51 protein-coding genes and 2 pseudogenes (1 of these 53 only partly in view) are annotated in these 56,769 nt (G+C 70.5%); 22 read left to right on the forward strand and 31 right to left on the reverse strand.

Going from position 1 to position 56,769, the window contains the following annotated elements; all coding sequences use genetic code 11:
* The 4 genes from ACZ4M3_RS29030 to ACZ4M3_RS29045 form a co-directional block, all read right to left on the reverse strand.
* Positions 1-947 (reverse strand): dihydrolipoyl dehydrogenase family protein (locus ACZ4M3_RS29030; RefSeq protein WP_467737582.1); only part of this gene is annotated, 947 nt, incomplete at its 3' end.
* 437 nt (positions 948-1,384) lie between these two features.
* Positions 1,385-2,251 (reverse strand): NmrA family NAD(P)-binding protein, encoded by an 867-nt coding sequence (locus tag ACZ4M3_RS29035; protein WP_467737584.1) that lies wholly within the window; start codon positions 2,249-2,251, stop codon positions 1,385-1,387.
* Positions 2,252-2,301: 50 nt separating this feature from the next.
* On the reverse strand, positions 2,302-2,763 hold the full coding sequence (locus ACZ4M3_RS29040) for a hypothetical protein (RefSeq protein ID WP_467737585.1): 462 nt from the start codon (positions 2,761-2,763) through the stop codon (positions 2,302-2,304).
* Between the two features lie 93 nt (positions 2,764-2,856).
* Complete coding sequence (locus tag ACZ4M3_RS29045) at positions 2,857-3,378, reverse strand: MarR family winged helix-turn-helix transcriptional regulator (RefSeq protein WP_467737587.1); 522 nt, start codon at positions 3,376-3,378, stop codon at positions 2,857-2,859.
* 376 nt (positions 3,379-3,754) lie between these two features.
* On the opposite strand from ACZ4M3_RS29045, the gene ACZ4M3_RS29050 reads away from it, so the two are divergent.
* Positions 3,755-4,588, forward strand: coding sequence for a PIG-L family deacetylase (locus tag ACZ4M3_RS29050; RefSeq protein WP_467737999.1), 834 nt, complete (start codon positions 3,755-3,757; stop codon positions 4,586-4,588).
* A gap of 534 nt (positions 4,589-5,122) precedes the next feature.
* Here the strand turns inward: ACZ4M3_RS29050 and ACZ4M3_RS29055 are convergent.
* The 3 genes from ACZ4M3_RS29055 to ACZ4M3_RS29065 form a co-directional block, all read right to left on the reverse strand.
* Positions 5,123-5,530, reverse strand: a complete 408-nt coding sequence (locus tag ACZ4M3_RS29055; protein WP_467737589.1) for an ATP-binding protein — start codon at positions 5,528-5,530, stop codon at positions 5,123-5,125.
* A 376-nt stretch (positions 5,531-5,906) separates the two neighbouring features.
* The gene (locus ACZ4M3_RS29060; RefSeq protein ID WP_467737591.1) at positions 5,907-6,203 is read right to left on the reverse strand and encodes a hypothetical protein; all 297 of its coding nucleotides are present in this window, start codon (positions 6,201-6,203) and stop codon (positions 5,907-5,909) included.
* 181 nt (positions 6,204-6,384) lie between these two features.
* Positions 6,385-6,558 (reverse strand): CsbD family protein, encoded by a 174-nt coding sequence (locus ACZ4M3_RS29065; protein WP_467737593.1) that lies wholly within the window; start codon positions 6,556-6,558, stop codon positions 6,385-6,387.
* A 336-nt stretch (positions 6,559-6,894) separates the two neighbouring features.
* Here ACZ4M3_RS29065 and ACZ4M3_RS29070 point away from each other — a divergent pair, with 336 nt between their 5' ends.
* Entirely contained in the window at positions 6,895-7,056 is a 162-nt protein-coding gene (locus ACZ4M3_RS29070) for a hypothetical protein (RefSeq protein WP_037792689.1), read from the forward strand.
* Positions 7,057-7,919: 863 nt separating this feature from the next.
* Here ACZ4M3_RS29070 and ACZ4M3_RS29075 read toward each other — a convergent pair.
* The 3 genes from ACZ4M3_RS29075 to ACZ4M3_RS29085 form a co-directional block, all read right to left on the reverse strand.
* Entirely contained in the window at positions 7,920-8,906 is a 987-nt protein-coding gene (locus tag ACZ4M3_RS29075; protein WP_467738001.1) for an expansin EXLX1 family cellulose-binding protein, read from the reverse strand.
* A gap of 856 nt (positions 8,907-9,762) precedes the next feature.
* Positions 9,763-10,383, reverse strand: coding sequence for a GNAT family N-acetyltransferase (locus tag ACZ4M3_RS29080; protein ID WP_467737595.1), 621 nt, complete (start codon positions 10,381-10,383; stop codon positions 9,763-9,765).
* Between the two features lie 479 nt (positions 10,384-10,862).
* Positions 10,863-11,351 (reverse strand): hypothetical protein, encoded by a 489-nt coding sequence (locus ACZ4M3_RS29085; protein WP_467737597.1) that lies wholly within the window; start codon positions 11,349-11,351, stop codon positions 10,863-10,865.
* A 149-nt stretch (positions 11,352-11,500) separates the two neighbouring features.
* On the opposite strand from ACZ4M3_RS29085, the gene ACZ4M3_RS29090 reads away from it, so the two are divergent.
* Both ACZ4M3_RS29090 and ACZ4M3_RS29095 read left to right on the forward strand, forming a co-directional pair.
* Positions 11,501-12,754: a sensor histidine kinase gene (locus ACZ4M3_RS29090; RefSeq protein WP_467737599.1), complete on the forward strand. Its 1,254-nt coding sequence runs from the start codon at positions 11,501-11,503 to the stop codon at positions 12,752-12,754.
* Complete coding sequence (locus ACZ4M3_RS29095; RefSeq protein ID WP_467737601.1) at positions 12,745-13,392, forward strand: response regulator transcription factor; 648 nt, start codon at positions 12,745-12,747, stop codon at positions 13,390-13,392. Before ACZ4M3_RS29090 ends, ACZ4M3_RS29095 begins: the two co-directional genes overlap by 10 nt.
* Here the strand turns inward: ACZ4M3_RS29095 and ACZ4M3_RS29100 are convergent.
* A complete protein-coding gene (locus tag ACZ4M3_RS29100) occupies positions 13,374-13,985 on the reverse strand; it encodes a hypothetical protein (protein ID WP_467737603.1) in 612 nt (203 codons plus the stop codon). The genes ACZ4M3_RS29095 and ACZ4M3_RS29100 overlap by 19 nt on opposite strands.
* A 278-nt stretch (positions 13,986-14,263) precedes the next feature.
* On the opposite strand from ACZ4M3_RS29100, the gene ACZ4M3_RS29105 reads away from it, so the two are divergent.
* Entirely contained in the window at positions 14,264-14,797 is a 534-nt protein-coding gene (locus ACZ4M3_RS29105; protein WP_467737605.1) for a glycine cleavage system protein H, read from the forward strand.
* Positions 14,798-14,858: 61 nt separating this feature from the next.
* On the opposite strand, the gene ACZ4M3_RS29110 is transcribed toward ACZ4M3_RS29105, so the two are convergent.
* Both ACZ4M3_RS29110 and ACZ4M3_RS29115 read right to left on the reverse strand, forming a co-directional pair.
* The gene (locus tag ACZ4M3_RS29110; RefSeq protein WP_467737607.1) at positions 14,859-15,182 is read right to left on the reverse strand and encodes a transposase; all 324 of its coding nucleotides are present in this window, start codon (positions 15,180-15,182) and stop codon (positions 14,859-14,861) included.
* Between the two features lie 1,379 nt (positions 15,183-16,561).
* Complete coding sequence (locus tag ACZ4M3_RS29115) at positions 16,562-16,768, reverse strand: hypothetical protein (RefSeq protein WP_467737609.1); 207 nt, start codon at positions 16,766-16,768, stop codon at positions 16,562-16,564.
* Between the two features lie 186 nt (positions 16,769-16,954).
* Between ACZ4M3_RS29115 and ACZ4M3_RS29120 the strand changes: the two genes are divergently transcribed.
* Positions 16,955-17,689, forward strand: a complete 735-nt coding sequence (locus tag ACZ4M3_RS29120) for a hypothetical protein (protein ID WP_467737611.1) — start codon at positions 16,955-16,957, stop codon at positions 17,687-17,689.
* 1,922 nt (positions 17,690-19,611) lie between these two features.
* Positions 19,612-19,772 (forward strand): annotated as a pseudogene (locus ACZ4M3_RS29125) (MerR family transcriptional regulator); the annotation flags it as partial.
* An 84-nt stretch (positions 19,773-19,856) separates the two neighbouring features.
* On the opposite strand, the gene ACZ4M3_RS29130 reads toward ACZ4M3_RS29125, so the two are convergent.
* Positions 19,857-20,852: a helix-turn-helix domain-containing protein gene (locus ACZ4M3_RS29130; RefSeq protein ID WP_467737613.1), complete on the reverse strand. Its 996-nt coding sequence runs from the start codon at positions 20,850-20,852 to the stop codon at positions 19,857-19,859.
* Positions 20,853-21,216: 364 nt separating this feature from the next.
* On the opposite strand from ACZ4M3_RS29130, the gene ACZ4M3_RS29135 reads away from it, so the two are divergent.
* From ACZ4M3_RS29135 to ACZ4M3_RS29150, 4 genes and pseudogenes are all read left to right on the forward strand, one after another.
* Positions 21,217-22,482, forward strand: coding sequence for an ice-binding family protein (locus tag ACZ4M3_RS29135; protein ID WP_467737615.1), 1,266 nt, complete (start codon positions 21,217-21,219; stop codon positions 22,480-22,482).
* A 192-nt stretch (positions 22,483-22,674) separates the two neighbouring features.
* Positions 22,675-23,409, forward strand: coding sequence for a DUF5819 family protein (locus tag ACZ4M3_RS29140; RefSeq protein WP_467737617.1), 735 nt, complete (start codon positions 22,675-22,677; stop codon positions 23,407-23,409).
* Between the two features lie 55 nt (positions 23,410-23,464).
* Complete coding sequence (locus ACZ4M3_RS29145) at positions 23,465-24,475, forward strand: HTTM domain-containing protein (protein WP_467737619.1); 1,011 nt, start codon at positions 23,465-23,467, stop codon at positions 24,473-24,475.
* Positions 24,476-24,848: 373 nt separating this feature from the next.
* Positions 24,849-25,298, forward strand: a pseudogene (locus ACZ4M3_RS29150) (hypothetical protein); the annotation flags it as partial.
* A gap of 81 nt (positions 25,299-25,379) precedes the next feature.
* Here the strand turns inward: ACZ4M3_RS29150 and ACZ4M3_RS29155 are convergent.
* The 3 genes from ACZ4M3_RS29155 to ACZ4M3_RS29165 are packed head-to-tail and all read right to left on the reverse strand — an operon-like array spanning position 25,380 to position 28,341.
* Positions 25,380-26,132, reverse strand: coding sequence for an amino acid ABC transporter ATP-binding protein (locus tag ACZ4M3_RS29155; protein ID WP_467737621.1), 753 nt, complete (start codon positions 26,130-26,132; stop codon positions 25,380-25,382).
* A gap of 23 nt (positions 26,133-26,155) precedes the next feature.
* Positions 26,156-27,115: an ABC transporter substrate-binding protein gene (locus ACZ4M3_RS29160; protein WP_467737623.1), complete on the reverse strand. Its 960-nt coding sequence runs from the start codon at positions 27,113-27,115 to the stop codon at positions 26,156-26,158.
* 44 nt (positions 27,116-27,159) lie between these two features.
* On the reverse strand, positions 27,160-28,341 hold the full coding sequence (locus ACZ4M3_RS29165; RefSeq protein ID WP_467737625.1) for an LLM class flavin-dependent oxidoreductase: 1,182 nt from the start codon (positions 28,339-28,341) through the stop codon (positions 27,160-27,162).
* A gap of 588 nt (positions 28,342-28,929) precedes the next feature.
* Between ACZ4M3_RS29165 and ACZ4M3_RS29170 the strand changes: the two genes are divergently transcribed.
* From ACZ4M3_RS29170 to ACZ4M3_RS29210, 9 genes are all read left to right on the forward strand, one after another.
* A complete protein-coding gene (locus tag ACZ4M3_RS29170; protein ID WP_467737627.1) occupies positions 28,930-29,919 on the forward strand; it encodes an amino acid ABC transporter permease in 990 nt (329 codons plus the stop codon).
* 207 nt (positions 29,920-30,126) lie between these two features.
* On the forward strand, positions 30,127-31,089 hold the full coding sequence (locus tag ACZ4M3_RS29175) for an amino acid ABC transporter permease (RefSeq protein WP_467737628.1): 963 nt from the start codon (positions 30,127-30,129) through the stop codon (positions 31,087-31,089).
* A complete protein-coding gene (locus ACZ4M3_RS29180) occupies positions 31,086-31,877 on the forward strand; it encodes an amino acid ABC transporter ATP-binding protein (protein WP_467737630.1) in 792 nt (263 codons plus the stop codon). The genes ACZ4M3_RS29175 and ACZ4M3_RS29180 overlap by 4 nt, the downstream gene beginning before the upstream one ends.
* A gap of 86 nt (positions 31,878-31,963) precedes the next feature.
* Complete coding sequence (locus ACZ4M3_RS29185; RefSeq protein WP_467737632.1) at positions 31,964-32,980, forward strand: transporter substrate-binding domain-containing protein; 1,017 nt, start codon at positions 31,964-31,966, stop codon at positions 32,978-32,980.
* Positions 32,977-33,792, forward strand: a complete 816-nt coding sequence (locus tag ACZ4M3_RS29190) for a GNAT family N-acetyltransferase (protein WP_467737633.1) — start codon at positions 32,977-32,979, stop codon at positions 33,790-33,792. Before ACZ4M3_RS29185 ends, ACZ4M3_RS29190 begins: the two co-directional genes overlap by 4 nt.
* Before the next feature lie 122 nt (positions 33,793-33,914).
* A complete protein-coding gene (locus ACZ4M3_RS29195; RefSeq protein WP_467738003.1) occupies positions 33,915-35,090 on the forward strand; it encodes an LLM class flavin-dependent oxidoreductase in 1,176 nt (391 codons plus the stop codon).
* A gap of 60 nt (positions 35,091-35,150) precedes the next feature.
* Entirely contained in the window at positions 35,151-36,530 is a 1,380-nt protein-coding gene (locus tag ACZ4M3_RS29200) for an NtaA/DmoA family FMN-dependent monooxygenase (protein ID WP_467737635.1), read from the forward strand.
* Positions 36,527-37,573, forward strand: coding sequence for an LLM class flavin-dependent oxidoreductase (locus ACZ4M3_RS29205; protein WP_467737637.1), 1,047 nt, complete (start codon positions 36,527-36,529; stop codon positions 37,571-37,573). Before ACZ4M3_RS29200 ends, ACZ4M3_RS29205 begins: the two co-directional genes overlap by 4 nt.
* 11 nt (positions 37,574-37,584) lie before the next feature.
* Entirely contained in the window at positions 37,585-38,742 is a 1,158-nt protein-coding gene (locus ACZ4M3_RS29210; protein ID WP_467737639.1) for an LLM class flavin-dependent oxidoreductase, read from the forward strand.
* Positions 38,743-38,815: 73 nt separating this feature from the next.
* Here ACZ4M3_RS29210 and ACZ4M3_RS29215 read toward each other — a convergent pair whose 3' ends face one another.
* The gene (locus ACZ4M3_RS29215; protein WP_467737641.1) at positions 38,816-39,298 is read right to left on the reverse strand and encodes an SRPBCC family protein; all 483 of its coding nucleotides are present in this window, start codon (positions 39,296-39,298) and stop codon (positions 38,816-38,818) included.
* A gap of 63 nt (positions 39,299-39,361) precedes the next feature.
* Here ACZ4M3_RS29215 and ACZ4M3_RS29220 point away from each other — a divergent pair, with 63 nt between their 5' ends.
* Positions 39,362-39,991, forward strand: coding sequence for a TetR/AcrR family transcriptional regulator (locus ACZ4M3_RS29220; protein ID WP_467737643.1), 630 nt, complete (start codon positions 39,362-39,364; stop codon positions 39,989-39,991).
* A 599-nt stretch (positions 39,992-40,590) separates the two neighbouring features.
* On the opposite strand, the gene ACZ4M3_RS29225 is transcribed toward ACZ4M3_RS29220, so the two are convergent.
* From ACZ4M3_RS29225 to ACZ4M3_RS29275, 11 genes are all read right to left on the reverse strand, one after another.
* Positions 40,591-41,379 carry an ABC transporter ATP-binding protein gene (locus ACZ4M3_RS29225; protein ID WP_467737645.1) on the reverse strand — a complete coding sequence of 263 codons (789 nt, stop codon included), beginning with the start codon at positions 41,377-41,379 and terminating at the stop codon, positions 40,591-40,593.
* Complete coding sequence (locus tag ACZ4M3_RS29230; RefSeq protein WP_467737647.1) at positions 41,366-42,409, reverse strand: taurine ABC transporter substrate-binding protein; 1,044 nt, start codon at positions 42,407-42,409, stop codon at positions 41,366-41,368. The genes ACZ4M3_RS29225 and ACZ4M3_RS29230 overlap by 14 nt, the downstream gene beginning before the upstream one ends.
* Before the next feature lie 94 nt (positions 42,410-42,503).
* Positions 42,504-43,385 (reverse strand): ABC transporter permease, encoded by an 882-nt coding sequence (locus ACZ4M3_RS29235; RefSeq protein WP_467737649.1) that lies wholly within the window; start codon positions 43,383-43,385, stop codon positions 42,504-42,506.
* Positions 43,382-44,497 (reverse strand): LLM class flavin-dependent oxidoreductase, encoded by a 1,116-nt coding sequence (locus ACZ4M3_RS29240; protein ID WP_467737651.1) that lies wholly within the window; start codon positions 44,495-44,497, stop codon positions 43,382-43,384. Before ACZ4M3_RS29240 ends, ACZ4M3_RS29235 begins: the two co-directional genes overlap by 4 nt.
* 505 nt (positions 44,498-45,002) lie before the next feature.
* The gene (locus ACZ4M3_RS29245; RefSeq protein WP_467737653.1) at positions 45,003-45,377 is read right to left on the reverse strand and encodes a hypothetical protein; all 375 of its coding nucleotides are present in this window, start codon (positions 45,375-45,377) and stop codon (positions 45,003-45,005) included.
* Positions 45,370-46,725 carry a serine/threonine-protein kinase gene (locus ACZ4M3_RS29250; protein WP_467737655.1) on the reverse strand — a complete coding sequence of 452 codons (1,356 nt, stop codon included), beginning with the start codon at positions 46,723-46,725 and terminating at the stop codon, positions 45,370-45,372. Before ACZ4M3_RS29250 ends, ACZ4M3_RS29245 begins: the two co-directional genes overlap by 8 nt.
* 475 nt (positions 46,726-47,200) lie before the next feature.
* Entirely contained in the window at positions 47,201-47,383 is a 183-nt protein-coding gene (dmpI, locus tag ACZ4M3_RS29255) for a 4-oxalocrotonate tautomerase DmpI (RefSeq protein ID WP_361127287.1), read from the reverse strand.
* Between the two features lie 115 nt (positions 47,384-47,498).
* Entirely contained in the window at positions 47,499-48,389 is an 891-nt protein-coding gene (locus ACZ4M3_RS29260; protein ID WP_467737657.1) for a LysR family transcriptional regulator, read from the reverse strand.
* A gap of 75 nt (positions 48,390-48,464) precedes the next feature.
* A complete protein-coding gene (locus ACZ4M3_RS29265; RefSeq protein WP_467737659.1) occupies positions 48,465-50,795 on the reverse strand; it encodes an Orn/Lys/Arg family decarboxylase in 2,331 nt (776 codons plus the stop codon).
* A gap of 504 nt (positions 50,796-51,299) precedes the next feature.
* Positions 51,300-51,641: a transposase gene (locus ACZ4M3_RS29270; protein WP_467737661.1), complete on the reverse strand. Its 342-nt coding sequence runs from the start codon at positions 51,639-51,641 to the stop codon at positions 51,300-51,302.
* A gap of 429 nt (positions 51,642-52,070) precedes the next feature.
* Positions 52,071-52,412, reverse strand: a complete 342-nt coding sequence (locus ACZ4M3_RS29275; RefSeq protein WP_467737663.1) for a HopJ type III effector protein — start codon at positions 52,410-52,412, stop codon at positions 52,071-52,073.
* Positions 52,413-52,858: 446 nt separating this feature from the next.
* On the opposite strand from ACZ4M3_RS29275, the gene uvrA reads away from it, so the two are divergent.
* Positions 52,859-55,327 (forward strand): excinuclease ABC subunit UvrA, encoded by a 2,469-nt coding sequence (gene uvrA, locus ACZ4M3_RS29280; RefSeq protein WP_467737665.1) that lies wholly within the window; start codon positions 52,859-52,861, stop codon positions 55,325-55,327.
* Between the two features lie 296 nt (positions 55,328-55,623).
* Here uvrA and ACZ4M3_RS29285 read toward each other — a convergent pair whose 3' ends face one another.
* Entirely contained in the window at positions 55,624-55,989 is a 366-nt protein-coding gene (locus ACZ4M3_RS29285) for a hypothetical protein (protein WP_467737667.1), read from the reverse strand.
* A gap of 357 nt (positions 55,990-56,346) precedes the next feature.
* On the reverse strand, positions 56,347-56,769 hold the 3' portion of the coding sequence (locus ACZ4M3_RS29290; RefSeq protein ID WP_467737669.1) for a GntT/GntP/DsdX family permease. Its footprint extends 975 nt past the window's final position; 423 of the gene's 1,398 nt are visible here — the last part of the coding sequence; its start codon lies beyond the right edge, outside the window; it ends in the stop codon at positions 56,347-56,349.

A 56,769-nucleotide genomic window follows, 5' to 3' on the forward strand; every position in this document is an offset into this window, starting at 1 on the left:
TCGCCGATGGCGTAGATGTGCGGAACGGAGGTGCGGCAGCGGCCGTCCACGTCGATGGCGCCGCGCTCGGTGACCGTGACGCCGGTGTTCTCCAGTCCGTACCCGGTGACGTTCGGGGCGAAGCCGATGGCCTGGAGGACCTTGTCGGCTTCCAGGACCTGCTGGGAGCCGTCCTTGCCGGTGACCGTGACCCGGACCTGCGGGCCGGACTCGTCGATGGAATCGACACGAGTCGAGGTGAGCACGTCGATGCCCAGCCGACGATACTGCTTGGCCAGTTCGGCGGAGACCTCGGCGTCTTCCAGCGGCGCCATCCGGTCCAGGAACTCGACGATGGTGACCTTCACGCCGTAGTTGTGCAGGACGTAGGCGAACTCGATGCCGATCGCGCCGGCCCCCGCGATGACGATGGACTGCGGTAGTTCCTCGGCGAGGATCTGCTCCTCGTACGTCACCACCCGGGCGCTGCGCTTGGTGCCGGGAAGCAGCCGGGGCGTGGCGCCGGTGGCGATGATGCAGTGCTCGAAACCGATGGTGCGGGTCTCCCCGTCGTAACCGGTCACCTGGAGCGTGTGCGGGTCGAGGAAGGTTCCGCGGCCGTCGTACTCGGTGATCTTGTTCTTCTTCATCAGGAAGTGGACTCCCTTGACGCGGCCGTCGGCGACCTTGCGGCTGCGGCGGTAGGCCTCGCCGTAGTCGAAGGAGACCTGTCCGTCGACCTTGATCCCGAACGTCTTCGCCTCACGGGTGAAGATGTGCGCGAGTTCGGCGTTGCGCAGGAGGGCCTTGGTCGGGATGCAGCCCACGTTCAAACAGACCCCGCCCCAGTACTTCTCCTCCACGACGGCGACGCGTTTTCCCAGCTGGGCGGCGCGCACAGCGGCGACATAGCCGCCGGGGCCGGCGCCGAGTACGACGACATCGAAACGCTCGTCCTGCTCCACCATGGGGCGTTCCTCTTCCTCGGTTGCGTTACCTGTTCCGTGATGGATTGTTCCGCTCCGTCGCGCCGGCCGCCACAGAGATCATCGCGGTGTGTCCGAGATCGCCATCGGAAGGGGCCCGTCGGCCCAGGTCGCGATTATGGGGACGTGAGTTCGAATACGGGTGCTGAGGCGCGACCAGAGCTCAGTGCGGCGTTGAGCGGGGACGGGGGAACGAGATCACCGCCTCGGACGAGCACGCCCTTCCTCCCGTCCGAGCCGTGGCGAGGGGCCGCGCCAACCGGCACGTGACCGACGCAGTCCGTGCACCACTCGGCCCGCCCGAACTGGTCGACGTCCGGGACCCCGGCTCCCCTGAGTGAACCCCTGTGCACCGTGGCCGCTGCGGCTGATACCGGCCCCGGCGCCGCAGGCCCGGGACCGGGCGGGCAAGCTGTCGGTCAGGTGGTGGTGGTGAACGCGCGCAGGTGCTCGCGGATGAAGTCGTGGAGCGTCCTGGCCGGGCGGCCGAGGACGGTCTCGATGGTGTCGTTGGGGGATTCCGGACGGGCGATGGCCAGTTGCTGTATTTCTACGACGTGGCTCGCGAGCCAGGGTGGCATATGTGCGGTCGTCAACAGATGGCCGTAGAACTCCTTTGGTGGCAGGTCGATGTGACGGACAGGGCGGCCGGTCAGTCCGCTTAGCAGGCGGGCGAGTTCGGAGTGGCTGTAGGCCTGCGGGCCGGTCAGGGTGTAGGTGGCACCGGCGAGGCCGGGAACGAGAAGGGTCTCGGCGGCCAGGTCGGCGGTGTCCCGGACGTCGATGTAGTTGCAGGGGGCGTCGCGCATCGCGCCTGTGAGTACGCCCTGGGCGACTGCCGGGGCGTTCAGGAGCAGCTTTTGCATGAAGGCGTACGGTCGGAGCAAGGTAGCCGTCATGCCGGTTGCCGCCAGGTGTTCCTCAACCCGCCAGTGCCCGCGCGAGATGGCCACTGGTGAGGCGGGCTCGGCTGCCGGGGCGGAGAGTTTGACCACGTGCTGTACCCCGCACGCGGCTGCGGCGTCTATGGCGTTGGTCTCCAGCTCGGCTTGACGCGGGCTGTTGGCCATGGCGAGGAACAGCTGTGTGGATCCCTTGAGGGCGTCGCGGAGTGTGCGGGGGTCTGCGGCGTCCGCGCCGACGACCTCGACCGGGGTTCTTGCGCCGGTGGCGGCGCGCAGTGTGTCGGGAGTCCGGCTGATGCCCCGGCAGGGGACGTCGAGTTCGGTCAGCCGGCGGAGCAGCGCGCCTCCGGTGGCGCCGGTTGCGCCCATGATGGTGATCACGGTGAGCCTTTCACGGTCGATATGTCTGGCGAACGGGCGGGAGGGCCGGGTCACGTCTGTTGCCGGCAGGTCGCACCGTGCCACCTCCAGGTGACGATGGCGGCGGCCAGTGCGGCCGAGAGCGGCAGGTCGATCCGCAGTCGCTCCAGCCATCCGGCGTCGGGCACCGGCGTGTGCGACGGCAGCCACTGCGATGCGAACCACCCGAGCAGTGCGGCGACTGCGGCCGCCGCAACGGCGAGTGCGGGGGCGAGCGCCAGTCGCGGCGCCGAGGTCGTCCAGCGCCGCGGCCGGCCACGTCGGTGCAGCCAGGCGCCGACGATGCAGGCCACGAGAGCGGACGTGGCCCCGATGGAGGTGAGGGCGGCCATGGTGAGTTCGGGTTGCCCGGTGAGGAATCCGCCGAGCCCGGCGGTGAGAGCGGGGGCCGAATAGGCGACCGCGACTTCCTGCCAAAGGACGAACGGGCGCGTGGCGGAACCGGGTGGAGAGGTTCTGTGGGGAGGGCTCACGAGTCTCCTCGAAGATACTTAGGAAGCTAACTATTAGGGTGTGACTGAGCCCCGCTCAGTCAAGGCGACTGCTTCTCGCGGAACGTGGGGGTGCTAGTCGGCGGTCAGCGCGCCGATCCGCCGGGTAATCCGCTCCAGAAGGTCCAGGAACAGCCCTCGCTCGTCGACGCTCAATCCGTCGACCAATGCCTCAAGTCGCGCGAAGTGGTCCGCGGCCATGTCGCGCAGCCGCTGGGCGCCGCGCGCGGTGAGTACCACCACCGCGCCCCGCCCGTCCTCCACGGAGGCGCGGCGAGCCACCAGACCTTCGCGCTCCAGCCCGCTGACAAGACCGGTCACGGTAGCGCGCGAGACGCCAAGGCTCCTCGCGAGGTGCGACGGCGACTTCTCTCCGTCACTGTCCTCCAGGTCCACCAGCAGGCGGTAGCGCCCGGTCGACAGCCCGGAACGCGAGAAGTGCACTTCTGACGCCCGGTCCAGGCGCGCCCCCGCCGCCATCAGGCGCACGGCGACGAGTACGGCCTGCGGATCGGCGTCAAGCCCGTACTGCGCGATCTGCTTCCGTGCCTGATCGAGGGTGGGTGTAGTACCTGCCGTCGCGTCCTCGTCACTCATGCGAGTTAATATGGCAGCTAACTACTGAGCGGTCAAGACACCCTGCACGCGGCACGCACCGGATGTGAAGTGGACGCGTGACACAGCGACCGAAGCAGTGACGGGGACCCGGGTACCCCGGCAGGATCCCCGACGGCGGCGGCCGCAACGTCCTCGGCCCGGCAGCCGAGTGCCGACGCCTGGGGGGCCGGACGGCCGTGCCGGGAACATGCGGTCCGGCCGCACGGTTGCATCATCTGAGGGACCGGCGCCGCACGGGGAGTACGGAGACCATAAGGTCGTGCGTGCCATCAGGATCCGGAACCCAGGCTCGCGGTACGCCCGCCGCGCGCTCGGACTAAGACGTATGCCTTTTTCCTTGCAGGAGGACTGTTTCATGACTGGCCGGCCCTTGACGCTCATGGCAGTACACGCCCACCCCGATGACGAGGCCACCGGAACCGGAGGGATCCTCGCGCGATACGCGGCGGAAGGCATCCGCACGGTTTTGGTCACGTGTACCGACGGTGGTTGTGGAGACGGCGCGGGGGGCGTCAAGCCGGGCAACCCCGGTCACGACCCCGCGGCGGTCGCCGCAATGCGCCGGCAAGAACTCGAAGCGAGCTGCGCCGTCCTGAAGGTCAGCGATCTGGAGATGCTGGACTACGCCGACTCCGGGATGGCGGGCTGGCCGAGCAACGACGCTACCGGATCGTTCTGGCAGACCCCCGTGCAGGAAGGCGCGGCCCGACTCGCTGAACTCATGCGGCACTACCGGCCCGATGTGGTCGTCACCTATGACGAGAACGGCTTCTACGGCCACCCCGACCACATCCAGGCCCACCGCATCACGATGGCGGCACTGGAGATGACCTCGCTGGCACCGAAGGTCTACTGGACCACGGTGCCCCGCTCGGCGATGCAGCGGTTCGGCGAGGTCATGCGCGAGTTCCAGGCGGACATGCCGGAGCCTGATCCGGCCGAGGCCGCCGTGATGGCCGAGATCGGTCTTCCCGACGACGAGATCACGACATGGGTGGACACCACTGCGTTCAGCGGTCAGAAGTTCGACGCGTTGGCCGCGCACGCCAGTCAGGGCGAGAACATCTTCTTCCTCAGGATGGGCAAGGAGAGGTTCGGCCAGTTGATGGGCATGGAGACCTTCGTACGCGTCCAGGACCCCACCGGCGCGCCCCTGCCCGAGAACGACCTCTTCGCCGGGCTGCGCTGATCCGCCCGTCCGGCCGCCCGGAGAGCACATCGAAGGCCTGGCGGGGACGAGCGGGTCACACACCCGCAGGATCGTCCTCGGGTGTCCCGCTCCGGACCCCGCCGCGCCGCCGTCCCCATCTGGTCTGGACGATCGCATAGCGGCGAGAGCGGGTGTACCCCGTCTCCCACGAGCCCTACCGTTCCCGCAGGTCGGACGTCTGCTGGTCCCCCGCAGGAGGCCTCCCCTGGCAACAAATTGCCGCCATCGCTGACGTATGCAGCACGCTTGTCGGCGGCGGCGGCGGCGGCCCGGGCCAGTGTCGGCGTCGTGGACACCACGCGCGGGGAACCGGGCGACGAACCTGGGGTGGGCCAGAAGGTCTACAGTCCGCAGGCCGGGTGCGCTCGGGAACGGCGGATCCAGATCGACGTCCACCAGCCGGGTTTCGGATGTTGGCGGCAACTGCGTGTCCGCCCCGTCGCGGCGTACCGAGGTCACCTCGGGCTGCACGCGAAGCGTGAGTGCGGGCGGGCAGGCCGGATCCGCTGGCCGTCAACGGCTGAGGGTGGCCCGTACGACCTTGCCCTGCGGGCTGCGCCGCACAGCCACAGAGCGGGCGATCCGCTGGACCATCGGCCAGCCGAAGCCGCCATCTCGCCCTGTCAGGTCGGGCAGCCGGTTCTGTGGAAGGACGGGACTCGGGTCCAGGACGTCGACCTGCAGCGTGAAAGGCCCGGCCGTAAGGCGTACCGCCGTAACCCTGCCTGCATGACGGATTGCGTTGGTGACGAGCTCGGAGACCACCAGCATCACGTCCTGCGCGGTACCCGAGGGCGGGGGCGGGCTGAGACACGAGAGGAAGGCTCCGGCAGTCTCCCGCGCCTGGGCGGCACATCGGGGACGGCAGCTGTACACCGTCTTCACCTCGACGCTTTCGGCGGACTGCAACTGCCCCAGCATGTGGCACCCCTCTCGACCGGACCTCCAAGAAACAATCTTCGTCGGTGACGCGTCTACCCGAAGACAATTCACTCAAGCGAAGGCCCTTCCCCTTCGCGGGCTGAGCCTTCACCACGGCGGTCAGGGGCTGGATCGACTGGTGGTGCACGCCGTACTGCGCGCTGCGGATCGCGCGTCCTCTGCGGGAGGTCGCCGGCAGTGGTTGGCAGAGGACTCCGCGCACCGTCGTAATCGCCCGGTCATGGCTTCGTCGTGCCTTGGGCTGCTCGATGCCGAAGGGCTGCCGGCGTGGGTCAGCCGCTGCAGCCTTGCCGACGCTGCGCGACGGCGTAAGGCCGCACGTCGCTGCCTCTGGCCTTCGCCGTACGGGAGGCGGTCAGCAGCGCACATTGCCGGTGCAGTCGCAGAAGGACAAGCCGCCGCAGCCCACCACCACGACGTAGCGGTCATCGGCCAGGGCAGTTCGGTGCGAACCGTGCCGGGCAAGGCAGCCCGACAGCTTGGCTGGAAAGTCACCACGATCGGGTGGATCGGCGCCCCCGCCACCGTCGGGCGGCCCGCGCATGCTGCTCGGCGTTCGCTGTCGCAGCTCGGTACGCCCGGTGTCGGAGGGTGCTGGCAGCCTCGGTGCGATGACCTTCATCCGTACCACGCCGCCGCCGGTCGACGTCACCGCGGTCTTCCCCCAACTCCGACGAGTCGTGGCCGCATTGGGACGCCCCGGACGAGGGGGCGGCCACTCGCTGACCACGGTCCTCGCTGCGCCGGGGCCGGGCACCGGGACATGACCGGGCCCCGACCCTGGGGGAGAGGGTCGGGGCCGGGTGGTGCACAGCGGTCTTTTTGTGAGGTGGTCAGTGGCGGAAGGCGTCCTTGGTGTCTTCCTTGGCTTGGCGGGCGCTGCCCTTGGCCTGGTCGGCGCGGCCTTCGGCGGTCATGCGGTCGTTGCCGACGGCGCGTCCGACGGTTTCCTTGACCTTGCCCTTGAGCTTCTCGGCGTGCGCCTTGTTCTTCTCCGTGCCCGACATGGGGACCTCCTCGTGAAGTACCGGATTGGTCGTGACCGCTCTTCTACTCACAACCGTCGGTCCCAAACCCCGCAACGCAGCCCGTTTTCGTCGGCTTCCTGGGTCGCACGGCTCGGGCAGGACCGTGAGCGACGCCGCCATGGTGCCCGCGCGATGACCGGCCTGCGCCAAGCGGCGCGCTGAGGCCAGGGGAGGCGGCCGTAGCAGGGGCCTTTGGCGAACCGCCCCGGAACGTGAGCGCGTTCTCTTGCCCGCCTGCCGGCATAAGAAACACGTAAAAATAGGCTGCATAGGTGGAGGATGGTCGGGCAGAAGGCGCTTCGGAGGTTGATAACTATGGTTCCCCTGCTTCTCGTTCTTCTGCTCGCCCTGATCCTCTTCGGTGCCGGTTTCGCGGTGAAGATCCTCTGGTGGGTCGCCATCGCCGTGCTGGTGCTGTGGCTGATCGGTTTCGTCGCCCGTCCCAAGGGTGGCAGCGGCCGCTGGTATCGCTGGTAGCCGCCCGGCACGACGCATCCGTGATGCTGGATGACGGTGGCCTGCCGTCCCCTGTCCGAGGGGGCGCAGGCCACCGTCACGTCGTTGCGTCTTGGCGCATATACCTACAGGTAACGGGTGGAAACGAGTATTCGGGGGTATCCGGGCAGCAGCCGGGACGGTCGCCGTGACGCAGCAGGGAACCTGCTCACCTCCGAGGATCGACGGCCGTCCCGGTCGGCCCCGGGTCGCAGACATGCGGGCCGCAAGCCCTGCGGCAGGTAACGGTGGTCGACCGGCCACGTGACCGAGGCTCGGACGCAGGTTGCAACGCAGAGTTGGGCGGGGGTGGTCTTCCAGCCCCGGCCGCGCGTCGATGGGAAGAACTCTCCCCGGCGGACCGCCGATCCCGACGAGGAAGATCGTCGGCCCCGGTCCTCCCGCGCCTGTGATCGCCTCGCCGCGCCGACTTCCGCCTCCGGGAGGATAAGAGGCCCGGGCCCGTCGTCCGGCCCTCCTGCGGCCACAGCAACCCCTGACTGCTCGATGCCGCTCAGGACTCCGTCCCGGATGCACGGAACACCCGTGCCGAGCCCGTGCCGAGGAGGCACCGGACAGGTCATGTCGCACGGACTCCGGGGGTTTCGAGGAACTCTCGGATCACGTTGTGTTCGGCGCCGTGGAGCCGGGGCGATGGAGTCCGGACCGCGCACGTCGGAAAGTTCCCCCGCCGAGGTCGCACACGAGCTCTCGCTGAGTGACCGAGGCGCAGGCTTGGGCTGGCGGCATGCCGGTGCCGATCCCCCGCTGACTGATAGGCGGTCTCCTGTTGCCGCTGCCCTGCCCGTACACCTCGGTCGAGGGCCGGCATGGTGCGCAGAAGATCAGTGCTGTGCGAATTGGACCTGCGTCGGCTGCACGGCTTCCGGCCGCAGAGCGATCCCGTCGATGGTCAGTCGTTCGCCGTAGATATCGGTGATCCTGACGGCGCCGCCACACCCGCTGCCGTCGGGGGAGAGGAAGTAGTTGTACGCGGTGCGGGCCAGTTGGCGCCAGCCGTCGCTCGTTCGGACTTCCAGCCGCGCCAGCGGGTTGCGGTGGCCGATTGCCTGAATGCCGCACCAATAGGGGCTGGATCCGTTTTTGTAGCGGATCGATATCGCGCCCGCCGTGTCGGGGCTGACCAGGCTCCAGGTGATCGCGATCCGGCCGGTCGAGATGGGGGCCAGTTTGGCGAAGGCTTGCTCGCTGAGGTCGAGTTGGCCGGTCCCACAAGGCAGGGGGCACTCGTTGGTGATCCGGACCGTAACGGAGGCGCCATTCGCCGCGCGGACGACCACGTGCGCCCCGCAGGCCTTGGACGTCTCGTAGTCGGCGGTGTTCATCGCCGCGATCATCATGTCGTCGCTCGGGCCGTAGGAGCAGGCGCCGTCCCCGACTCCCGCCTTGTAGACGGTGGCGACTCCCTGGTAGGTGCTCTGGGGCCGAATCCGCCCGGCCAGGGATGACGTGGCGGGGGCCCCGCGTGGGGCTGCCACCGTCGGCGGCGCCGCCGACGTGCTCGGGGAAGCAGTCGGGGACGTGGCGTCGGCGGGCATCGGGGTCCTCGCGGAGGCCGACAGGGTCGCGGAGGGCGCCGACGGGGGAGCTGAGGAGGACTTCTCGCCCGGCGATGTCGGCGGGCGACGCCCTTGGGCGTCGCCGACGGCCGTGGCCCGCCCCGCACTCTCCTTACGGTCAGGTTGCATCGTCATGGCCAGGCAGACGAGAAGACCCGCGACGAGCAGCCCCGTGATGGTGCCCACCATCAGCCCTCGTCTGCCCCTGCACCGGTGCTGCCGCGCGGCCTGGCGTGTCTCTTGCATGTTCATCCCCTCGTAGGAGCGTGCCGGTGTCTCACCACTCAGTGGCCGCAGGCGGCGAGAAGGTTGCCGCCCATTTTTCGGTCGGGTCGGGTACCGCCACGTGAGCAGCCGGATGGCAGGGCCGGGCACGGTCTCTGTGACGTGCACTCCTCGGCCAACTCCTCGGCCGGCAGGGCGTGGCAGGCGGGTGCGACGCGGCGCACGGCGTCGTCACCGACGCCCGGCACCGGCCCGTCGACGCAGCCGCGCGGCCGGTGCTCGCGATGCTCATGGCCCGGTCCGGGCCGTTCGCGGACGCGCTGAGTGGGCGGCCCGGCGGGATCCGGTCTGGCCCGAGCGGTGTCCGGCGTCCGGCGCGGCCCGCGCACGGGGTCGCACCGGTGGGCGGCTGAAGCGTTGGCGGACGGTTGTCCTGGAGGGGTGTGCTGTCGATCGGGGGCCGAGCGACGGCTTTTCTCCGGCGCGTGTACCTGCTCCCACTCGGCCTCGGTACGCGGGGTTGGCAGGGCGTCGACGTCCGCCGTGCCCCAGCACGCCGAAGGCGGTGTCATCCGCGGTGCGGGGGGATTCGAGCCGGTCGGTGATGCGGAATGGTCGGCTTCGGGGGTGGTTCGGCACGGCCGTACGCCGCCTCGGGGATTCGTGCCGGTTCGATCGGCGCGACTGCGGCGGCTTGGTCCCGGTCGACCGGTGCACAGGGCATGGGCAGGCCTTTGGTCCGGTGCCCGGTGGGCGCGGCGTCAGCCGCCGTCGGCGGCCGTGCGGGTGGGTGCGGCCGCGCCGTCAGGGGACGGGTCGGCCCGGGAAGCCGGGCCACGGCGGCCGCCACCGCCGTGGCGAACACACCCGCCGCGGCAGCGGTTCAGGTGGCGTGGGCCGGACGGCACGGCTCGCGCCACATGCCCCACAGCACCGGGCCACCGCCCGGGAGCTGTACCTCCTTGCGGACGGCGAAGCCGAAGTGCTCGTAGAAGGGCAGGTTCTCCGGCTTGGAGGACTCCAGGTACACCGGCAGGGCCGCCGTATCGGCCTTGGCCAGCCCCGAGCGCAGCAGGGCCGCGCCGTGGCCCCGGCCCTGGGCGGCCGGGTCGGCGCCGATCAGCGCCAGGTACCAGTGCGGCTCCTGGGGGGTGTGCTGGGCGGCCTCGCCGACGGCGTCCCGGAACAGCGGGGCGCGGTCGCCGAGGATGCCCATCAGCTGCTGGATGGTCTCCGCGTCGGGCACGGCCTTGGCCTGCGCCTCCGGCGGCACCCAGAACGCGGCCGAGGCCTCAGTGCGCTCGCAGACGCCGTGGAGGCCGTACTGGCGGGTGAAGAGGGTGTTGAAGTAGCGGGTGAGCGTCGCCTCGCGCGAGGCGACGTCGGGAAAGAACCAGCGCATCATCGGGTCGTCGTCGAAGGCGCGGGCCAGGGTGCCGCTGATGAGCGGTGCGTCGTCGAGCGTTGCCGTTTTTGGGGTATTTGCTATCGACATGCAGATCATTCTGCACGCTGGGATTTTTTTCGGGGGTGAGGGGGCGGGGTGCGGTTGGCGGCCCGCGGCAAAATACGCCGTGACCGCCGGGAGTCGGCGAGGTGGCTCTGGCGAACCCGTGGCGAAGGCCGCCGGCGTGATCGACCTGATGGAGGCCCTGCGTGCCTGTGTCGAGCGCGCCCAGACCCCCAGGGCCACCGGCGGCGAGGCCACTACTTACGCCAAGGCCACCTCTACCCGAAAGGGCGCCGGTTCGGAGAGGGCCGGCGAGCGGTCAGAGCACTCGCGCTGATCACCTGCGTAGGACACGGCGTCGTGCGGTCGTGGGCGAGCCGGTAGGGGAGGGCCGGGGACGAGGTGAGCAGCAGGTACGGGCAGGCGTCCGCCGGCTGTGCGAAGACGGCCAGATGCCGCCCGGCATCGGGGCGAGGACTTGCTCCTCGGCCACGGTGCGCCGGCCCGGAGGCTCCACCGGCAGTGGTCCGGCGTCAGCGCGGCTTGCGGGTCTCGCGCGTCGTGCGCGTCTGGGGGAATGCCGTTCGCAGGGTCGTGCCGCGCATCGTGAAGGCGACGCGGATGACCGGGAGTACGCAGAGCGTCTGCATCGCCGCGTACCACCACGGGCAGACGCCCGGGATCAGGTCGACGCCGACGATCGCGATCGGGAAGACGACCGAGATGCCGCGCAGGCGCTCGTAGGACCGGCGGGAGCCCTGGGACGCGGAGACGGTCAGGCGGTGCAGCAGCACCGCGACGAGGGGAAGCAGGATCGCCCGGACCCACATGAACGGGTTCACCATGTGGCCCGTGCCCGCGACCGCGACGACCACCAGGAGGGCGGTGGCGGTGACCGCGCCGTAGACCTTGACGCTGACCCGAGTCGCGCCGAAGGCGGCCTGGACACCAGGGCTGTTGAGCAGGACCGGGTCGGTGGTCGTGGTGTTCGCGTCGGTCGTGGAGTTCGCGTTGGTTTCCATGGCTGCGACGCTACGGAGCCACCGTACGACCCGGTATCGGCCTGGCCCCACAGGGCGGTGGGGCCAGGCCCACTCCCCGGCCGAGCCGCGACGTCGCGGGCTGCCGGCGGTGCACAGTGGGGGCATCGAACGAGAAGCGAGGGGGAGTCGTGGGACTGGTGGGTTCCTGGGTGGTACGGGCCGGGGTGGGGTTCGGGCGGGCGTGTGTCGGCGCCGCCGTCTGCATGCTGCTGCCGATGGTGTGGGCCGCCGCCGTGGGGTTGGGGGTGTGGTGCGGGGCGGAGCACCCGTGGTCGTGGATCGGGCCCGCCGTGATCGTGTGCGCGGGTACGCTCGCCCTGGCGCAGACCGTCTGCCGGGCGGTCCGGTTCCTCGTCGCGCGGTGGACCGGTACCGACATCCCCGCCGGCCACCGGGAGGCCCGGCCGGTGATACAACTGTCCACCGGCTACTGGTGGAACGGCTTCAGTTACGAGCGCAGCCGCCGGGACGCCGTCATGGACCAGCGGATGCGGCTGTGGTGGAGCGACCCCGCCACCTGGCGCGATCTGCGGTTCGCCGTCATCGCCCCGCTCACCGCGGGGGTGGTGGCCGCCCTCCCGCCCGCCGCGCTGGCCGTCGCCGTCCTCACGCTCGCCCGGCCCGAAACCGTCGCTCGTCTCGTCGGGGCGTGTGCCCTGCTGTTGGCCGTCGGCTGCGCCCCGTACGCCTGGCGGTCCCTCCACCGGGTGGCCGTCCGCTTCCTGCGGCCCTCGCCCGCGATGGTGCTGGCGGAGCGGGTGGACGAGCTGACCTTCCAGCGCGCCGACGCCACCGTCGCGCAGGCTGCCGAGATCCGCCGCATCGAGCGGGACCTGCACGACGGCGCTCAGGCCCGCCTCGTCGCACTCGGTCTCTCCCTGGCCACCGCCGAGCGCCTGATGGACCGCGACCCCGAGCAGGCCAAGGCGCTGATGCGGGAGGCGCGGGCCGGCGCCGCCGCTTCGCTGACCGAACTCCGCGAACTGATCCAGGGCATCAGCCCGCCCGTCCTCACCGAGCGCGGGCTCGTCGACGCCGTACGCGCGCTCGCGCTGGACATCCCCCTCGGCGTGGCGGTCAGCGCCGGCGGCCCGCTGCGCCTGGACCCGCCGATCGAGTCCGCCGTCTACTTCGGCGTCGCCGAGCTCCTCACCAACGCGGTCAAGCACGCCGGGGCGACCCGGGCACACGTCTGTCTCCTCCGGGACGACACGGGCATCGTCGTGGAGGTCGAGGACGACGGCCGGGGCGGGGCCGACATCCGGCCCGGCGGTGGGCTCGCCGGCCTGCGCCGCCGGCTGGCCGTCTTCGACGGCACGCTCGCGATCACCAGTCCCCAGGGCGGCCCGACCCGTGTGAGGATGGCCGTGCCATGCGAATAGTCGTAGCCGAAGACCTGTACCTCCTGCGCGACGGGATGGTCCGTCTGATCGAGGCGTTCGGGCATGAAGTGGTCGCGACGGCCGCCACCGGACCCGAGACGCTCGAAGCACTGCGGACCCACCGCCCGGACGTGTCCGTCATAGACGTCCGCATGCCCCCGACCCAGTCGGACGAGGGCCTGCGCGCGGCCCTCACCGCCCGCACCGAGATCCCCGGCCTGCCGGTCCTGATCCTCTCCCAGCACGTCGAGCAGTTGTACGCCCGCGAATTGCTGGCCGACGGCTCCGGCGGCGTCGGCTACCTCCTCAAGGAAAGCGTGTTCGACGCCGACCAGTTCATCGGCTCCCTGGAGCGCGTCGCGGCGGGCGGTACCGCCATGGACCCGGCCGTGATCGCGAAGCTGTTGTCCGGCAGCGCCCCCGACCGCGGGCTGGGGCGGCTCACCGAACGCGAGCACTCCGTGCTGGGCCTGATGGCCGAGGGCCTGTCCAACCACGCCATCGCGCGCCGCCTCTTCCTCAGCGAGGGCGCCATCAGCAAGTACACGACCTCCCTGTTCGGCAAACTCGGCGTCACGGACGACGATGACACCAACCGCCGTGTCCGCGCGGTCCTCACCTACCTGAACCAGCCCTGACGACGCTGGTGGTGGGCCGGCCTGCGGCGCCTTCGCCGGCCGTACGGCAGCGACGGGTACACCGGGCCGTCCTCCTCCATGGCGGCCGAGGCGGTCGACAGGAACACCAGCCGTCGCCCGTCGGCACGGGACGCGCGGATGGTCTCGTACACCTGGGCCGCGTCCCGGTCGAAGTCGGCCGACGAGGTCGCGGTGGTGGACGCGACGCCGGTGGCGTACACCACCGCGTCCGGGTGCCGGTGCGGAGCAAGGTCGGGGCGCGCCAGGGCGCGGCGGTCTGCCTGCGCTGTGGCGCTCAGTTCTTCCTCGGCTCGGTCGGCGGTGGGGGAGGCGAGGGAGCGTGGGGGGCCGGCGGTGGCGGAGGCCTCGAAGCGGCGGCGGCGGAATTTCTCCGCGGCCTTCAGGTCGGCTTTGAGTCGACGGGCGGCTGCGGTTCGTGCTGCTTGGACGGTGCGGATCTGCCCCCGGCTCGCGGCGGCGGCCAGGAACGCCGACCCGAGGTGGCGGACCGTGGCGGCGTCGCAGACCTCGATGGTGTCGTCGTGGTGGGGGAGGCGGCGTACGGAGACCCCCACACCGAGTACGTCAGCCACACTGACCGCGCCACCAACCCGAAGCACACCCACCCCCTGCGCCACGCGAGGGAGCGGCCACTGATCCACGCGCCGGAGACCGCGTTTGGTGCACCGGCGTCCGGCCACGGAGGCCGGCCGCAGCCCGCGGGGGGCTGCGGCCGGTCGTCCACGGTCCGTAGCAGCGGTAGGTCCGCGAAAGACGAACGCCGTCCCGCCACGATTGCGTGCTCGGATCGCACGGTGATCCGGCCCGCCGCAGCGGTGGGTGGTCGGCGGTGTCACCTTTACAGCGGTCGATGGCGAAGATCCGTGAGGCATGGATGGTCCAAAACTGCCTCATGGGTGCTGCTGTGGGGGCAGGATGTCGCCCGGGCGGGAACCGCCCTGGCGCGTTGTCTCGACTGGAAGGCCTGACTGTGTGCGACATTCCTGCCGGCCTGTACTTCGCCGAGAGCCACGAGTGGGTGCGCCCTGAACCGGACGGGCTGGTGTGGGTCGGCATCAGCGACCACGCCAGGCAGGCGCTGGGAGACCTTATAACCGTTGAGTTGACGGGGTTGGGGACGCTGTTGTGGGCCGGGGATGCGGCTGGTGTGCTGCGGGGCACGAAGGCCGCTGCAGGCATCCATGCCCCATTGAGCGGGCAGGTCGTGGCCGTGAACGAGGTACTCAAGAGCGCTCCGCAACCGATCAGCAGCGACCCGTACGGATCGTGGATCTACAGGCTGCGTCTCTCCAATCCCCTGGCCCATCTCCACTCCCTCCTCGACGCGTCGGGATACCGTGCGGCCCTCGGGACGGCGGCGGCTCGTCAGCTGTCCGCCGACTGAGCGCCGACCGGGCGGTGTCCGGCCACTGCCGGGTGTCGGGGGCGGGTGCCGGGGGCGGGGTTCAGGTGAGCCACGGGGTGTTCCAGTCATCGACTGCCTTCTCGCCGGTACGGCTGTTCTGCGTCTCGCGGGGGACAGTGCGGCCTGCAGCGAGAGCGGTGAGGATCGCCTGCCATGTGCCGTCGACGTTCCACAGGCGCAGTCGTTCGGTGCGGCGGTGCCGGGGACCGTAGCGGGTGGGCAGGCCGTGCCAGCGCCCGCCGGTACTCTGCTGCCACAGCGTGCCGTCGATCATGAACCGGTAGTTCGGTCCTGCGGGCCCGCATCGCGGGATCAGGCGGCGGGTAGCGGCCCATTCCGGGCCGTCCAGCTCGGTGTCTTCCATACCATTACCACGCCCCTTCCTCGATCCGGGTACGTTCCCTGCGGCGCGCCCGGCCGCAGCCGTCCGACCGGTGGTGCAGCTGCGCGAACTCCGGCAGTGTTGAACGAATTCTGGTCGCGAGCTTCGAGTTCGGTGTCCGAAGCCGTAGCGGCGGTCGCTGTACTCGGCGGTCGAGTTGCCGCCATGGTGCTTCTGTTGCCGGGCCCGTGTGCAGGCGAAGCGTGGCCCCCTGTCTTGGGTGGCGGGGGCCGACGCTGAGCACCCTGCCTCGGGGAGGGAGTACTGCCACAAACGAGCCGTCCGCGACCTCACTCGATGGCGGTGCCCCGCCGGGTGGCCGGCCGCCTTCACTCACACGAGTGGGCGGCCGAAAGGTGGGCGAGACGGACGGGGCTCCCGCCACGGCGTGGTCACGTTCAGGGCTGTGGGGAGATGACGGAGTGGTCACGTGCCGCAACGTCGGGGAACCGGGTTCGTTGCCTGGGCATGGAGAAAACCGTTTCGCCTCCTGGGTGGGTCTTCGGCCGGCTTGTCATGGAGTGGGGGCAGGTCTCAGATGCGCCGATCTACGACGCGGTGGAGCGCCAGTGGCTCGCCGACGGCCGTGAAGTACCCCGTCGTCCCGGCTCGTCCTGGAACGGCTTTTCGCAGTCAGTAGAGGGCGGTGACCTGTTCCTCCGTGCATGAACTTGATCCTTACAGCGGCCGGTACAGCCGCTCGCGCAGGTGCAGCAGGGCGGTGATGTCCGCGACGGCGGCCAGGGCGGTCAGCAGAGTGTCGATGGCGGCGTCGTCGCCGTCCCGGACCGCGTGCACGATGAGGTCAATACTCTTCAGAGCCCGCCCGTCGACCACCGGCGCCTCGGATGCTCCGGCTGGCTCCGCCGACCCGCCCGCCGGGGTGCCTGCCGGCCTGGCGCTCGGGAACACAGCACCCTCAAGGAAGGCCGCGCTCGTCTCGCCCCTCACTCTTCTTCTCCTGCGAGGACGCGGTCGGCCGCGCGGTGAGGGCATGAGCAGAGGTGCCACGTCCGGGTGAGCCGGTTCCCAGACGCAGCGATGGTCCGGGCATGGTCCTCGCCTGGCCCTGAGGGGCAGTGCGGGCACAACAGCGTCAGCGAGGCCGGCACGCCGTCGCCGGCTTGCGTTTCCGGCCGGCGCCCGAAAGGTCCGTCGCGACCGGGCAGCCCACCCATGACGGGCGCGCCCTTGCTTCGATGGGGGCCGTAGATCATGGGTCCACATTCCCCACCGGACCAGCCGGGTATGCCCTCCATCGCTCCTCCGGGCGCTCGTGCAAGGGCGCCAGCGGCAAGGGAGCACCAGAACTTGTCCGGCTTGAGTTCTGTACGACCGCTCGCGACACCGTTCCGGATCTTCTACAGTTCGTCGTAACCGCCCGCGTAGTCGTCCTCATCGGGTGTGTCCTGCTCTCGGCGGCGCGGGGCCGCCTTCTCCTGCTCGCGAGTGGGCCGGTCGGGTTCCGTGGGGTGGACCGGGTCCTGCCCGGCCGGGATCTGCGACTTCGGCGGTACCTCGTCGGCTCCCTTGCCGGACCAGGGCCGCTTTTCCTGCGTACCGCCCACGAGGGGACTCCTCGCACTCGCAGGGCTGTGCCTTCCACGCTGCCACGCGACGGCGCATTCGGCAGCATGTCCGCATTCGGGGCTGATGCGGATCCCGAGTTTTGGTTCTGACCGCAGTTCCGTGAAGCATCCCGGAGTTGGTCGACCTCGTGCAGTCCGTCCGGTGTCACCTGGTTGGATGAACGCATGACGGATTGGTCGACGCTCACCGACGCGTGCGGTTCCGCGGAACACGTGCCTGGTCTCCTGGACCGTTTCGAGGCCGATCCGAGTGGTGTGTGGTCCGAGATGATGGACCATCTATGTCCACAGCTGGGCGCAGCCTTCCCTGCCAGCTATGCAGCTCTTCCACGGCTGGCCGAGATTGCGGGCGCCTGCGGGCCGGAGGATCTGGTCCGGGTGCTGCTGGCATCCGGGGCAATAGTCTCCTGTTCGCCCGGGCTGTCGGAGCCTGACAGCCCTCTGGCGGTCCACTCGGCCCCGATCGGGGTTCTGCACCGTCTCACCGATCGCCACCTAAGCCGGGCGGTCGAGGCCGAGGAGTACGTGAACCTGCTGCAGGCCCTGCTCTCTTTCGAGGGCGTCGAGATCTGGGACCGCTGCCTGGACGGTCTGCAGACCGGGGAGTACGAGGTCGACTGCCCGTACTGCGGCGTCAACATGTTCGTCGTGATCGGACAGGACGACTACTTCTGCTGCAGCGATGACTACGCGTTGCGAGAGGTGGAGAAGTCGCCCCTCCAACCGGTGCGAGCCCAAGAGTTGGACGGGCTGCCGCAGAGGTTGTTCACGCGAGCGATGGCGGACGGGCAGGAGAGCCTGGCTCACGGCATTCCGTATCTGTTCGGACGAGCCGCCTGCCCAGACTGCGGGACGGACTTCTCGGTGGCGGAGCGGGTGGTTGCCAGCTGGATTCCGTGACCGACCCGGCTAAGCACGGCGACCTGGGCTTTCACGGAACCGCGGTCGGAACCCCCAAGTTCCCCCCCCGGGCGCTGGCCTGCGGTCCAGCGCCACAGCGGAGGGGCTGGCCGACAGCCGGCCAGATCCAGGGGCGGGGCGAGCTGTCCAGGGTGGGCGCAGCCCAGCGCGAAGTGCCGCCGCAGGCGCCCTTGACCGCTCGGCACGGCCCGCACACTCCACGAGCGCGCGGCCCCGGCTCCAGTTGCCGCAGCAACCGGCTGGGGAACAAAGAGCCGCCCTGGGGAAACTCGGGCTCTGACCGGAGTTCCGCGAAATCCCAGGTCAGGGGCCGCATGTCGGAACGTTTCGTCTGGGCATGGGTGGCTGGTGGGGGTTTACTCACTGGATGATGTGCTGTTCCCGGACGTCGATGTGCGTTTGTGCAGTTCACGGCGGGGGACCTGGTCGTGGTGGGCGGCCGCTTGCGGGCCGCCACCCAGATGCCCGGGATGCCGGGCTCGAGCTCGGCGGGTGCATTCGCGCTACGAGCGGTCTCTGGCCGAGCGGCCCTTGTCTGGGAGAAGGCTGCGCGTGTAGCTGCGGGTCCGGCGGTTCTTCTGCGATGGGGCCTCGTGTACGCGGCGGACGTTTGTGGAGCAGGTCAGCGGAGCGAGCGGTATCGCCGCTCCAGCCCCGGGCTGTAGACCTGGCTCCGCCAGGCCGCGGTCGAGCTCGGCGGGCGGGCCGGCGAACGGCTGTGCCGCCGCATGCAGCTCGCCGCCGGACGCTCGCGACTGCTGGCGCTACTGGAACCACCGACGGCGCCGGAACGGTCTCCGCGAGTACTCGGAGTCGACGAGTTCGCCTTCCGCAGGGGCCGCACCTACGGCACGATCCTCGTCGCCGCCGGCGTGGCGCAGGGCGTTGGTGCCGAGCTCGGAGACGACCAGGACCACGGTCTCCGCGGCCGCCTCTGCCAGCGAGGGTACGAGAGGTACGAGGAAGGCCAGGCGGCAGCCTCAGGTCCGTAGATCCTCGTGCCCGTTCTCCGGCCCCCGGCTCTTGTACCCGGCCCACGGCCGCCTACCCGGCTTCTGTCGCGCGCGTGTCTGCTTCCCGACATCGTTCGAGCTCGATTACCTCTCCGTCGAACACGCAGAAATCTGTCTTGTGTGGAGTAGACATTGGGTGGTGGTGTGGTTATGGTTTCTCTCGTAACCAGCAAGGCCGAAGGGCCCGGCAGAGACGAACTGCCGGGCAGCAGTACGCAGTACCCGTAGGTGCAGTACCGCAGGACGGTGCGGCGGCGGAGTTCCGAAGCCAGGGTTTGTGGAGGACGGCGACGGGACTGGCGGCCGGACCGGGTGGCCCGCAGTGATCAGGGGCCGCCGTGCAGTTCGCAGTACCGCAGTGAAGTCAGTATCGGTAACACCCTCGGTGAAGGCGTCGGCTGCGGGCGCGCGCACCGGGAGTCCGGCAGTGGGGTTCCAAGCCAGAGCAGACGCACGATGGGCGACGGGGCTGGCTGCCGGAGTGGCCCTATCGCAGGCCACCGAGCAGTACCCGCATCACCAGCACCACCCGCAGTAGGGCAGCACAGCATCACCGCAGTTGAGCAGTACCGGCAGTACGCAGTCCCCCCTGTGTAAGTAGCAGTTGATCAAGAGGGAAGAGCGGAGGAACGAACGCCATCGGGATCGCCCGGATGAAGCAGTTGTATCCGGGTACCGCAGGACATCGATAGTGAGGTGGTCTCCGGTCAAGCAACCGCGATCCCCGCGCCCCCGACGGCATCACGGTCGGGCATGCGGAAACAGGAAGCCGGCGCAGTACCAGGGCCGGCAGATGGTGTAGCAGTTCCTTCGGGGCCCTGGTGCCATACGGCACCAGGGCCCCTCCACGTGCTCCAGCAGACATCGGCATTCCTCGCAGAAGGCGAAGTGACAGCAGACGCCTCGTTCGACCGCCTCGAAGACGACGACTGCCCCGCTACACCGTGGGACGGGCCGCCGAAATCCTCGGCACCATCCAAGGCTTCCTCCGCGCGATCGGCGAAGTCCGCCTCATCACCCCCCCTCCACCCCCGGGGGCCTCGACCAGGGCCTGGCCGAGGCGCCGAAAAGTGGTTCACCCTCCCTCCTTGCCCTTTTCGCTGTGCGCCTGCTTCCCGGCTGCTCCGGCAGCGTCAGTGGCGGTGAGGGCTGTCGCGGGCCTTTCCCCACAGCCTCGCCGGAGCCACCGTGGATTCCGTCTGGCGCCTCCTGCCGGAAGGCCGTCCCTTCGCCCCCTCGCCTCCGTCGAGCCCGGTGCCCGGCGGGAATTCCGTGCCGGCGTATGCCTTGATTGCTTCGGTGATGAAGTTCCCCGTGTCGTCTGGACTCAGCGCCTGGGCCTGCATATGCGCATACATGTCGCTGTAGAGCTGCACGTCGGATCGTTTCTCCAAATAGAGGTCGCTGGTGAACCTCTCCAGATAGACCACGCTCACATCGGTGGTGTCCGCGAACTCGATCAGGGAGAACTGTCCCGCGACACCGGGGTGGGCCCCCACCTCGTGCGGGAGGACCTGCACGGTGATGTGCGGCTGGGCGCCGAGGTTGTTGAGATGTTCCAGTTGCTCGCACATGACCTCGGGGCTGCCTACGACGCGCCGCAGCGCTGATTCGTCCAGTACTGCCCATAAGCGCAGTGCGTTGTCGGGGGCGCTCAGCCGGTCCTGGCGCCGCAGCCGCACTTGGAGTCGGGTTGCGGCCTGGTCGTCGGCGGCGTGAGGGATCGTTCCTGCGATAACCGCCCGGGCGTAGGCGGGGGTCTGTAGCAGGCCTGGGATCACCAGGGGCTCATAGGTGCGGATCGTGGCCGCCTCGGCCTCCAGGCCGATGTAGGCGCCGTACGGAATATCGCCGTAGGCGTTCCACCAGCCCTGCCGACCCGATTCCTGGGCCAGCCGCATCAGGGCGTCGACGAGTTGCTGGTCCTGCACTGCGTACAGCTGGCAGAGATCGCGGACGTCACGGGGCTTGATGAGGCGGCGGCCGTTTTCCAGGAGGCTGATTTTGGGTTGGGAGATGAGCAGTCGCTCCGCTACCTGCTGCGTCGTCATACCGCTGACTTGTCGGAGCCGGCGAAGCTCCGATCCCAGCCGGCGCCTGCTGACGGTGGGATTGATGTCGACGCCCACGGGGTGTTTTCCTCCGCTCCGAGAACCATGTTAGGGCAAGCAGACTGCCATGGAGCGGGGGAGTTGGACCAGTCTTGGTGTTGTGTCGCGCACTGTCCTCAATCCTGTTCGGTTCCGCCGGCCGACACATTCTTCCGACGCAGGAAAAGAGTCTTTGAGGGGCGCCCTGTTCCCCCATACAGTCCATTTGGCCATTCCTGATTTTTATTGCTTATCTGCCGGTGCGAATGGTGCGCAGAGGAACCGCCGGGGAAATCCCGACCAATTGCGGATTTCTGCGTAATATGCCAGCCACGGTGCGACGGTCCCGTGTGACCGCTACCTTCCGACACGCCACCATCCCCTCACAGGAGTTGGCCCCTCGATGACGCTGAATATCTCTGGCGCGGCGCTTAGGCGCACAACGCCGGTCTGGATCGCGACGGTACTCGCCACGGTGATCGCCTCTGCCGTGGTCGCGGTGACGCCGACCCGGGCACATGCGATCGCAACACCCGTACCTCTGGGCACGGCCGCCAGCTTGGCCGTGCTGGCCGGCTCGGAGATCACCAACACCGGCCCCACAATCATCACCGGCGACCTCGGAGTGAGTCCGGGAACAGCCATCAGCGGATTCCCGCCCGGGATGGTGAACGGTACCGTGCACTCCGGCCCGGTCGACCCTGTGGGTCTCCAGGCCAAGAGCGACCTGGTCGTGGCGTACGACAACGCCGCAGGACAGGCGACGGACGCGGTTCTTCCCCCGGACGCCGGGGGCCTGACGTTGGTTCCGGGTGTGTACACCGCCTCCTCCACTCTCGGGCTCACCGGCACCCTCACCCTGGACGCCCAGGGCAACCCCAACGCCGTGTGGGTGTTCCAGATCGGTTCGGGTCTGACCACGGCAAGCTCCAGCAACGTGTCCCTCATCAACGGGGCCTCGCCCTGCAACGTGTTCTGGCAGGTCGGAAGTTCGGCCACCCTCGGCACCGACACCAACTTCGTCGGCACCCTCATGGCCCTGACCTCCATCTCTCTGACCACGGGCGCGGACATCGACGGTCGGGCGCTGGCTCGTAACGGCGCGGTGACGATGGACACCAACACGATCAACCGTGGGACGTGTGCCGCCGGCACCACCGGCGGGACCACGGGCGGTCTGGTCACCGGTGGTCTCATCGCCGGTACCACGGGCGGTACCGGAGGCACCGCGACCGGTGGTACGACAACCGTCGGTACGACGACCGGTGGTACGACGACCGGAGGCACGCCGACGGGAGGCCTCCTCGGCGGCGTCCTCGGCGGTCAGACGACAGGCGGCGGGCTTTTGGGCGGCGTGCTTGGCGGAGCGACGGGCGGGCTTGTCGCCGGCACCACCACGAGCGGCACGACAGGCGGAACTGCGGGACCGATCACGGGCGGAACGCTGGGTGGCACAACAGGTGGAGGCGGCCAGCCGCCCGGTAAGCCTGGTCATCACATGCCAGGCGAGCACGACCACGGCAAGCCTGGTGAACACGAGCACGACCACGGCAAGCCTGGTGAACACGAGCACGACCACGGCAAGCCTGGTGAACACGAGCACCACCACGGCGAGCACGGCGAGTATGACGAGCAGGGCGGACACGGCGGATACGGCGACGACGAGTGAGTGCTCGCCACACCGCGCGGCCCGCAGCAGCGGGCCGCACGTAGATCCCGCAGCGGGCTGACTGCCGGGGCAGGGGCCCACTGCAGACGGGACGGCGGCGTGCGACGGAACTTCGGTTGCCTCGCACGCCGCCCGCGGAAGCCCGAAGGAACGGATGGATGAGCAGTCTCGACGGAAAGGCGGGGTGGGGCGGTGCTGGGCAGCGCGACGTCAGTTGACGCGACGGAACCGGAGCAAGCCGAAGCAGGACGGACCGGGCCCGAGGAGCGCGGTGGGGGACCGCACGCGGACGAGGATGTTCCAGCGCCGCGCGGCCCGCTGACGGTGGGGGCCGCGATCACCGTCGTCCTGTGTCTGGCAACGGCGCTGACTCATGTCCTCCTCGTCTTTCTCCACGTGGCACCGACGAACGCGGTCTCACAGCTGTACAGTCGGCCGATCAACGCGTGGGTCTATCCTCTGTTCGAGCAGAATTGGCGGCTGTTCGCCCCCGACCCGGAGTCGGTCAACCGGCAGATCTCCGCGAGGACCAAGCGGACGGCACCCGACGGCACGGTCCAGGTGAGCGGGTGGTTCGACCTGAGCGCCGTGGACGCCTCCGCAGTCGAGCACAACCCCTTCCCCAGCCACACGGCACAGAACATGCTGCGCCGGGCCTGGAGCTCCTACCTCGAAGCGTTCGGCGGTGATGACGAGCCGCGTTCGGAGCGAGCCGTGATGATGCGGACGTACCTGCGCAACATCGCGACGGACCGCGTCGTCAGCCACTGGCGCGGCACCTTCGACTCCATCCAGCTGCGGGTTGTCACAGTCCCCGTCGCAGCCCCGAACCCAGCCGGGGGCACCCACCCGCCCGCGGCCGGTGCCGCGCCTCTTGAGACCCGTTACCTGCCCTGGTGGAAAGTGACCCCCCATGCAACACACTGAGTCGACGCCAGCAGTCGCGGCCACCCGCCCGGCGGGAGAACCCATCCTCGACCGCATGGGCAGGCTCCTCGCCGTACTGATCGAACGGCCCGTCTCCCTGTACGGCGCCGCGGTCCTGCGCATCGGATACGGGCTGCTCTACCTCGTCTTCCTGTTGCGCGAGTTCCCGCATCGCGACCAGATCTGGGGCCCCGGTTCGCCGTGGACACCCGCACTGGCGAAGCAGCTGTTCGACCAGACCGGATGGGTCAGTGTCCTCACCTTCTCCGACAGCCGTGCTTATTTCGAGTTCTGCTACGCGGTCGCTCTCGTCACCTCCGCGCTCTTCATGCTGGGTTGGCGCACCAGGGCCGTGTCCGCCCTGTTCGCGGTCGTCGTGGCGTCGTTCCACGCCCGGGCCATCTACATGACGGACGGGGGCGACAACCTCATCCTCCTCATGTCGGTCTACCTCGTCTTCACCGCGTGCGGCCGACGCTGGTCCCTGGACGCGCGCAGGAAGAGGGACTCGGCAGGGTACGGCGGCCGGCTCGGGCGCACGCCCCACGATCTCCGTCGGACCGTGGTCACCGTGCTGCACAACTGCGGCATGTTCGTCATCGCCGCCCAGGTCTGCTTGCTCTACGGGTCCGCGGGTCTCTACAAGGTGCAAGGCGGCTCCTGGGGCAACGGGACCGCTCTCCACTACGTAATGAACCTCGAACTGTTCCGGCCATGGCCCGCACTGTCCCTCATGCTGGACGAGCACTTCATCGCGATCGCCGTCGTCGGCTACTTGACCGTGCTGCTGCAGGTCGCGTTCCCGTTCGTCCTGTTCGGCAGGCTCAAATACCCCGTGCTGACCATGCTGTTGGGCTTGCATCTCGGAATCGCGGTCCTTCTGGGGCTACCGCTCTTCTCCGGCGTGATGATCGTCGCGGACGCCGTGTTCCTTCCGGACCGCTTCTACCGCTCCTTGGGCCACCTGTGGCCGCGAATCCCCCGGCCGACCGGGTTCGGGAAGACACGGGCCCCGGCCGGGCGGGAATCCGCGCTCCTGCCGACCCAGCCCGGCCCGGTCGGCTGAAAGTCACCTCTCCGCTCCGAAGGCCGCGCGCCCGGACGGCGCGCCCAGTGACGCACAGGGAATGATCCCGCATGGCCTTCGCCGAGGACCCACGTCGCACGGCACAGGACGGGCTCGGGAACCGTTGCGCGGCGCACGCAGGTATCGTCCGGTCCCCGATCGGAGATTGGGCGGGACCGCCCAGGCCGTCATCGAATGCCGCGCTCCGCGGATCACCACGATGAACGGGTTCGAGACAGGACACGATGGGGTCATGAGAACGCGTCCGGAACGCGTCCGGTGCTTGTCTATGACGGGGACTGCGGCTTCTGCACAGCCTCGGTCGGAGCGGCCCAGCGTCGGCTCCACCCCTCCTGTGCATTCACCCCGTGGCATTCCGCGGACCTGGCGTCGAATCGGCTCGCCGGCTGATTTCGGTGGTTGGATCGTGGAGCGATCGGCGGCGGGGTTGGCCGAGCCGTTCACCTTCGTGGTCGGTATGGATGGTGTGCTGCGGCCGGCGCCGCGGCGAAGCGAGCACGTCTCCTGCGCCCACGGAGACGCGGTTCCGAGTGCCGACGAGATCAGCTTCATGCGCGAGGCGGACCGGTGGACCGTGAGCGAGGTCAGCAACCAGTCCACCGGGTAACGCCCGGACGTCAACTCCTGGGCGGAGGTTGCCCGTGCTCTGGACGCTGTAGAACTCGGGCGACCTCACGACTTCACCCGCGAGGTTGTATTCCTGCGGTGCCTCGACTGCCAGGAGCACAACATCGCGCCGAGGACGACTTCGTCTGCGTCTTCTGCCGGCAGCGATCTGCCCGCGGTGCTCGGCGTGGGCCCGCGTGGTAGTTCGTCCCGGCGTATCCCATCGTCAGCAGCGTCACGGAATGCTCCGGGGTGGGCCGAAGGGGGTTCGGGGTGGTCAGAGGACCTTGGAGAGGAAGGAACGGGTGCGGCTGTGCCGCGGGGCGTCCAGGACGGCCGCGGGCGGCCCCTGCTCGACGACGACTCCGCCGTCCATGAACACGACGGTGTCGGCGACCTCATGGGCGAAGCCGATCTCGTGCGTCACGACGATCATGGTGGTGCCGGCGTGGGCGAGGTCCTTGATGACGTCCAGGACCTCGCCGACCAGCTCCGGGTCCAGCGCCGAGGTCGGCTCGTCGAAGAGCAACACCTTGGGTTCGAGGGCAAGTGCCCGGGCGATGGCCACACGCTGCTGCTGCCCGCCGGACAGCTGCCGCGGATAGGTGTCGGCCTTGTCGGAGAGACCGACACGCTCCAGCAGCCGGCGGGCCGTCGCCTCCGCTTCCCGGCGCGGGCGGCGCAGCGCGGAGACCGGGGCCTCGACCAGGTTGTCCAGCACGGTCAGGTGTGGGAAGAGGTTGAAGTTCTGGAAGACGAACCCGATGCGGGTGCGCTGCCTCAGCACCTCCTTCTCCTTCAGCTCGTACAGCTTGCCCCGCGAGCCGCGGTAGCCGATGAGATCGCCGTCGACGCTGATCCGTCCTCGGTCGACCTTCTCCAGGTGGTTGATCGTGCGCAGCAGTGTTGACTTCCCCGAGCCGGAGGGGCCGAGGATCACGGTGACTTCGCCGGTGCGGACCAGCAGGTCGACCCCGCGCAGCACCTCCAGCGGCCCGAAGCCCTTGTGGACGCCTCGCACGTCGACCATGACATCGCTCTCGGGTCCGCTCCTCACGGGTGCTCGGCCGGGTTGATCTGCGACGTGTCGACGGCGGAGGCGGTAGTGCCCCACTTCTTCAGGATCCGTTCGTAAGTTCCGTTCTTGATCAGCTCGTTGACGGCGGCCTGGACGGCGGGGGTGAGCGGGGAGCCCTTCTTGAAGGCGAAGCCGACGTCGAGGCGGTGGTACTCGCCGAGAAAGGTGGTCTGCGCGGCGGGCTGTGCGGCCTGGTGGCGCAGGCCGTTGATCGTCGACATGACGACGTCGATCCGACCTTGTTGGAGGGCGGTGGTGACGGCCCCGGGTTCGGCGAAGACCTTGACCTCGTACGGCTTCTTGCCCGCGGTGGTGCACACGCCCTGCTTCGCGGTGAGGGTCTTCTCGAACGTGGTGCCCGCTCCGGTGCCGATGGTCAGTCCGCAGAGCTGGGTGAGGTCGGAGACCTGCGTGGTCAGCCTGGTGTTGCCCGTCTTGACCGCGAACCCCTGGCCGTCGTTGACGTATGTGACGAAGTCGACGGTCTTCAGGCGTTCGGTGGTGACGCCGAAGTTGCCCGTGCCGAAGTCGTACTTGCCGCTGCCGAGGGCCGGCAGGATCGTCTCGAAGGAGGCGCCCTGCCGTTCCAGCTTCACACCGAGGACCTTGGCCACCGCGTCGGCGATGTCGATGTCCTGGCCGGCAGGCGGCTTGTCCTGGCCGTTCGGGTAGTACGCCGAGGGCGGGGATCCGATGGAGCTGCCGACCCGCAGGGTGCCCGCCTGGCGGACGGCGGCGGGGAGCAGAGCGGCGACCGAGTCCACGGTCCGTACGCTGGCGACCGGGTCGTCGGCCGGTGGGGGAGAGGCCTGGGCGGCCGCCGGCGCCGGGGCTCCGCCGGCGGAGCCGCAGGCGGTGAGGGCCAGGAGGGGCAGAAGGGCGAGCGCCGCGGTGGTGCGCAGGCGGGTGCGGATCCCGTTCCCGGGGAGGTTCACAGTGGGGGAGGCCTTTCCGTTGCGGGGTGTGCGGCGCGCGGAGATCACCCGCGCACCGCCGTGACGGTCTGGAGGTGGTCGGGCGCCGGGTGCGCGCTTTGGCGTTCGGCGTTGCGCTTGGCGTTGCGCTTGGCGTCGCGCTTGGCGACCTCCTCGCGGACGAGCGGGATCACGTACCGGCCGAAGTCGACGGCATCGTCCAGCAGGCTGTACCCGCGGGCCGAGAGGACGTCGACACCGAGGTCGTAATAGTCCAGCAGTGCCCTGGCTACCGTCTCGGGGGTGCCGACCAGGGCGTTGGAGTTGCCCGCGCCGCCGGTGGCGGCGGCGGTCGGGGTCCACAGCGCCCGGTCGTAGCGGTCCCCCGCCTCGGCTATGGCGATCAGCCGCTGGGACCCGGTGTTCTGGGGTGCCGTGGCCTCCGGAACACCGCCCCGGTGGTGCTGTGCGGGGCCGGCCTGCCGTCGCTGCCGGATGGCGCCCAGGGTGCGGTGGGCCTTCTCCCAGGCCAGTTCCTCGGTCGGGGCGATGATCGGGCGGAACGCGACCTGGATGCGCGGCACGTCCGTGCGGCCCGCGGCCTCGGCGGCGGCCTTCACGGCCTCGATCTGCTGGGCGGTCTTCTCCAGCGGCTCGCCCCAGAGGCAGTAGATGTCGGCCTCGGCGCCCCCGGCGGCGTACGCGGCGGGCGAGGAGCCGCCGAACGAGACGTCCGGGCGCGGCTGTTGGACGGGAAAGACGTCGCTGACGAAGTCGTGGAAGCGGTAGTGCTCGCCCTCGTGGTCGAAGGGCTCGCGGGTGGTCCAGATCTTCTTGACGATGCGGATGTACTCGCGGGTGCGGGCGTAGCGCTCGTCCTTGGTGAGGGTGTCACCCTCCCGGCCCTGTTCGTGGTCGTTGCCGCCGGTGATGAAGTGCACGGTCAGGCGGCCCCCGCTGATCTGGTCGAGGGTGGCGAAGGTCTTGGCGGCGAAGGTGGGGTACGAGACGTTGGGCCGGTGGGCGAGCAGGATGTGGAGGCGGTCCAGCCGGGCGGCGATGTACGCGGCAGCCGGCGCGGGGTCCGGGGAGCCGGAGCCGTAGGCGAACAGCACCCGGTCCCAGCCGTGGTCCTCGTGCGCCCGGGCGAGCCGGAGCGTGTACGCCTTGTCGAAGGCGGCGCCGGATCGCGGCGTGGTTTCGGAGCCGTCGTTGGTGGCGGCTATGCCGAGGAATTCCACGGGCATGGAGTGGCCTTTCGGAAGGGCGGTGGTTCGCGCGCGGGCAGGGGTGGGCGTCCGCAATGGTCATCGGGAACACCGGTGCGGGGCGATGCGGGCGTGACGACGCGGGGGCGGCGGGTGGACCGGGGCGGCGGCAGCGCACGTCCGGGCTCGCGGCACCGTGTCCGCGCGCGGGTCGGCGCCCACGCGCGGTGGTGGTGGAGCGAAGGGAGATCTCGGCCCGCGACGGGGTCACCGAGGGAGGGAAGGGCCGATCAGGCAGCCCGCTGCCGCATCAGGCGCAACACGCGGCGGACCACACCCGACCGAAGTCGATGTGGTCGCGCGAGACCAGGCGCTGATGGGCATTCATACGACCACTTGAGCAGTACACGCTGGTTTTCGTCAAGCGACGGCCCGGATGCTGGACGGCCCCGGACGGCCGGACCGCGTGTGGTTGACACGACCGTGCCGTAGGCACATACGATCGACGGCGGATCGGCCCCGCCCCGTGCGGAAGGCCTGTCCGGCCGCGTTGAGGGACGCGGCGAGCGTGACGACACACGTCCACCACCCCACCCACGCCGCGATCCCTCACCTGGAGAACCTCCCATGGCCACCACACGTTCCGGTGTCCGCGACGCCACCGCGAAGTCCGCGGTGGAACACCGCAGCCCCCACGTCGAGCCGCCGGCGGTCGTGCCGCGCCGGCGCATCGGTCGCCGGCTGTCCGCTGCCGCTGCGCTGCTGGTCTTCGCGCTGCTGCTGCGTTCCGTCATCGGCAACGACGCCTTCCAATGGGACGTGGTGGGCCAGTACTTCACCACCGCCGCCGTACTCCACGGGCTGCTGCTGACGCTGTGGCTGACCGGCGTGGTGATGGTGCTCGGGTTCCTGCTCGGCACCGTGCTCGCGGTGATGCGGCTCTCCGACAGCCCGGTCCTGCGGACTCTGAGCTGGGGCTACGTGTGGATTTTCCGCTCCACGCCGCTGCTGGTGCAACTGCTGTTCTGGTTCAACATCGGCGCCCTGTACCCCACGCTCGGACTCGGGATCCCGTACGGCCCCGAACTGTTCAGCATCAAGACGGTGAACCTGCTCGGGCCGGCCCTCACCGCCGTCATCGGCCTGACCCTGCACGAGAGCGCGTACGCCGCCGAGGTGGTGCGCGGCGGCATCCTCTCCGTGGACCCCGGCCAGACCGAGGCCGCGCAGGCTCTCGGCCTCGGCAGGCTCCGCACCCTGCGCCGGATCGTCGTGCCCCAGGCGATGCGCTCGATCGTGCCGACCGCCGGGAACATGCTGATCGGCACCCTCAAGGGCACCAGCATCGTCAGCGTGCTGGCCGTACACGACCTGCTGTACTCGGTGCAGTTGGTCTACAACCAGAACTACCGGGTCATCCCGCTGCTGATGGTCGCCACCCTCTGGTACGTCGCCGTCACCACGGTGCTGAGCGCGGGCCAGCACTACGTGGAGCGGTACTACGCGCGTGGCACCTCCCGCGGCCTGCCGCCCACGCCGCCGCAGCGCCTGCGCATCCGGCTGACCGCCCTGTGGGCCCGGCCGCACGGGCCTCAATCAACGCGGCCGAAGCCCTGACCGGCACCCATTTTGTTTCACCAAGAGGCGTTATATGTACGGCGGATGAAATCGAGGGACGTTTTCACGATTCTCGATATCGAGGCCGTTGACACCCCTTCTCGGGGATGCCTAGCTTACGCCGCAGATAACACATCGGCGGTCTCTCCTGTTCGGAATGACGGCTGCTTTTCGATTCTGCGCTTCGTCGAAGCCGCTGGAGTTTCCTTGACCGAATCACTGCTCCTCTCCGCGCCCGCCGGTCCCTCCGGACCCCCCGGGACGGCCGAGCGGGTCCTCCCGCTCCGCCGCCCCGGACGGTGGGTGGCTGCCATCGTCGTACTGGTGCTGGTCTCCCAGGCCGCCCATGGGCTGATCACCAATCCGTTCTACCAATGGGACCGCTTCGCCTACTGGTTCGTCCGCCCGGTCATCGTGGAGGGGCTGCTCATCACCCTCCAGGTGACCGCGTACAGCGCGGTCCTCGGCCTCGCCGGCGGTGTCCTGCTCGCCCTCGGCAGGCTCTCGGGCAGCGCGGTACTGCGGTCGGTGAGCTGGACGTACGTCTGGATCTTCCGATCCGTACCGCTGATCGTCGTCCTGCTCTTCCTCTACAACCTCAGCGCCCTGTACCCCACCCTCAGCATCGGGGTGCCGTTCGGGCCCGCTTTCCTCACGTTCGACGAGTCGCAGCTCGCCACGGACACCGTCGTCGCGGTGGTCGGCCTGAGCCTGAGCGAGGCGGCGTACGCGGCCGAGATCGTCCGGGCCGGCGTGCTCTCGGTCGACCAGGGCCAGCATGAGGCGGCGGCGGCCCTGGGACTGCCCAGGCGGTACCAATTCGCCCGGATCGTCTTCCCGCAGGCGCTCCGCTCGATCGTCCCGTCGTACGTCAACCAGCTGATCGGCCTGCTCAAGGCCACCTCACTGGTCTTCTACGTGTCACTGCTCGATCTGTTCGGCTCGGTGCAGAGCCTGGCGAGCACCTACCCCGGTGACGTGGTGCCGCTGCTGCTGGTGGCCACCGTCTGGTACGTGATCCTGACCAGCCTGGTCTCCGTCGTGCAGTTCTACGTGGAGCGGTACTACGCCCGCGGGGCGCTGCGCGCCGTGCCGCCCACCCCCTTCCAGCGGGCCCGGGCGGGTCTGCGCGACCTGTGGATCCGCTCGCGGAAGGAGACGGCCCGATGACCGCGGCCGTGAGAGCCGTCACCGAACGGCCCGCTGCGATCGAGGTGCACGGCGTGCACAAGTCGTTCGGCGGTCGGCGGGTCCTCGACGGAGTGAGCCTGACCGTCGCGCCGGGCACGGTCACCGTCGTACTGGGCCGCTCCGGATCCGGGAAGTCCACCCTGCTGCGGGTCCTCAACCACCTGGAGAAGCCCGAGGCCGGCCACGTCAGCGTCGGCGGCGAGCTGATCGGGGTCCAACGGCGCGGGGACCGGCTCAAGGAGCTGAGGGCGAAGGCGATCCTCGCCCAGCGCAGCCGGATCGGCTTCGTCTTCCAGAACTTCAACCTCTTCCCGCACCTGACCGTGCTGGACAACGTCGCCGCCGCCCCGGTGGCCACCGGCAGGCTGCCCCGCGCGCAGGCGCGGGCGCAGGCGCGCGAGCTGCTGTCGCGCGTCGGACTCGGGGACCGCGCCGGCGCCTATCCGAGGCAGCTGTCCGGCGGGCAGCAGCAGCGGGTGGCCATCGCCCGCGCCCTGGCCCTGCGGCCAGGGGTCATCCTCTTCGACGAACCCACCTCCGCGCTCGACCCCGAGCTGGTCGGCGAGGTGCTGTCGGTGATCAAGGACCTCGCCACCGGGGGTACCACCCTCGTCATCGTGACCCACGAGATCGGCTTCGCCCGCGAGGTGGCCGACGAGGTCGTCTTCCTGCACGAGGGCCGCGTCGTCGAGCAGGGGTCGCCCGCACAGGTGCTGGACCACCCCGCGCACCCGCGCACCCGGGAGTTCCTCAGCAAGGTGCTCTGACCTCCGGCTCGGGGCGGCCCCGGCTGCCGCCCCCCTCTTCCTCCCTCCGTCCCCTCGCCTCACCGAACACTCGAAAAAGGAACGCCATGCGACACCGGACCATCCTGCGTACCAGACTCGCCCGCCGCCTCGGCGCGGCGACCGCCGCCGTCGCCCTCGCCTCGGGCCTCACCGCGTGCGGCGGCGACGCGAAGGCCACCGGCACCGCGTCGGACAAAGTGACCGTCGGCGCCGTCTCCAACGGGGCCGCCCAGCAGGCCGAATTGTCCGCTCCGGTCGTCGAGTCCCTGCGCGCACAGCTGCCGAAGGCCGTCCGCGAGCGCGGCGAGCTGGTCATCGGGGTCGGCGCCCTGCCCGCCGGCTTCCCGCCCCTCGCCTACGTCGGCACCGACCAGAAGACCCTCACGGGCGCCGAGCCCGACCTCGGCCGGCTGGTCGCCGCGACCCTGGGGCTGAAGCCCGTGGTCAAGAACTCCACCTGGGAGAACCTCTTCGTCGGCGTCGACAGCGGCAAGGTCGACGCGGCCTTCTCCAACGTCACCGTCACCGAGGAGCGCAAGAAGAAGTACGACTTCGCCTCCTACCGGCAGGACAACCTGGCTTTCGAGGTGCTGAAGGAGAGCACCTGGAACTTCGGCGGCGACTACCGCAATCTCGCCGGGAAGACGGTGTCGGTCAGCAAGGGCACCAACCAGGAGAAGATCCTCCTGGAGTGGCAGAAGAAGCTCCGGTCCGAGGGCAAGGACTTCGAGGTCAAGTACTTCCCGGACCCCAACAGCGTCTACCTGGCGCTGAGCGGAAAGAAGATCGACCTCAGCTTCGGGCCGAACCCGTCCATCTCGTACCACATCACGCAGACCGCGAGCAGCAACGCCCCCACGCGCAACGCCGGTTCGTTCTCCGGGGCCGGGGAGAGCCTCCAGGGGCTGATCGCCGCGACGGCGAAGAAGGACAGCGGGCTGGCCAAGCCGGTGGCGGAGGCGATCAACCACCTGATCAAGAACGGCCAGTACGCGCGGCTGCTGGCCGCCTGGAACCTGTCCAACGAGGCCGTCACCACCTCCGAGGTGAACCCGCCCGGCCTGCCGTCGACCAACTCATGAGCGCGGACACGGGCACCGGTACGGACGCGGACACTGGTACGAATGCCGGCACCGGTGCCGGCACGGACACCGGCACCGGCCCGCGGACCGCGAGCGACCCGCACATCCTGGACAACCCCGCATGGGCCTCGCTGTCCGGCCCGCACTCCGCCTTCGCCGAGCACCCGGCCGGACTGCGGCCCGGCACCTCCCGTGCCGCCCGCTACGACCCGGACGTCTCGCCCTTCGCCGCCCTCGCCGACCCCGCCGACCCGCGCTCCTGGGCCGACCTGGCCGCGCTGGTCGGCGAGGGCGGGGTCACCCCCCTCGCCGGTGTGCTCACTCCGCCCGAGGACTGGGAGACCGTCGGCGCCATCGAGGGGGTCCAACTGGTCGACACCTCGCTGCACGCCGAACCCGCCCCGGAGGCGGTCCGGCTGGGACCCGGTGACGTACCGGAGATCCTCGCCCTGATCCGACTCACCAAGCCCGGCCCGTTCCTGCCCCGCACCGTGGAGCTCGGCACGTACCTCGGAATCCGTCACCGCGGCCGGCTGATCGCCATGGCCGGGGAGCGGTTGCACCCGCCCGGCTGGACCGAGATCAGCGCGGTGTGCACCCATCCCGGGCACCGGGGGAGGGGCCTGGCCACGCGGCTCGTGCGCGCGGTGGCCGCGGGCATCCGGGAGCGGGGCGAGGTCCCCTTCCTGCACACCTCCGCGGCCAACACGGGCGCGATCCGGCTCTACGAATCGATCGGTTTCACCCTGCGCCGTCGGCCCTCCTTCATGGCGGTCCGGGCCCCGGGCAACACACCCGTCAAATTCCTTTAATATCCCTGTCGTTGTACGGCCCAGCTATCGGGCGTAGCGTCGTCGGGAAGATCCGCATTTCGCGTGCGGCATTTCTTTCCCCTTTCCGTACGACTTTCCGTACGACCGATCAGGAAGGCGATATCGCCGTGTCCGAACTCCATCTCGCCGTGGCGCTCGACGGCGCGGGCCGGCATCCGGCGGCCTGGCGCGAGCCGGGTGCCCGGCCCGCCGAGCTGTTCACCGCCCGGTACTGGGCCGACCTCGTCTCCGAGGCCGAGACCGGACTGCTCGACTTCGTCACCTTTGAGGACGGCCTCGCCCTCCAGTCCTCCTCGCCGAGCGGGCCCGACGAGCGGACCGACCGGGTGCGCGGGCGGCTGGACGCGGTCCTCACCGCCGCCCGGGTCGCGCCGCTGACCCGGCACATCGGGTTGGTCCCCAGCGTGACCGCCACCCACACCGAGCCGTTCCACATCTCCAAGGCGATCGCGACCCTCGACCACGTGAGCCGCGGTCGCGCCGGCCTGCGGATCCAGGTGTCCGGACTGCCCTACGAGGCACGGCACTTCGGGCGCCGCACGGCTCCGCTCCCCGAGGACGGGCTGTACGAGGAGGCGGCCGACCACGTGGAGGTGGTCCGGCGGCTGTGGGACAGCTGGGAGGACGACGCCGAGATCCGCGACGTGGCCACGGGCCGGTTCGTCGACCGCGACAAGCTGCACTACATCGACTTCGAGGGCGACCACTTCAGCGTCCGGGGACCGTCGATCACCCCGCGTCCGCCGCAGGGGCAGCCGGTCGTCAGCGCCGCGGCACCGGACGAGGGCGTGGCGGCGTACCGGCTCATCGCCCGGGCCGCCGACGTCGGATACGTCGCCGCCCGCGACATCGACGGCACGCGTGCCGCCGTCACGGCGATCCGGCAGGCCCGGGAGGCCGCCGGGCTCGCCGAGGCACCGCTGCACCTCTTCGGCGAGCTGACGGTGTTCCTGGACGAGGACGCCGCAGCGGCGACCGACCGCCTGGGCCGTCTCGACGCGCTCGCGGGCGAGCCGTTCGCCGATGGCACCGCGGTCTTCACCGGGACGCCGGTCCAGCTGGCGGACCTGCTCCAGGAACGCCGGGAGGCGGGCCTGTCCGGGTTCCGGCTGCGGCCGGGGGTGGTCGCCCATGACCTGCCCGCCCTCACCCGGAGGCTGGTGCCGGAACTCCAGCGGCGCGGCGCCTTCCGCCGGGCCTACGAGGCCGACACCCTGCGCGGTCTGTTGGGACTGGCCCGGCCGGCCAACCGCTACGCCGCGCGGACCCCGGCCTGACCCCGGACCTTCCCGCCCCCCGGACCTTCCCGCCCCCCGGACCTTCCGGAAGGACGAACCATGAGCACGAAGCCGCCCAAGCAGATCCATCTCGCGGCCCACTTCCCCGGCGTCAACAACACCACCGTCTGGAGCGACCCCGCGGCCGGCAGTCACATCGACTTCGACTCCTTCGCGCACTTCGCGCGGACCGCGGAGCGCGCCAAGTTCGACTTCCTGTTCCTCGCCGAGGGACTGCGGCTGCGCGAACAGGGCGGGGAGATATACGACTTGGACGTGGTCGGCCGCCCCGACACCTTCACCGTGCTCGCCGCACTGGCCGCCGTCACCGAGCGCCTCGGGCTGACCGGCACCATCAATTCCACCTTCAACGAACCCTACGAGGTGGCCCGCCAGTTCGCCTCCCTGGACCACCTCTCCGAAGGCCGGGCCGCCTGGAACGTGGTCACCTCCTGGGACGCCTTCACCGGCGAGAACTTCCGCCGCGGCGGCTTCCTGCCCCGCGAGGACCGCTACACCCGCGCCCAGGAGTTCCTCGCCACCGCCAACGAGCTGTTCGACTCCTGGGACGGCACCGAGATCGTCGCCGACCCCGGGTCGGGCCGCTACCTGCGGGACGCCCGGGCCGGCGCCTTCGCGCACCGGGGACGGCACTTCGACATCGAGGGCCGGTTCAACGTGCCGCGCAGCCCGCAGGGCCGGCCGGTGATCTTCCAGGCCGGGGACTCCGACGAGGGCCGCGAGTTCGCGGCCTCCTCCGCCGACGCGATCTTCGGCCGGTACGGGACCCTGAAGGAGGGGCGGGCGTTCTACGCCGACGTCAAGCACCGGCTCGCCGCGTACGGCCGTACGCACGACCAGTTGAAGATCCTGCCGGCCGCCACCTTCGTCCTCGGCGACACCGACGCCGAGGCCCACGAGACCGCCCACGAGGTGCGCCGCCTCCAGGTCAGCGGGGCCACTGCCATCAAGTACCTGGAACACGTCTGGAACCGGGACCTGTCCGGCTACGACCCGGACGGGCCACTGCCCGACATAGACCCCGAGGTCGGCGAGAACACCATCGCCCTGGGCCGGGCCAGTGTCCGCCAGTTCCGCGACCCGCGCGAGACGGCCCGTCAGTGGCGGGAGCTGGCCGAGGCCAAGAACCTGTCCATCCGCGAGCTCGTCATCGCCACCACCGCCCGCCAGACCTTCGTCGGCTCCGCCGCCACCGTAGCCGAGTCGATCAACGAGCTGGTGCAGGCGGACGCCGCCGACGGTTTCATCCTGGTCCCCCACATCACCCCGGGCGGCCTGGACGTCTTCGCCGACACCGTCGTCCCGCTGCTCCAGGAGCGGGGCGTCTTCCGCGCCGAGTACGAGGGCACCACCCTGCGCGATCACCTCGGTCTCGCCGTACCCGCCGCCCAGCCGGCCCGAGAAGGCGTGGTCTCGTGAAGTTCCTGGCCATCACCCTGATCACGGATTCCCAGGACCCGGTGACGGGCGCCCTCACGCCCACGCGCGAGCGGTTCCGCGAGGTCGTCGCCGGCGCGCTGCTGGCGGAGGAGCTCGGCTTCGACGGTTTCGGGGTGGGCGAACGCCACGAACGGCCGTTCCTCTCGTCCTCGCCGCCCGTGGTGCTCAGCCACATCGCCGCGCTGACCCGCCGGATCCGGCTGTTCACCGCCGTCACCACCCTGAGCCTGCTCGATCCGGTGCGGGCGTACGAGGACTACGCGACCCTCGACCACCTCTGCGACGGGCGCCTGGAGCTGATGATCGGCAAGGGCAACGGCACGGCGCAGCGGGAACTCTTCAACGTGACCCCCGAAGACCAGTGGGAGCGCAACGCCGAGGGCTACGAGCTGTTCCGGCGGATCTGGCGCGAGGACAAGGTGACCGCCGAACCGCGCTTCCGCCCCGCGCTCACCCGGGCGGAGGTGCTGCCGCGGCCGTACCAGCGGACCGTCCGGGTCTGGCACGGCAGTGCCACGAGCCGGGAGTCCGTCGATCTCGCGGCGCGCTACGGGGACCCGCTCTTCTCGGCGAACCTCACCCACCCGATCGGTCCGTACGCCGAGCTGATCCGCTACTACCGGGAGCGCTGGGAGCACTACGGGCACGATCCCGCGCACGCGGTCGTCGGTGCCGGTACGGCCGGCTACCACGCGGCCCCCACCTCGCAGCAGGCGGCGCTGGCCTACCGGCCGGCGTTCGCGCGGTACCTCGCCTTCCACAAGCAGCAGGGTCTTGATCCCGTCTTCCCGACCCTGGAGGACTTCATCGAGCGGAGCTCGGCGCTGATCGGCAGCCCCCAGCAGGTGATCGAGAAGGTCCACCGCTACCACGAGGAGTTCGGCCACACCGCCCTGCACCTCCAAGCCGAGCCGGGCGGAATCGCCCCGGTGGAGCACCGCGCCTCGCTCGAACTCTTCCAGTCGGACATCGCCCCGGTGCTGCGCCGCGAGATCCCCGACCCTTCCTTTCCCGACTTCTAAGGAGCCCGACTATGTCCGGCATCCCCCTCGGGGTCCTCGACCTCGTCCCGGTCCCGTCCGGTTCCACCGCCGCCGAGGCCCTGCACCACAGCATCGACCTCGCCCGGCAGACGGAGGCCCTCGGGTACACCCGCTACTGGTTCGCCGAGCACCACCTCAATCCGGGCGTCGCCGGGACCTCGCCCGCGGTCGTCCTCGCCCTGACCGCCTCCGCGACGACGACCATCCGGCTCGGCTCCGGCGCCGTCCAGCTCGGCCACCGCACCGCCCTCTCCACGGTCGAGGAGTTCGGCCTGATCGACGCGCTGCACCCCGGCCGCCTGGACCTGGGCCTGGGCCGCTCGGCCGGCCGCCCACGACCCGGGTCCGGTGAGCCCGCGCGGCCCGTCACCCCGGTGGTGGACGGGTACACCCCCAACGGGCTGCGCATCCCGGCCCGGTTCTCCTTCGAGCACCTGCTGGGCCATCCGCGGGTCGCGCTCCAGCAGAGGCTGCTGAACCTGCCCGGCGCCCGGCCACAGGACTACGCCGAGCAGGTCGACGACGTCCTGGCGCTGCTGCGCGGCGACTACCGCTCCGCGGAGGGGGTGGAGGCACATGCCGTCCCGGGGGAGGGGGCCGACGTACAGGTGTGGATCCTGGGCAGCAGTGGCGGAGTCAGCGCGGAGACCGCGGGGCGCAACGGCCTGCGGTTCGCGGCCAACTACCACGTCAGCCCCGCCTCGGTACTGGAGGCCGTCGAGGGCTACCGGGCCGCCTTCAAGCCGTCCGCAGAGCTCGACCGGCCGTACCTGACGGTGTCCGCCGACGTCGTCGTCGCCGAGGACGATGCGACCGCCCGTGAACTGGCCACCGGGTACGCGCCCTGGGTGCGCAGCATCCGTACCGCCGAGGGCGCCATCCCCTTCCCCACACCCGCCGAGGCGCGCGCCCTGCCCTGGACGGAGGCGGACCGCGAACTCGTCGCCGACCGGGTGGACACCCAGTTCGTCGGCTCGCCGCGGACCGTCGCCGATCACCTGGAGCGGCTCCAAGCCGCCACGGGGGCCGATGAGTTGCTGATCACCACCATCACGCACGACCACGCGGACCGGGTCCGGTCATATCGCCTGCTGGCCGAGGAGTGGCAACGCCGTTCAGGCGCCGGCCGAGCTGGCGCACGCTCTTGAGGCGACGTGCACCGCACGGCCGTCGTACAGGCGCTCTGGAGCGTGAGGCGCGACGCACCCCGGCTGCCGATGGTCAGGGCGCAAGCGCACTCAGCATTCGTACGTAGGGGCTCCAGCGCGCCGGGCGGGCCACCGTGCCCGTGCAGGCCAGCTCGGCGCGGTCCAGGCTGTCCTCCAGACAGGCGTCGTGGAGGGGGCGGAAGACGAGCGGCCACGTGAAGCGGGCCGTGCCTTTGGCGGCCATGGCCAGGGTGTGGCGCAGCAGGGTGTGGTCCCGGTCGACAGCGAAGGCTGCGTATTCGTGGAATCCGTGGAAGCCGCGCGGGCCGCTGAAGGTGAAGCGCACCCACTGCGAGGGGACGTACGCGGCGACGGTGTAGCGGACCGGCCCGTGTCCGCCCGTCGCCCCGGCCGACAGAGGGCGGTCGAACGTCATGGGGGGCCAGCTGCCCTGCGGCCACAGCTTGTCATCGCCGCTCGCCAGGCTGTCTATCAGCGCTCCCACTTCGCTGCGCTGTGCGGTCAACAGACGTTCATGCACGTTGTAGACGCCCATGCGTCCTCCTCGGGCTCCATATAGAGAGCGATCTCTAATATTGTAGAGAGTACTCTCCAACTCATGGCAAGACCACCTCGCTTCGACGTGCAGCAGCTCCTCGACGCCGCCGTGCGACTGGCCGCGGCGGCCGGCCCGGCCGCGGTGACCATGTCCGCGGTCGCGGCGGAGGTGGGCGCCCCGAGCGGTTCGGTGTACCACCGCTTCCCCAGCCGGAACGCGTTGCTCGCCGAGGCGTGGCTCCGGACGGTAGAAGGCTTCCAGGAGGGCTACTTCGAGGCCGTCGAAGCAAGCGCCGACGCGCGGCGGGCAGGGTGTGCGGCGGCGCGTCACGTAGTCGCCTGGAGCCGCGCACACCCTCAGGAGGCCGCCCTCCTCCTCTACGGCGCCCAGGACTTCGGGCGCGCCGACTGGTCCGACGAACACCTCCAGCGCGCGGACCGTGGCCACCGGCGGGTGCGTGCCACTCTCGCCACCCTTGCCACCGCCCTGGGTGCCGAAGGTCCGCAGGCCGCCGAACGGGTCGCGCTCGCCGTGGTCGACCTGCCCCTCTCGCTGGTCCGGCGGCACCTCCGGGCCGGTGACCCCCTCCCCGCCCACGCCGAGGACCTCGCCGAGGAGTGCACTGCGGCACTGCTGAGCGCGCTTCCCGCGCGGCCGGCGTCGCCGCCGACGCCCCTGGCCGACAGTTGAGGACTGCCTCATGACCACCCGTCCTGCTCGGCCGGACCTTCAGCCGGACCTTCGGCCCGGTCCAACTCGTGGGGTGCGGGCTCGCACTCGCTGCACTCGCCGCACTCGCCGCAGGCCGGCTTCCGGTTCCCGCCCGCTCTTGCCCGAGGTTCCGCCTCCCGTGGAAAGGTCCGGGCACCGGTTGGCATCTGCAAGACCGTGCTCAGACGCGGGTGCGTGCGGACGGCCCGCCATCGCGGAAGTCGCCCGGTGGCGTCCACCGCTCGGTTCGGCACTCGGACGGGACGTCCGGGCCTGGCCCGCCGACTGGAACTACCATGCACGGCCGTTCGTCCGGACGAAGACGGCCGACGAGGTCCTCCACGAAGTCGCCGCATACTGCCGACGGATCTCGGGACTCAGGACACTGGCCGCCCGTCCGATCCGGATCCTTCCGTCGTCGTGGGCCACCGCTTGTTCATCCAGTTCACGCTCCCGCAGTACGCGCGCAACATAGGGCGGGCGGTTCATGCGCGCACGGCTCACCCCGCCCGACGAAGGTGCCCGCCCCGCTCACCGAGAGCGCCGCGCCGTGACCCGCGAGGGGGCACCTCCTCGTCTCAGCCGCGCATGATCCCGGCCAGGCGGCCGCGCAGCCGGGCGAACTCGGGCGAGGCGCGCAGCGCGGAGACGTCCGTGTCGGGCTCACGGGCCAGGCCGACCGGCAGCTCCGCCGTGATCCGGCCGGGCCCCGCGGCCATCACCAGGACCCGGGAGCCCAGGAGCATCGCCTCCTCGGCCGAGTGGGTGACGAACAGCACCGTCGTCCCGAGCCGGCCGGCCAGGGTCCGTACCTCCTCCTGGAGCCGCTCCCGGGTCAGGGCGTCGAGCGCGGCGAACGGCTCGTCCATGAGAAGGAGTTCGGGCTCTCCCGCCAGAGCTCTGGCGAGAGCCACCCGCTGCTGCTGGCCACCCGACAGCTCCCACGTCCGCCGGGCCGCCATCCCGGGCAGCCCCACGCGCTCCAGCAGCTCGGCGATCCGGCCGGGCCGATCGGCGCGCGGCACCCCCAGCCTGGCCAGCGCGAAGCCGAGGTTCCCGCCGACCGTGCGCCAGGGGAAGAGCCGGGGCTGCTGGAACACCACCCCGGCGCCCGCGCCCGGCCGGGGGAGTGCACCCCGGACCCGGGCGCGGCCCGAGGCGGGGCGTTCGAAGCCCGCCACCACGCGCAGCAGGGTCGTCTTGCCGCAGCCGGACGGCCCGACGAGGACGACGAACTCGCCGGCGTGGATGCGAAGGTCCACGCCTTCGAGTGCCACGACCGGCGCTCTGGCCGGGCCGTACCGGACCGAGACGCCCGCCAGGTCGACGACCGCAACCCGCTTCGCCGGCTGGTCAGTTCGCGGCACGGCCGAGCTCCTCCACCGCCAGCGACCGCCCGAACGCCGCCTCGTCCGGCACCGTGTCGACCGCCTTCTGCCCCTTCAGGAACACGGCGGCGTCGTGCAGGTTCGCCGCGAGCTTGCCGGGGGCGCCCGGCGTGCCCAGGTAATCGGGGCCGGCCTGCTCCTTCGCGCTGAGCAGCACCAACTGCGACAACTGCCGCTTCGCCTCCTGCGCCGACAGCCCGAGTTCCGCCCCGATGGACTTCGCGGCCTCGTCCGGTGCGGTGCGCGCCTGGGCGACGGCCTTGTCCTGGGCCTTGATCCAGGCGGTGACCACTTCCGGGTGCTTGGCCGCGAACGCGTTCGTGACCACCCCCAGGTCGGCCGTGGGCTTGCCCTGGCCGGCCAGTTCACGGCTGGTGACGAGCACCTTGCCGTCCTTGGCCAGTTCACTCAACGTCGGCGTCCACACGTAGGCGGCGTCGATGTCCCCGCGCTTCCACGCGGCGAGCGCGTCCTGCGGCTGGAGGTCGATGATCTGTACGGCTGACGGATCGACACCGGCTGCGGTCAGGGCGGCGAGCAGCGAGTAGTGGGAGGTCGACCCGAAGGGAGTGGCCACCTTCTTGCCCACCAGGTCCTTCACCGAGCCGATTCCGGACTTGGCGACGAGCGCCTCGTTGTCACCGATCAGGTCGTGGATCCACACCACCTTGTACGGGATGTTCAGCGGCGCGGACAGGCCCTTGGTGACCGGGCTCGACCCGGCCAGGCCCAGGTCGACGGCCCCGGCGATGACGGCCGTGTTGACGTCGCCCCCGGACTCGAACTTCACCCACTTCACGTCGATTTCGGGGAGGGCCTTCTCCAGGAGCTTCTGGTTCTTCACCACCAGATCGGCGTTGGGTATCGCTTGGTAGGCGATCCGTACGGTGGTCCGTCCGGCGGAGTCGCCGGCCGTGTCGCCGCCGGCCCCGCAGGCGGTGGCGACGGCGGCCGTCAGGGCGACGGCCGCCGTGAGCAGGAGTGTGCGGCGGGACGGACGTGCGGGCATGGACGATCTCCGGTCTGGGTCGGGCGACGAGAAGGGGGGCGACAAGGGTGGTGAAGGGAGGGGAGTGGCAGGGGCGTAGCGGGAGCGGCGAGGATCAGGCACGGCCGCGCCACGGCACGGCGATCCGTTCGACGAGCCGCAAGAGCGCGTCCAGTACGAGCCCGGACAGGCCGATGGCGAGTATGCCCGCGATCACCAGCGCGGTCTGGTTGTAGCGCTGCGCGTCGCGGATCATGCCGCCGATGCCGGGCACGCCGTTGATGGTCTCCGCCGCGACGACCGACGTGTAGGCGATACCGACGGCGATGCGGATGCCCGTGAGGATCTCGGGCAGGGCGGAAGGCAGCCGCACGGACAGCAGCAAGGCGGTCGGGCCCGACCCCAGTGCCCGTGCAGCCTCGACGAGTTGGTCGGGCACCGTGCGCACCGCCGCCGCGGTGGCCGCGGCGATCGGCGGCAGGGCCGCGATCACCAGGAGCCAGATCTTCGGGGCCTCGTCGATGCCGAACCAGATGACGAGCAGCGAGAGGTACGCCAGCGGCGGCAGCGTCCGCAGGAACGTCACCGCGGGTTCCAGTACGACGGCCAGCGGCCGGACCGTACCGATCAGCAGGCCCAGCGGTACCCCGGCCAGCACGGCGTACGCCGAGCCGGTGCCGATCCGGCCCAGGCTCACGCCCAGGTGTTCGATCAGCAGGTGGCCGCCGTAGCCACGCACCCCGTCGTGCACGGTGGAGGCGAGGACGAACTGCCGCCACACGTCGCCGGGCGAGGGGACCAGGACCCTCGGCCACACGTCGGCGGAGACCGCCGCCTGCCAGGCGGCGAGGAGGACCGTGAGGGCCACGAGCCGCAGCGCGCCCCAACGGAACGCCTCGCGCAGGCGGTCCCGCCGGGGGGACGCGGCCCCGGCCGGTTCCGGGCCGGGCCGCGGGCGGAGTTCCCGTCCGGCCTGCGCCGTCGTGAGCGCGGTCATGCGGCGTCCACCCCGGCCAGGGCGCGCAGCCGCGGGGCCACTTCCTCGCCGACCCGATAGGCCTCTTCGAGGTGCGGGTAGCCGGAGAGGACGAACTCGTCGATGCCCACGGCGCGGTACTCGGCGAGCCGCGCGGCCACCTCGTCGTGCGAGCCGACCAGTGCGGTCCCGGCCCCCTCGCGGACCAGCCCGATGCCCGCCCACAGGTTGGGCGCCACCGTGAGGCGGGCGGCGTCCGCGACGCCGCCGTGCAGTGCCGTCATCCGGGCCTGCCCGGTGGAGTCCATGGCGGCGAACCGCTCCTGGCTCGCCCGCACGGCCTGCGGATCGATCCCGGCGAGGATCCGGTCCGCCTCCGACCAGGCCTCGGCGGCGGTGTCCCGGCTGATGACGTGCAGCCGCAGGCCGAACCGCACGGTGCGGCCGACCGCCCGGGCCCGCTGCCGCAGCCGGTCGACGCGCGCGGCGACCGCGGCGGGAGGCTCGCCCCACAGCAGCTGCACGTCGGCCCGCCGGGCGGCCACCTCCTCGGCGGCGGGCGAGGCTCCGCCGAAGTACAGGGGTACGGGGTGGCGGAGTTCGGGATCGGTGAGGCGTGCGCCCTCGATCCGCAGGTGGCTCCCGTGGTGGTCGGCCGTCTTGCCGTCCAGGAGGGTGCGCAGGACCGTCATCACCTCCTCGGTCCGGGCGTAGCGGGCGTCATGGTCCAGCCAGTCCCCGAACGCCCGCTGTTCGGCGGGGTCGCCGCCGGTCACCACGTTCAGTGCGAGCCGTCCCCCGGCGAACCGGCGGAAGGCGTCGGCCTGTTGGGCGAGCAGTGTCGGACTGGCGAACCCGGCGCGGAACGCCACGAGGAACCCGATCCGGGCGGTGTGCTGCGCGAGCGCTGCGGTGAGGATCCAGGGATCCACGCAACCGAGGCCCACGGGTGTGAGCAGCGAGTGGAATCCGGCCTGTTCGGCGGCCCGGGCCACCTGGGTCAGGTAGGGGATGTCCGCGGGCCGCCGGGTGGCGGCTCGGGTGCGGCCCTGGACGGCGGTGACGCCGCCGGGATCACGGCCGTCCCCGCCGGTGGGCAGGAACCAGTGGAGCAGGAGGGGGTGTTCCGGCATGAGGGGACCTCGTCGAAGCAGCGGCATGACACGTGCCACCATCACAGGGGGAGCAACACGTGTGCACGAGCAGGAGGGCAGGCGGAAGGCGGCGCACGGACAGCGCGCGTTCGTCCTTGCGATGTCAGAAGCGGCGGATCAGCGGATCAACAGCCGTGCGCACGCGGGAGGTCGGCCCGACACAGCATGGTCGAAACACGCAGCAGATCTACGTGACGACGCGATACGAGTACGGGGGCCATGGCCGTATCCTGTCGGCCCGGCTCGCGGGCGTGCAAGCGGTGTCCGGATGATGGACGTTGTCATCCCGTATTTCGGTCGCCTGGTGTTCTGCGCCCTGTGGAGCGGCCGGAACGGCCGGATCGGAGGAGCGGCCGCCCCGTAGCTGGCGTGGCGCTTCCGCGGTACCGCCCCGGTGGAGCACGGGAGCCGGTACGGGCGCACGCGGCGCGGGGAGGTGAACGCGCGCGGGACGGCGACCGGCCAGTCTCGGCGCGGTGCGCCCTCAGTTCCGCCGGTTCCGTACCGCCAGCACCGCGCTCACCAGCCCGGCCATTCCACCGCCGATCAGCGGCGCGGCCTGCCCCGAGGCCTTGTGGTCCACTGCGTAGAAGCCGAGCCAGACGAAGGCCACGCCGAACCCCACGACGATCGCGTACTCCAGCAGCCGGAAGCCGTAGCCCGTCCACTGGTCCAGGCGCTCCTGCCGCAACTGGCGTTCCACCAGCGCGCGCCGCCACGCGAGGTGGTCCGGTTCGATCTCCTTCCACTTCGACGCCTCATCCGCGTGGGGGAAGGAGGGTATGGCACTCGGGGCCGACGCCGCGGGTGAGGCCGCAGCGGGTACCGGTATCGGGGCGGCGGGGTCCTGCTCAGGCATCGGTGCCCCCGTTCCCGTTCCCGTTCGGGCGGGGCGAGGCGGCTGCCAGCCGCTGGTCGACCCGCAACAAGGACTCGTCCACGGCCCGCTCGGCCGCCTCGCGGCGGGCGGCGAACTCCTGCTGCGACCACCGCGGCGGCGGTACCAGCGACAGCCGCGACCGTAAGGGGTACCGCGCGCCCCCCAGCCGTACGGTGGCCCGTACTTGGAGCCCGAGGACGAGCAGCCCGAGCGCGAATGCCATCCACGACAGCACGGTCGGCCAGAAGGGAGCCGCTGCGACGGAGCCGGCGTACTCCAGCACCGGGCGCGCCGACAGGACGCACACCACGATCAGGGACAGCAGCAGCGCGGCCGTCACGATCAGCGTGCTGTTGTCGCCGGGTGCCGTGATGCGGGGAGGGTGTTCGGCGTTGGGGGCCGGCGCGGGCTCGGGCATGGCTTGCGCGGGGACGAGGTCGTAATCGTGGTCGTGGTCGTGGTCGTGATCGGGGGCCGCGGTCACGGGCGCCGGCCGGGCTTGTGGCGGGGCGTCCTCGCCGACGGGCCCAGAGCGGTTCAGGATCCTCCAGGCCTGGGGGATCGTGAGGCGGGCCGCGGGGTCCTTCCGCAGGAGCCCTTCGATCAGCGGTTCCAGTGACCGGGCGCGCCCCATCGGCGGGGGCGGCTGGTTCAGGATGGCGGCCAGGGTGGCTTCGGGAGAGTAATGGAGGAACGGCGAGATCCCCTCGACTGCCTCGTACAGCGTGACCCCGAGGGCGTACAGGTCGCTCGCCGGCTGTTGCGCGAGTCCCTGGATCCGCTCCGGCGCGAGGTAGTCCACCCGGCGGATGAGCCCGCTGAGTCCGGGCGGTTCGTCGTCCCCGTAGTCCCCGAGGTGGACGGCGGTCCCCGGGTAGATGATCAGCGCCACTCGGTCGCCGTCCATCATCACATTGTCGGGACGCACCGCGCCGTGCACGATCATCGCCTTGTGTACCTCATGCAGCGCGGTCAGCAGGGCGGTGGCGACGTGTGCGGCCTCCGGCGTGCTCAGCGGCCCCTGCTCCTGGAGGCGCCCCGCCAGCGATTGCCCTTCGGCGAACTCCATGACGGTCCAGAGGCTGGGGCCGTCGACCACCAGGTCGTGGACGGCCACCAGGTTCGGATGCCGGGGCAGTCCTGCCGTCCGACGTACCTGCCGTTCCGTGCGCCGCAGCCAGTTCCCGCGCGCGGCGTCCGTCAGCGTCCAGGGCGAGCGTAGTTCCTTGGCCACCACGCGCGTGCCGAGGAGCTCGTCGTACGCCTCCCAGGTCCGCCCGGATCGGCGGGAACCCAGCGGGCGCACGAGCCGGTAGCGACCCCCCAATACGGGCCCTGCTCCTTCTGCGCCGGCCATGCTCCCCCACTCGGTCCCACCCCTGCGGATGCACGTAGCGTACGGAATCCCAGAGGGGTGCGTGAGGCCATCGACCGAATCCGTGGACAGTGATCGACCCCTGCTGCCCAAGGCCGAGCGTCGAGCCCGGCGCCCCGGGCGTACGCGGCATCCGGACCGGTTGGTGTTCCAGGGCATCCTGTTCGCCAAGCTCCGCAGCGCGAACGCTTGGAAACTGGCGGTGGTGAGTACCCGACCACTCGCCGACGCAGCTCTGGCGCGCGAACCATGACGCCGGTCCGCTGAAAGGCCCGTCCGCGAGGATGAGCCTCCGACGGCGCAGGCCCTGTCGGCGGTCGGAAGACGCCTGGCCACGTGGCGCTCCCGCCGAGGGTGCGGCGGACTCGATGGGCGCGGTACCCGTCGATGCCCACCGCATCTTCCAACGCCCCGTACGGGCGGCGTGCTACTTGTCGGCGGTGAGCGTGCCGGCGGCGCCCCAGCTGTCCGTCGGGACCTCGTGAATCCACACCTGGACCGTCTCGGCCGGGATCTTGTACGCGTCGACGAAGGCGTCCGTGATCTGCTTGACGAGCTCTCGCTTCAGCTGGACGTCGCGCGGACCCTGTTGGACGGTGACGATGGGCATGGTGTAACTCCTCTTCCAGCGGCGGCTTCCCGGCCTTTCCGGGTCGCTCACCGGCGTGACCCCAGTCCATCCGATCGGTGTCGTCCGACCAAGGAGCAGACTGCGACCGCAACGATCAGTGTTCGTGATCGCTGCTGTTGGGGAGGGGTGCGAGCGTCTTCAGGAGCGCTTGCAGACCGGCCGAGGGGGTACCGCGGCGGACGGCGAGGCCGATGGGCAGGGCCAGGGCGGGGGCCCGGAACGGGCGGAAGGCGATCCGAGGATTGAGCAGTACCCGTGCGTGAGCCGCGTACACCACGGTCCACATCGGTATGGAGCCGGAACCGATGGTGGCGAGGGTGTCCTGTAGCGATCCGCTGACCGGACCGGGCGCCGGCTCGAAGCCGGCCGAGTGGCAGGCTTCGACGACCAGGTCGACCAAGGCCGGGTTGGTGCGGCGGGCCGTCATGCAAAGCTGTAGGCCGGCCAGGTCGGTGATGGACACTTCCGTCTCGCGGGCCAGTGGATGGACCGCCGGCAGGGCTGCTACCAGGGGGTCGTTCCCCAGGTGCAGGATGCGCACTCCCGGGGCGGGCTCCAGGGAACGCACGAAGGCGGCGTCGAGGCGGCCGTCCGCGACCTGTTCCAAGCGGTCGCGGAACGCGGCCGAAACCAGCTGTACCGCGGTGTCGGGGGCAACGACGGCCAGGTCGCCGAGCAGCCGGTCCAGGTGCTCACCGAGGCCGGTGCTGGTCCCGAGGCGCAGGCTGGTCCGTTCCCGCACGGTGGCCCTGGCGCGTTCGGCGGCGGCGAGCACGGCCCGTGCCTCGGGCAGCAGCCGCTCTCCCGCACCGGTGAGCCGCACGTGGCGCGGCGAGCGGTCGAAGAGGGTGGTTCCCAACGACCTTTCCAGCCTTTGCACTTGCTGGCTGACCGCTGACTGGACGATGTGCAGTCGGTCGGCGGCACGGCCGAAGTGCAGTTCCTCGGCGACGGTGACGAAGTAGCTCAGCTGCCGCAGTTCCATCTCCCGACTGTATCCGCCGGCCCCCGCCGATGCGCCGTCGCCGAACTGCGCCGGCTTCCCCGGCACTGTCTGCTCCTATCGCGCGTTCGGCCGGACGCATTCGATGAGGTAGTCGCCGGTTTCCGGATCGATGGTGACGCCGTGCGCTTCGCTGTGGAAGCCGGGGAAGAGCCGGTCGAACGCCTCAAGGGCGCCCAGGTAGCGCAAGAGCGGCCCCTCCTGGGTACCGATGGCTTCGCCGGGCATGAGGACCGGAATGCCGGGGGGCGTGACGGTGACCATCGCGGCCGCGATGTGGCCCGCGGCGTCCGCGAGCCGCACCCGCCGGGTGCCTTCGCGGATGAGCTGCTGGTAGCAGTGCTGTGGTGGCGCGACGGGTTGCGGCAGTTGCCGGAAGGCGGTGTCCAAGGCGTTGATGAGATCGGCCCGGGTGAGGTGCTCGTGCATCTCTTGGCACAGGGCGCGCAAGGTGAGTTTGGCGTAGCGGCGAGGGAACTGCGCGCTCAGCTCGGGCAGGACGCGGTGCACCGGCACGTCGCTGTCGTAAAGGGCTTTGAAGTCCATGAGCGCGTCCATCAGGGTCCCCCACTTGCCCTTGGTGATGCCCATGGAGAACAGGACGAGCGTGCTGTAGGTGTCGGTCTTCTCCACGACGATCCCGCGGGTGGCGAGGTAGGCGGTCAGGATCCGCGCGGGGATGCCCCACTCACCCGTTTCGCCGGTCGCGGTGACGCCGGGGCAGGTGAGGGTCACCTTGACCGGGTCGAGCAGGCAGTAGCCCTCGCTCAGGTCGGAGAACCCGTGCCAGGCTGCGCCGGGCTTGAGCTGCCAGCAGCCGGGCTCGCGGGTCAGCAGAGCGGGTGGCGCGTCGGCGAACGCCATGCGTTCGCCCGTGGCGGGATCGGTGACGGTCTCGGGCTGCCAGATGCCGAAGAACCAGTCCGGCCGGTCCCCGGCCGCGGCGATACGGCGGCCGGTACGCACGACGGCCTGGCGGAAGCGGACCGCCTCGGTGATGGCCTCCTCGATCAGCCATTCGCCCTGCGGGCCGTCCATCATGGCGGTCGCCACGTCCAGCGACGCGATCGCCGGATACAGCGGCGAGGTCGTGCCGTGCATCATGAACGCCTCGTTGAACCGCTCGTGCGCGACCGGTGCGCGGGGTGCGGACTTCACGTGCACCATGGCCGTCTGGGAGAGCGCCGCCAGCAGCTTGTGCGTCGACTGCGTGGCGAAGACCGTGGGGCGCAGCGGCCCCTCGAAGGTGTCGGGCCCCACGGCCATCCCGTAACGGCCGGCATAGAGGGGGTGGAAGCGTGCGTAGGCGAACCACGCTTCGTCGAAGTGCAGACGGGGTGTGCTGGGGGCGAGGGCGTGGGCGACCTGCACGGCGTCGTAGCACAGGCCGTCGTACGTCGAGTTGGTCAGCACGGCGTACGTGGCCTCGGGCGAAACCGCGTGCTCGGTCAGCGGGTTCGCCGCGATTCGGGCGCGTACCGCCGAGGGGCTGATCTCGGTCGGTGGCAGCGGACCGGCCAAGCCGTAGCCGTTGCGGGTCGGAACCAAGTACACCGGCCGGGCGCCGGAGATGACGAGCCCGTGCAGCACCGACTTGTGGCAGTTGCGGTCCACCACGGCGATCTCGTCGCGGGTCACGCTGTAGTGGCCCACCATGCGGTCGGCGGTGGAATCGCCGTGCAGGACGAAGTACGTACGGTCTGCGCCGAAGACCCGGGCTGCATTGCGCTCGGCCTCCCCGATGGGACCACTGTGTTCGAAGAGCGAACCGAGCTCACCCACGGAGATCGACAGGTCGCTGCGGAAGAGCCGCTCGCCGTAGTAGTCGAAGAAGGCCCGCCCGGCCGCCGACTTCAAGAACGCCACGCCGCCCGCGTGGGCGGGCGTATGCCAGGAGTACTCGTGCGCGTCGTCGAACTTGCGCAGCGCCTTGAAGAACGGCGGCAGCACGTCCTTGCGGTAACCGCGTGCCGCGGCGGTGACGCGCCCGGCGATGAAGGCGGGAGTGTCCTCCAGGGCCCAGATGTAGCCGATGACCGCCTCCGACACCCAAAGGGGCAGCCGTTCGAGATCGTGCTCCGATTCGTCCGACATCACGAGGAACACGGGGAGGTTCTTGAAGCGCCGCTCGATGTGCCGCAGCACCGCGCCGCTGCCGCCCTCCGCCGCCGGGGCGTCCGTAGGGGGCTGGAGATCCCAGGCGACCAGCGCCGCCGAAAGCCCCGTCTCGGTGTGCATCACGGCACGGGCTTCCCGCGCATCGCGGGCCCACCGCACGGTGAGACCCCGATTCTCCAGTTCCTTCCCGATCCGTCGCAGCTGCTCACCGTCGGCGCCGCCGCCCAGCGGGTTCTCCCGCAGTGCCAGCAGGACCACACCGTCCGTCATGTCATCCGCCTCACGCCGTCGCCCGAAGTGCTCGCCGAACAGTCTTCAACCAGTCCGCCGCAGCCGTGCGGTTCTCGGCCTTCGTTCACCCTCAAGAGGGCGGCAGCCCGTGACGGCACGCCTTCGGTACGTGCCCGGGGTAGCAGCTGTCGCTGACCGCCCGTGAGGCGGTGGCCGAGGTCCTGGCGGAACCTCGCGGGGGTGAGGAAGGGCCACCGGATGGTGTGGCCGGCGAGCGACCGGCGCGGGTTGGGGGTGCGGTGCCCGGTTCGGTGGTGCCGATGTGGCGCGAGGGCCTCACCGCCTCGGTGCTGTCGCCGGACTACCAGCGGCTCATGAACGCTCTGGCGGGTCGGGGTGGGGCGGGTGCCGTGGCGATGGACTGTCGGGAACTCGCGGTGTTGGTAGGGCTGGAGCCTGTGCCCGTGAAGGTGGAGGGCGTGCGGTCGAAGGTCAAGCGCCTGGCCGTGCGCGGCTGGCTGGCAGAAGTGCGTCCGGGAGTGTTCAGTGCCGTCGCCGGGCGAGGCGGCGGCTCTTGACCATGCTCATCGACCACATGATCGTCACCTCGGCGCCGTCGGTGCGGGCTTCGTAGTCGCGGACCAGGCGGCGTGAGCGCCTCAACCACGCGAACGTTCGCTCCACCAGCCATCTTTTCGGCAGCACGACGAAGCCGGTGGTGTCGTCGCTGCGTTTGACCACCGTCAGCGCGACCCTTGGCCCAGCAGCGTGTTGCCGGAGGCAACCCGACTGACTTCCGGCCGACCGCCGGACGACCCGGCACCCATCGGCCGGCGAGCTGAGCGCGTCACCAACATCACCGGCGCCCCGCCACAGGACGGGCAAGCACTGCGCGCCCGCCCGTGAGGAGGGGCCGACGCCACGAGGCTGGGGGCCGGCCGTTATGGATGCGATGGCCGGCAGATGCTGAGCGGCCTGAGGTCAGCCATCTGCTGTCCCGGCGGTATCTGCCTGAGCAAGTGCCGCAGGCGGACCGCAGCCGGCGGGGGATGCCCGCGGGGCCGCTGCGGCGGCATCTCGGCGAAGCGGCCCGTCAGCCCGGTCCGACGGACGTACTCGTCCAGCGGCTCACCGGGGTGGACGGGCTCCGTGCGTGAGCCCGAGACCCTCTTCGCGGACGGACTTCTTCGCGGACGGGCAGACGTAGGTGACCCGCCTGCGTGAGGAGGCAGGCCGCAATGCGCGAGCAGCTCGTCGTAGCCCGGACGCCCCCCGAGAAGGCCGGACCTGCCCTGCTGCCGGTGCCGTCGTCGTTCAGCTCTTGTGGGCCAGCGGTTGCCCGGTGAAGCTCACCTGTGCCAGGCCATGGGCCATGAGGTTGCGGATGTTGCCGTGATCGGTGTCGTCCGGCGTCGCCTGCACGCTGCGATAGTGCTCACCGAATGCCGGCAGCGCCTCCTGGTCGCCCAGCCCTTCCAGTAGGGCCAGCCCCAGCGTCTTGCAGGAACCCTCGTTCTCACCTGCGGCATTCTCCAGCTCGCCGTTGCGGAACGCCTGCGGCTGGTACGCGTAATGCGCGGCGGCGAAGGCCCGGGTGTCGGCGAACTCGTGCTCACCCGACGCAAGGCTTGCCCGCAGGGCGTTCAGATCAGTCATGGCGGTTCCCCGGGGGCGAACGGACGACCGATTGCCGTCCGTGACCGGACGACGACAACCCCGCAAGGCCGGCCGGTAAGGAGCGGCATCTTCGCAGGTCACGATGTGCGACTGGGCGATCCGCTGAGAGCCGGTTCCGGTCCGGGCGATCGGCCGCGAGGGCGATGCCGGTCAGCGGGTTGTTGCCGTTCCCGTCCTGTGTCGCAGGGCGGCTCGGTCGCGGGTGTGGCAAGGCGGCGTCGGGCGGGGCGCATGTTCGCGCCCTGGGGCTGAGCCGCCGGGGTGAGTGCGCCACCGGGAGGCGAGCCACCGCGTTCACCGAAGGGGGTCGGATCGAATGTTCCCCGGGAGCGGCTCATACCGGGACTCTCCGGATTCTCGTGTGAGCGGGGTCCGGTGACGGCGCCTGTCGCGCGGTTTCCGGCGCGATCAGGTAATCAGGAACGGTGAACAAGGACGCGAGCGACCCCTTCGTGCATGTCCGGGGCGCCAGTGAGAACAACCTGCGGAACATCGATGTCGACGTTCCGCGGGACGCGATGGTCGCCTTCACCGGCGTCTCCGGTTCGGGCAAGTCCTCGCTCGCGTTCGGCACGCTCTACGCGGAAGCCCAGCGGCGCTACTTCGAGTCCGTAGCGCCGTACGCCCGAAGGCTGTTGCAACAGGTCGGCGCGCCGCACGTGCAGGAGATCACCGGACTGCCACCCGCCGTGGCCCTGCAGCAGCGACGTGGGTCGCCCAGCTCGCGCTCGACGGTCGGCACCATCACCACGCTGTCCAATCTGCTGCGCATGCTGTACTCGCGCGCCGGCACCTATCCGCCCCGGGCCGGACGGCTGGAAGCCGAGTCGTTCTCACCGAACACCGCGGCCGGCGCCTGCCCGGAGTGCCACGGACTGGGCGTCGTGCACGACGTCGCCGAGGACCTGCTCGTCCCGGACCCCTCGCTGAGCATCCGCGAGGGGGCCATCGCCGCCTGGCCGGGCGCCTGGCAGGGCGCCAACCTGCGCAGTGTCGTGAGCGGCCTGGGGATCGACGTCGACCGACCGTGGCGCAGGCTCAGGAAGAAGGACCGGGACTGGCTGCTGTACACGGACGAGCAGCCCTCCGTGTACGTCGAGCCGGAGGAGGACCGCGTCGACTACGGCTACCAGGGCAAGTTCTGGAGCGCCCGCAAGCACGTCATGCACGTCCTCGCCGACTCCAAGAGCGAGAAGATGCGCGAACGGGCGCTCCGGTTCGTCAGGAGTGTGCCCTGCCCCGAGTGTCACGGCAGCGGACTGCGGCCCGAGGCGCTCGCCGTGACCTTCGTCGGACGTTCCATCGCCGAGATCAACGCGATGCCGCTCACCGGGGTCGTGGCGCTGCTGCGGCCCGTCGCGGGGCGGTCCGAGGCCGACGCCACCACGTCGACCGCCCGATCCGGGGAGACGACCGAGGTCGCGGTCCGGATCTGCGGCGATCTGGTCGCGCGGGTCGACGTACTGCTCGAGCTGGGCCTCGGATATCTCAGCCTCGGGCGCCGCTCCACGACCCTGTCGCCCGGCGAGGCACAACGCCTGCGGATCGCCACCCAGCTGCGCTCGGGGCTGTTCGGCGTCGTCTACGTCCTCGACGAACCCTCCGCGGGCCTGCACCCGGCCGACGCGGAACCGCTGCTGGACGTGCTGGACCGCCTCAAGGCGGCGGGCAATTCGCTGTTCGTCGTGGAGCACGACATGGACGTCGTACGGCGGGCGGACTGGGTGGTCGACATCGGCCCCGGCGCGGGCGAGGGCGGCGGACGCGTGCTGTACAGCGGCCCGGTAGCCGGTCTTGAGCGGGTCGGGGAGTCGGCCACGAGCCAGTACCTGTTCGGGCGCGCCCAGCCGCTCGATCACCGCCCGCGCACGCCGCACGGCTGGCTGCACCTGCGCGGCGTCTCCCGCCACAATCTGCACGACGTGTCCGTCGACGTACCGCTCTGCGTACTGACGGCGGTGACGGGCGTGTCCGGTTCCGGAAAGTCGACACTGGTGACGCAGGTGCTCGCCGAGGTCGTCCGCGGTCACCTCGGGCTCGTAACCGAGGAGCCCGACGAGGCGCAGCTGGAGGTCGACGTCCAGGACGCGTCGGGGGTCGAGTCGTTCGACCGGCTGGTCCTGGTCGACCAACGGCCCATCGGCCGAACTCCACGGTCCAACCTGGCCACGTATACGGGAATGTTCGACGCGGTGCGCAAGCTGTACGCGGCGACGGACGAGGCCAGGGCGCGCGGCTACTCGGCTGGGAGGTTCTCCTTCAACGTGCCCGAAGGGCGGTGTGAGACCTGCCAGGGCGAAGGGTTCGTCGCAGTGGAACTGCTGTTCCTGCCCGGCACCTACGCGCCGTGCCCGACCTGCCAGGGCGCCCGGTACAACGCCGAAACTCTGGAAGTCACCTACCGCGGCAAGAACATCGCGGAAGTGCTGGCGCTGTCCGTCGACGCTGCCGCCACGTTCCTGTCCGCCGTCCCGGCCGCCTCCCGCAGTCTGGAGACGTTGCGCGAGGTGGGACTGGGGTACCTGCGGCTGGGCCAGCCCGCGACGGAACTCAGCGGTGGTGAGGCGCAACGCATCAAACTGGCCACCGAACTGCAGCGAGCCCGCCGCGGGCACGCGCTCTACCTGCTCGACGAGCCGACGGCGGGGCTGCACCCCTCGGACATCGCGCTGCTGCTGCGACAGCTGCACCGGCTCGTCGACGCCGGCAACACGGTCGTCCTCGTCGAGCACGACCTGGACACGATCGCCACCGCCGACTGGGTCATCGACCTCGGGCCGGGCGGCGGCGACGCGGGCGGGCGGGTGGTCGCCGCGGGGCCGCCGGCGAAGGTGGCCAGGGCCCGCCGCAGCGCCACCGCACCCTATCTCGCGGCCCGGCTCGCGCGCTCCTGACGACGGCGCGGATGCGGACCGAGTTGCAAGCCGGAGGTGTGAACAACCTGAGCGCCAGTGGGCCCGGGTCCGAACAGTCAGTACCGCAGCTGCACTTCCACGTAGTTCCTTGCTGGTCGGACGACGCGTTCTCCACCTGGCCCACTCAACAGTCCCGTCACCGGACCGCCGATGACCCCGTCACACCGCTCGCCCACGCCCTGGCTGCCACTCACACGACGCGATCACACCACGGAAGTTGAGCCAGCACCCGTTCTCGTGGGCAAAGCCACGCTCGAGAGGTATCCCGTCTGGGCTCATTCCAGGCTGAGTTCGGGGACGCTGCGCATCTTGATGTCGGTGTGCCGGGGGATCTCCCGTAGAACGTCCCGGCCGTCCTCGGCGCGCAGGCCGGCCAGCGTCGTGACGACGATGCCGATCGCCCTGCAGATAGTCCTGATGGCGGCCCCGGCCGCATGCTGGTGGGCGCGGCAGACCGTGGAGCCGACGTTCAAGTCCCACGTGCTCGCTCCCTGCGCGTCGGCCAGGGACTGCTGCCGGGTGAGGACTTCGTGCCGGGTGCCGTTCCGCTGCCATCGGCGGAACAAGTCGTAGGCCCGGCCCCCCGGCCCGTACCCGACGGGTACGGGCCGCCACGGCAGACCGGTCAGGACCGGAACCATATGCCGTTGATCAACTGCCGCCGAGACCGGACAGGCGGCCGACCCGCTCGCGCACTGGCGTCTCTCCCTGCGGACGAGCGCGATCGGCTACTTCGCGGCGAGGCGATCCGGTCCGTGGGCGTCGGTGGGGTCGTCGGCTACAAGCACACCAGTGGCGAGTGGCCGCTTGCCTGTCAAGCCGAGACGGACCGCGTCCCGAGCCGGTCCACCGTGCGGTCCCTCCTCTCGCGCCTGCCCTACGTGGCGATGGCGCGGACGCCGCCGCCCTCTCCACCCCCGCCCGTAGAAGCCGGGCGCCCCCGGCCTTTGCTCAGCCGGCGGCGGGCGTAGGGAGGCGGCGCGTTCCGCGGGTCGGTCTTACAGGACCAGTGACAGCAGCAGGACGAAGCCCAGGCCGACCACCGAAATGATGGTCTCCATCACCGACCAGGTCTTGACGGTCTGTCCGACCGTCATCCCGAAGTACTCCTTGACCAGCCAGAACCCGGCGTCGTTGACGTGGCTGAAGAACAGCGATCCGGACCCGACCGCCAGCACCAGCAGGGCCGTCTGCGTGGTCGACATGCCCGCAGCCAGCGGAGCCACCAGCCCGGCCGCCGAGATCGTGGCGACCGTCGCCGAGCCCGTCGCGAGCCGGATGGCCACGGCGATCAGCCAGGCCAGCAGCAGGGCCGGTATCGACCAGTCCTTCGACAGGTCCAGGATCATCCGGCCGACGCCCGCGTCGATCAGGGTCTGCTTGAAACCCCCGCCCGCGCCCACGATCAGCAGGATGCCCGC

This window comes from Streptomyces sp. NPDC026522 (assembly GCF_055567555.1).

Bases quoted from the DNA above. Each gene is read 5' to 3' on its own strand.
- ACZ4M3_RS29045 (WP_467737587.1), bottom strand. From the start codon at position 3,378: ATGAGTGACGAGGACGCGACGGCAGGTACTACACCCACCCTCGATCAG.
- ACZ4M3_RS29050 (WP_467737999.1), top strand. From the start codon at position 3,755: ATGACTGGCCGGCCCTTGACGCTCATGGCAGTACACGCCCACCCCGAT.
- ACZ4M3_RS29055 (WP_467737589.1), bottom strand. From the start codon at position 5,530: ATGCTGGGGCAGTTGCAGTCCGCCGAAAGCGTCGAGGTGAAGACGGTG.
- ACZ4M3_RS29065 (WP_467737593.1), bottom strand. From the start codon at position 6,558: ATGTCGGGCACGGAGAAGAACAAGGCGCACGCCGAGAAGCTCAAGGGC.
- ACZ4M3_RS29070 (WP_037792689.1), top strand. From the start codon at position 6,895: ATGGTTCCCCTGCTTCTCGTTCTTCTGCTCGCCCTGATCCTCTTCGGT.
- ACZ4M3_RS29075 (WP_467738001.1), bottom strand. From the start codon at position 8,906: ATGAACATGCAAGAGACACGCCAGGCCGCGCGGCAGCACCGGTGCAGG.
- ACZ4M3_RS29080 (WP_467737595.1), bottom strand. From the start codon at position 10,383: ATGATCTGCATGTCGATAGCAAATACCCCAAAAACGGCAACGCTCGAC.
- ACZ4M3_RS29085 (WP_467737597.1), bottom strand. From the start codon at position 11,351: ATGGAAACCAACGCGAACTCCACGACCGACGCGAACACCACGACCACC.
- ACZ4M3_RS29095 (WP_467737601.1), top strand. From the start codon at position 12,745: ATGCGAATAGTCGTAGCCGAAGACCTGTACCTCCTGCGCGACGGGATG.
- ACZ4M3_RS29105 (WP_467737605.1), top strand. From the start codon at position 14,264: ATGGCGAAGATCCGTGAGGCATGGATGGTCCAAAACTGCCTCATGGGT.
- ACZ4M3_RS29110 (WP_467737607.1), bottom strand. From the start codon at position 15,182: ATGGAAGACACCGAGCTGGACGGCCCGGAATGGGCCGCTACCCGCCGC.
- ACZ4M3_RS29120 (WP_467737611.1), top strand. From the start codon at position 16,955: ATGACGGATTGGTCGACGCTCACCGACGCGTGCGGTTCCGCGGAACAC.
- ACZ4M3_RS29135 (WP_467737615.1), top strand. From the start codon at position 21,217: ATGACGCTGAATATCTCTGGCGCGGCGCTTAGGCGCACAACGCCGGTC.
- ACZ4M3_RS29145 (WP_467737619.1), top strand. From the start codon at position 23,465: ATGGGCAGGCTCCTCGCCGTACTGATCGAACGGCCCGTCTCCCTGTAC.
- ACZ4M3_RS29155 (WP_467737621.1), bottom strand. From the start codon at position 26,132: ATGGTCGACGTGCGAGGCGTCCACAAGGGCTTCGGGCCGCTGGAGGTG.
- ACZ4M3_RS29165 (WP_467737625.1), bottom strand. From the start codon at position 28,341: ATGCCCGTGGAATTCCTCGGCATAGCCGCCACCAACGACGGCTCCGAA.
- ACZ4M3_RS29170 (WP_467737627.1), top strand. From the start codon at position 28,930: ATGGCCACCACACGTTCCGGTGTCCGCGACGCCACCGCGAAGTCCGCG.
- ACZ4M3_RS29180 (WP_467737630.1), top strand. From the start codon at position 31,086: ATGACCGCGGCCGTGAGAGCCGTCACCGAACGGCCCGCTGCGATCGAG.
- ACZ4M3_RS29185 (WP_467737632.1), top strand. From the start codon at position 31,964: ATGCGACACCGGACCATCCTGCGTACCAGACTCGCCCGCCGCCTCGGC.
- ACZ4M3_RS29190 (WP_467737633.1), top strand. From the start codon at position 32,977: ATGAGCGCGGACACGGGCACCGGTACGGACGCGGACACTGGTACGAAT.
- ACZ4M3_RS29200 (WP_467737635.1), top strand. From the start codon at position 35,151: ATGAGCACGAAGCCGCCCAAGCAGATCCATCTCGCGGCCCACTTCCCC.
- ACZ4M3_RS29210 (WP_467737639.1), top strand. From the start codon at position 37,585: ATGTCCGGCATCCCCCTCGGGGTCCTCGACCTCGTCCCGGTCCCGTCC.
- ACZ4M3_RS29215 (WP_467737641.1), bottom strand. From the start codon at position 39,298: ATGGGCGTCTACAACGTGCATGAACGTCTGTTGACCGCACAGCGCAGC.
- ACZ4M3_RS29220 (WP_467737643.1), top strand. From the start codon at position 39,362: ATGGCAAGACCACCTCGCTTCGACGTGCAGCAGCTCCTCGACGCCGCC.
- ACZ4M3_RS29230 (WP_467737647.1), bottom strand. From the start codon at position 42,409: ATGCCCGCACGTCCGTCCCGCCGCACACTCCTGCTCACGGCGGCCGTC.
- ACZ4M3_RS29235 (WP_467737649.1), bottom strand. From the start codon at position 43,385: ATGACCGCGCTCACGACGGCGCAGGCCGGACGGGAACTCCGCCCGCGG.
- ACZ4M3_RS29240 (WP_467737651.1), bottom strand. From the start codon at position 44,497: ATGCCGGAACACCCCCTCCTGCTCCACTGGTTCCTGCCCACCGGCGGG.
- ACZ4M3_RS29245 (WP_467737653.1), bottom strand. From the start codon at position 45,377: ATGCCTGAGCAGGACCCCGCCGCCCCGATACCGGTACCCGCTGCGGCC.
- dmpI (WP_361127287.1), bottom strand. From the start codon at position 47,383: ATGCCCATCGTCACCGTCCAACAGGGTCCGCGCGACGTCCAGCTGAAG.
- ACZ4M3_RS29260 (WP_467737657.1), bottom strand. From the start codon at position 48,389: ATGGAACTGCGGCAGCTGAGCTACTTCGTCACCGTCGCCGAGGAACTG.
- ACZ4M3_RS29265 (WP_467737659.1), bottom strand. From the start codon at position 50,795: ATGACGGACGGTGTGGTCCTGCTGGCACTGCGGGAGAACCCGCTGGGC.
- ACZ4M3_RS29275 (WP_467737663.1), bottom strand. From the start codon at position 52,412: ATGACTGATCTGAACGCCCTGCGGGCAAGCCTTGCGTCGGGTGAGCAC.
- ACZ4M3_RS29285 (WP_467737667.1), bottom strand. From the start codon at position 55,989: ATGGTTCCGGTCCTGACCGGTCTGCCGTGGCGGCCCGTACCCGTCGGG.